Source organism: Acidovorax radicis N35 (assembly GCF_000204195.1).
Taxonomy (GTDB): Bacteria; Pseudomonadota; Gammaproteobacteria; order Burkholderiales; family Burkholderiaceae_C; genus Acidovorax; species Acidovorax radicis.
The window spans coordinates 57672-114600 of the sequence record NZ_AFBG01000003.1 but is presented as its reverse complement, the minus strand read 5'-3'; the positions used below and the strand labels follow the sequence as shown (position 1 = coordinate 114600).

The 56929-nt window shown below is 63.1% G+C and carries 52 protein-coding genes (2 of these 52 only partly in view); 12 read left to right on the top strand and 40 right to left on the bottom strand.

Going from position 1 to position 56929, the window contains the following annotated elements:
- A protein-coding gene (locus tag ARADN35_RS0100530) for an MATE family efflux transporter (protein WP_010457908.1) crosses the window boundary here: on the top strand, window positions 1-332 show its end. 1036 nt of this gene lie to the left of the window's left edge; only the last 332 of its 1368 coding nucleotides appear in the window; its start codon lies off the left edge, out of view; the stop codon is at window positions 330-332.
- Here the strand turns inward: ARADN35_RS0100530 and phoR are convergent.
- The 7 genes from phoR to pstS form a co-directional block, all read right to left on the bottom strand.
- Window positions 286-1632, bottom strand: coding sequence for a phosphate regulon sensor histidine kinase PhoR (gene phoR, locus ARADN35_RS0100525; protein WP_010457906.1), 1347 nt, complete (start codon window positions 1630-1632; stop codon window positions 286-288). The genes ARADN35_RS0100530 and phoR overlap by 47 nt on opposite strands.
- A gap of 116 nt (window positions 1633-1748) precedes the next feature.
- On the bottom strand, window positions 1749-2456 hold the full coding sequence (gene phoB, locus ARADN35_RS0100520; RefSeq protein WP_029412769.1) for a phosphate regulon transcriptional regulator PhoB: 708 nt from the start codon (window positions 2454-2456) through the stop codon (window positions 1749-1751).
- A gap of 21 nt (window positions 2457-2477) precedes the next feature.
- A complete protein-coding gene (phoU, locus tag ARADN35_RS0100515) occupies window positions 2478-3179 on the bottom strand; it encodes a phosphate signaling complex protein PhoU (protein WP_010457902.1) in 702 nt (233 codons plus the stop codon).
- Between the two features lie 11 nt (window positions 3180-3190).
- Window positions 3191-3973: a phosphate ABC transporter ATP-binding protein PstB gene (gene pstB, locus ARADN35_RS0100510; protein ID WP_010457898.1), complete on the bottom strand. Its 783-nt coding sequence runs from the start codon at window positions 3971-3973 to the stop codon at window positions 3191-3193.
- Window positions 3974-4033: 60 nt separating this feature from the next.
- Window positions 4034-4888, bottom strand: a complete 855-nt coding sequence (gene pstA, locus ARADN35_RS25590) for a phosphate ABC transporter permease PstA (protein ID WP_010457896.1) — start codon at window positions 4886-4888, stop codon at window positions 4034-4036.
- A gap of 42 nt (window positions 4889-4930) precedes the next feature.
- Window positions 4931-5920, bottom strand: a complete 990-nt coding sequence (gene pstC / locus ARADN35_RS0100500) for a phosphate ABC transporter permease subunit PstC (RefSeq protein ID WP_244265825.1) — start codon at window positions 5918-5920, stop codon at window positions 4931-4933.
- Between the two features lie 111 nt (window positions 5921-6031).
- Complete coding sequence (gene pstS, locus ARADN35_RS0100495; protein WP_010457892.1) at window positions 6032-7054, bottom strand: phosphate ABC transporter substrate-binding protein PstS; 1023 nt, start codon at window positions 7052-7054, stop codon at window positions 6032-6034.
- Between the two features lie 278 nt (window positions 7055-7332).
- On the opposite strand from pstS, the gene ARADN35_RS0100490 reads away from it, so the two are divergent.
- Together ARADN35_RS0100490 and ARADN35_RS25585 are read left to right on the top strand one after the other, a co-directional pair.
- A complete protein-coding gene (locus tag ARADN35_RS0100490) occupies window positions 7333-8811 on the top strand; it encodes a Ppx/GppA phosphatase family protein (RefSeq protein ID WP_010457891.1) in 1479 nt (492 codons plus the stop codon).
- Window positions 8812-8868: 57 nt separating this feature from the next.
- Window positions 8869-9402 (top strand): hypothetical protein, encoded by a 534-nt coding sequence (locus tag ARADN35_RS25585; protein ID WP_029412760.1) that lies wholly within the window; start codon window positions 8869-8871, stop codon window positions 9400-9402.
- A gap of 44 nt (window positions 9403-9446) precedes the next feature.
- Here the strand turns inward: ARADN35_RS25585 and ARADN35_RS0100480 are convergent, their stop codons facing one another.
- From ARADN35_RS0100480 to ARADN35_RS0100460, 5 genes are read right to left on the bottom strand one after another with little or no spacing between them, the layout of a single operon-like run.
- Window positions 9447-9911 (bottom strand): SixA phosphatase family protein, encoded by a 465-nt coding sequence (locus tag ARADN35_RS0100480; protein WP_029412758.1) that lies wholly within the window; start codon window positions 9909-9911, stop codon window positions 9447-9449.
- Entirely contained in the window at window positions 9908-12076 is a 2169-nt protein-coding gene (ppk1, locus tag ARADN35_RS0100475) for a polyphosphate kinase 1 (protein ID WP_029412756.1), read from the bottom strand. The genes ARADN35_RS0100480 and ppk1 overlap by 4 nt, the downstream gene beginning before the upstream one ends.
- A 39-nt stretch (window positions 12077-12115) precedes the next feature.
- Window positions 12116-13204, bottom strand: coding sequence for a glycosyltransferase family 4 protein (locus tag ARADN35_RS0100470; RefSeq protein ID WP_010457887.1), 1089 nt, complete (start codon window positions 13202-13204; stop codon window positions 12116-12118).
- The gene (locus tag ARADN35_RS0100465; protein WP_029412754.1) at window positions 13201-14070 is read right to left on the bottom strand and encodes a UDP-2,3-diacylglucosamine diphosphatase; all 870 of its coding nucleotides are present in this window, start codon (window positions 14068-14070) and stop codon (window positions 13201-13203) included. Before ARADN35_RS0100465 ends, ARADN35_RS0100470 begins: the two co-directional genes overlap by 4 nt.
- Window positions 14070-14906 carry a GNAT family N-acetyltransferase gene (locus tag ARADN35_RS0100460; RefSeq protein WP_029412751.1) on the bottom strand — a complete coding sequence of 279 codons (837 nt, stop codon included), beginning with the start codon at window positions 14904-14906 and terminating at the stop codon, window positions 14070-14072. The genes ARADN35_RS0100465 and ARADN35_RS0100460 overlap by 1 nt, the downstream gene beginning before the upstream one ends.
- Window positions 14907-15149: 243 nt before the next feature.
- On the opposite strand from ARADN35_RS0100460, the gene ARADN35_RS0100455 reads away from it, so the two are divergent.
- Together ARADN35_RS0100455 and ARADN35_RS0100450 are read left to right on the top strand one after the other, a co-directional pair.
- Window positions 15150-18062, top strand: coding sequence for a bifunctional diguanylate cyclase/phosphodiesterase (locus ARADN35_RS0100455; protein WP_010457883.1), 2913 nt, complete (start codon window positions 15150-15152; stop codon window positions 18060-18062).
- A gap of 145 nt (window positions 18063-18207) precedes the next feature.
- Window positions 18208-20433 (top strand): sensor domain-containing protein, encoded by a 2226-nt coding sequence (locus tag ARADN35_RS0100450; protein WP_010457881.1) that lies wholly within the window; start codon window positions 18208-18210, stop codon window positions 20431-20433.
- 225 nt (window positions 20434-20658) lie between these two features.
- On the opposite strand, the gene ARADN35_RS0100445 is transcribed toward ARADN35_RS0100450, so the two are convergent.
- The 6 genes from ARADN35_RS0100445 to ARADN35_RS0100420 all read right to left on the bottom strand — a co-directional run bounded on the left by ARADN35_RS0100445 (window position 20659) and on the right by ARADN35_RS0100420 (window position 27512).
- Entirely contained in the window at window positions 20659-21699 is a 1041-nt protein-coding gene (locus ARADN35_RS0100445; RefSeq protein ID WP_010457880.1) for an amino acid ABC transporter substrate-binding protein, read from the bottom strand.
- Window positions 21700-21724: 25 nt separating this feature from the next.
- Entirely contained in the window at window positions 21725-22285 is a 561-nt protein-coding gene (locus tag ARADN35_RS0100440; RefSeq protein ID WP_050812408.1) for a GNAT family N-acetyltransferase, read from the bottom strand.
- Between the two features lie 82 nt (window positions 22286-22367).
- Window positions 22368-23702: a phosphoglucosamine mutase gene (gene glmM / locus ARADN35_RS0100435; protein WP_010457877.1), complete on the bottom strand. Its 1335-nt coding sequence runs from the start codon at window positions 23700-23702 to the stop codon at window positions 22368-22370.
- A 105-nt stretch (window positions 23703-23807) separates the two neighbouring features.
- Entirely contained in the window at window positions 23808-24635 is an 828-nt protein-coding gene (gene folP, locus ARADN35_RS0100430; protein ID WP_010457876.1) for a dihydropteroate synthase, read from the bottom strand.
- Between the two features lie 116 nt (window positions 24636-24751).
- Window positions 24752-26674 carry an ATP-dependent zinc metalloprotease FtsH gene (gene ftsH / locus ARADN35_RS0100425; protein WP_010457875.1) on the bottom strand — a complete coding sequence of 641 codons (1923 nt, stop codon included), beginning with the start codon at window positions 26672-26674 and terminating at the stop codon, window positions 24752-24754.
- A gap of 175 nt (window positions 26675-26849) precedes the next feature.
- Window positions 26850-27512, bottom strand: a complete 663-nt coding sequence (locus tag ARADN35_RS0100420) for an RlmE family RNA methyltransferase (protein WP_010457874.1) — start codon at window positions 27510-27512, stop codon at window positions 26850-26852.
- Between the two features lie 47 nt (window positions 27513-27559).
- Between ARADN35_RS0100420 and ARADN35_RS0100415 the strand changes: the two genes are divergently transcribed.
- Both ARADN35_RS0100415 and ARADN35_RS0100410 read left to right on the top strand, forming a co-directional pair.
- Window positions 27560-28033: a YhbY family RNA-binding protein gene (locus tag ARADN35_RS0100415; protein ID WP_010457873.1), complete on the top strand. Its 474-nt coding sequence runs from the start codon at window positions 27560-27562 to the stop codon at window positions 28031-28033.
- The gene (locus ARADN35_RS0100410; protein WP_010457872.1) at window positions 28033-28809 is read left to right on the top strand and encodes a hypothetical protein; all 777 of its coding nucleotides are present in this window, start codon (window positions 28033-28035) and stop codon (window positions 28807-28809) included. The genes ARADN35_RS0100415 and ARADN35_RS0100410 overlap by 1 nt, the downstream gene beginning before the upstream one ends.
- 36 nt (window positions 28810-28845) lie before the next feature.
- Here the strand turns inward: ARADN35_RS0100410 and ARADN35_RS0100405 are convergent, their stop codons facing one another.
- From ARADN35_RS0100405 to carA, 5 genes are all read right to left on the bottom strand, one after another.
- A complete protein-coding gene (locus ARADN35_RS0100405; RefSeq protein ID WP_010457871.1) occupies window positions 28846-29295 on the bottom strand; it encodes a DUF4149 domain-containing protein in 450 nt (149 codons plus the stop codon).
- Window positions 29296-29306: 11 nt separating this feature from the next.
- On the bottom strand, window positions 29307-29783 hold the full coding sequence (gene greA, locus ARADN35_RS0100400) for a transcription elongation factor GreA (protein ID WP_010457870.1): 477 nt from the start codon (window positions 29781-29783) through the stop codon (window positions 29307-29309).
- 181 nt (window positions 29784-29964) lie between these two features.
- Complete coding sequence (carB, locus tag ARADN35_RS0100395; RefSeq protein WP_010457869.1) at window positions 29965-33231, bottom strand: carbamoyl-phosphate synthase large subunit; 3267 nt, start codon at window positions 33229-33231, stop codon at window positions 29965-29967.
- Between the two features lie 10 nt (window positions 33232-33241).
- On the bottom strand, window positions 33242-33664 hold the full coding sequence (locus ARADN35_RS0100390; RefSeq protein ID WP_010457868.1) for a hypothetical protein: 423 nt from the start codon (window positions 33662-33664) through the stop codon (window positions 33242-33244).
- Window positions 33665-33684: 20 nt separating this feature from the next.
- Entirely contained in the window at window positions 33685-34857 is a 1173-nt protein-coding gene (gene carA, locus ARADN35_RS0100385; RefSeq protein WP_029412741.1) for a glutamine-hydrolyzing carbamoyl-phosphate synthase small subunit, read from the bottom strand.
- 291 nt (window positions 34858-35148) lie between these two features.
- Between carA and ARADN35_RS0100380 the strand changes: the two genes are divergently transcribed.
- Window positions 35149-35964 (top strand): hypothetical protein, encoded by an 816-nt coding sequence (locus tag ARADN35_RS0100380; RefSeq protein ID WP_010457865.1) that lies wholly within the window; start codon window positions 35149-35151, stop codon window positions 35962-35964.
- Window positions 35965-36023: 59 nt separating this feature from the next.
- Here the strand turns inward: ARADN35_RS0100380 and ARADN35_RS0100375 are convergent, their stop codons facing one another.
- The 16 genes from ARADN35_RS0100375 to rpsB all read right to left on the bottom strand — a co-directional run bounded on the left by ARADN35_RS0100375 (window position 36024) and on the right by rpsB (window position 51104).
- Window positions 36024-36797 carry a TrmH family RNA methyltransferase gene (locus ARADN35_RS0100375; protein ID WP_029412738.1) on the bottom strand — a complete coding sequence of 258 codons (774 nt, stop codon included), beginning with the start codon at window positions 36795-36797 and terminating at the stop codon, window positions 36024-36026.
- Window positions 36798-36809: 12 nt separating this feature from the next.
- Window positions 36810-37436 (bottom strand): ribonuclease HII, encoded by a 627-nt coding sequence (gene rnhB, locus ARADN35_RS0100370; RefSeq protein ID WP_029412735.1) that lies wholly within the window; start codon window positions 37434-37436, stop codon window positions 36810-36812.
- Window positions 37402-38565, bottom strand: coding sequence for a lipid-A-disaccharide synthase (lpxB, locus tag ARADN35_RS0100365; protein ID WP_029412733.1), 1164 nt, complete (start codon window positions 38563-38565; stop codon window positions 37402-37404). The genes rnhB and lpxB overlap by 35 nt, the downstream gene beginning before the upstream one ends.
- Window positions 38566-38575: 10 nt before the next feature.
- The gene (gene lpxA / locus ARADN35_RS0100360) at window positions 38576-39364 is read right to left on the bottom strand and encodes an acyl-ACP--UDP-N-acetylglucosamine O-acyltransferase (protein WP_010457856.1); all 789 of its coding nucleotides are present in this window, start codon (window positions 39362-39364) and stop codon (window positions 38576-38578) included.
- 21 nt (window positions 39365-39385) lie between these two features.
- Window positions 39386-39826 carry a 3-hydroxyacyl-ACP dehydratase FabZ gene (gene fabZ, locus ARADN35_RS0100355; RefSeq protein ID WP_010457855.1) on the bottom strand — a complete coding sequence of 147 codons (441 nt, stop codon included), beginning with the start codon at window positions 39824-39826 and terminating at the stop codon, window positions 39386-39388.
- A 16-nt stretch (window positions 39827-39842) separates the two neighbouring features.
- Entirely contained in the window at window positions 39843-40826 is a 984-nt protein-coding gene (gene lpxD / locus ARADN35_RS0100350) for a UDP-3-O-(3-hydroxymyristoyl)glucosamine N-acyltransferase (RefSeq protein WP_010457853.1), read from the bottom strand.
- Window positions 40827-40850: 24 nt separating this feature from the next.
- Entirely contained in the window at window positions 40851-41372 is a 522-nt protein-coding gene (locus ARADN35_RS0100345; RefSeq protein ID WP_010457852.1) for an OmpH/Skp family outer membrane protein, read from the bottom strand.
- Window positions 41372-43669 (bottom strand): outer membrane protein assembly factor BamA, encoded by a 2298-nt coding sequence (gene bamA, locus ARADN35_RS0100340; RefSeq protein ID WP_010457849.1) that lies wholly within the window; start codon window positions 43667-43669, stop codon window positions 41372-41374. Before bamA ends, ARADN35_RS0100345 begins: the two co-directional genes overlap by 1 nt.
- 45 nt (window positions 43670-43714) lie before the next feature.
- Entirely contained in the window at window positions 43715-45079 is a 1365-nt protein-coding gene (rseP, locus tag ARADN35_RS0100335) for an RIP metalloprotease RseP (protein WP_010457848.1), read from the bottom strand.
- 26 nt (window positions 45080-45105) lie between these two features.
- Window positions 45106-46284, bottom strand: a complete 1179-nt coding sequence (gene ispC / locus ARADN35_RS0100330) for a 1-deoxy-D-xylulose-5-phosphate reductoisomerase (protein WP_029412730.1) — start codon at window positions 46282-46284, stop codon at window positions 45106-45108.
- The gene (locus ARADN35_RS0100325) at window positions 46284-47138 is read right to left on the bottom strand and encodes a phosphatidate cytidylyltransferase (protein ID WP_010457844.1); all 855 of its coding nucleotides are present in this window, start codon (window positions 47136-47138) and stop codon (window positions 46284-46286) included. Before ARADN35_RS0100325 ends, ispC begins: the two co-directional genes overlap by 1 nt.
- Before the next feature lie 27 nt (window positions 47139-47165).
- Window positions 47166-47897, bottom strand: a complete 732-nt coding sequence (gene uppS, locus ARADN35_RS0100320) for a polyprenyl diphosphate synthase (protein WP_010457843.1) — start codon at window positions 47895-47897, stop codon at window positions 47166-47168.
- 23 nt (window positions 47898-47920) lie between these two features.
- Window positions 47921-48481: a ribosome recycling factor gene (gene frr, locus ARADN35_RS0100315; RefSeq protein WP_010457841.1), complete on the bottom strand. Its 561-nt coding sequence runs from the start codon at window positions 48479-48481 to the stop codon at window positions 47921-47923.
- 51 nt (window positions 48482-48532) lie between these two features.
- Window positions 48533-49255 (bottom strand): UMP kinase, encoded by a 723-nt coding sequence (pyrH, locus tag ARADN35_RS0100310; protein WP_010457839.1) that lies wholly within the window; start codon window positions 49253-49255, stop codon window positions 48533-48535.
- Window positions 49256-49314: 59 nt separating this feature from the next.
- On the bottom strand, window positions 49315-50247 hold the full coding sequence (gene tsf / locus ARADN35_RS0100305) for a translation elongation factor Ts (protein ID WP_010457837.1): 933 nt from the start codon (window positions 50245-50247) through the stop codon (window positions 49315-49317).
- Window positions 50248-50351: 104 nt separating this feature from the next.
- Window positions 50352-51104 carry a 30S ribosomal protein S2 gene (gene rpsB / locus ARADN35_RS0100300; protein ID WP_010457835.1) on the bottom strand — a complete coding sequence of 251 codons (753 nt, stop codon included), beginning with the start codon at window positions 51102-51104 and terminating at the stop codon, window positions 50352-50354.
- Between the two features lie 194 nt (window positions 51105-51298).
- Between rpsB and ARADN35_RS0100295 the strand changes: the two genes are divergently transcribed.
- The 3 genes from ARADN35_RS0100295 to ARADN35_RS0100285 all read left to right on the top strand — a co-directional run bounded on the left by ARADN35_RS0100295 (window position 51299) and on the right by ARADN35_RS0100285 (window position 55541).
- A complete protein-coding gene (locus ARADN35_RS0100295; RefSeq protein ID WP_010457833.1) occupies window positions 51299-52657 on the top strand; it encodes an amidase in 1359 nt (452 codons plus the stop codon).
- A gap of 49 nt (window positions 52658-52706) precedes the next feature.
- Complete coding sequence (locus ARADN35_RS0100290) at window positions 52707-53939, top strand: FAD-dependent oxidoreductase (protein WP_010457831.1); 1233 nt, start codon at window positions 52707-52709, stop codon at window positions 53937-53939.
- A 75-nt stretch (window positions 53940-54014) separates the two neighbouring features.
- Window positions 54015-55541 carry a bifunctional ADP-dependent NAD(P)H-hydrate dehydratase/NAD(P)H-hydrate epimerase gene (locus ARADN35_RS0100285; RefSeq protein WP_029412725.1) on the top strand — a complete coding sequence of 509 codons (1527 nt, stop codon included), beginning with the start codon at window positions 54015-54017 and terminating at the stop codon, window positions 55539-55541.
- An 81-nt stretch (window positions 55542-55622) separates the two neighbouring features.
- On the opposite strand, the gene ARADN35_RS0100280 is transcribed toward ARADN35_RS0100285, so the two are convergent.
- Window positions 55623-56363: a helix-turn-helix domain-containing protein gene (locus ARADN35_RS0100280; protein ID WP_010457827.1), complete on the bottom strand. Its 741-nt coding sequence runs from the start codon at window positions 56361-56363 to the stop codon at window positions 55623-55625.
- A 98-nt stretch (window positions 56364-56461) separates the two neighbouring features.
- Here ARADN35_RS0100280 and ARADN35_RS0100275 point away from each other — a divergent pair, with 98 nt between their 5' ends.
- Window positions 56462-56929, top strand: partial view of an alpha/beta fold hydrolase gene (locus ARADN35_RS0100275; RefSeq protein ID WP_010457825.1) — the beginning only. It continues 540 nt past the right edge of the window; 468 of the gene's 1008 nt are visible here — the first part of the coding sequence; it begins with the start codon at window positions 56462-56464; its stop codon lies off the right edge, out of view.

The following is a 56929-nucleotide window of genomic DNA, read 5'->3' as shown; positions in this document are numbered from 1 at the left end:
TGGCCCTGACGGGCGGGGTCATGGTGTGGGTCGCGGCGTACCACGCAGCCGATGCACTGCAGACACTGTGCGTGTTCGTGTTGCGCTGCTACCGCATCACCGTGGCGCCGCTGGTGGTGTATTGCGTGCTGCTGTGGGGGGCAGGCTTGGGGGGTGGCTACCTGCTGGCCTACCAGGGCCAGGGGCCCTGGGCAACGGAACCATCGCCCACCCCCTTCTGGGCCGCGAGTGCCGTGGCCTTGTGGGTGACCGCGGCGCTTTTCATGGCCATGCTCTGGACAGCCATCAGTCCGGCAGCAAGAACCCGCGCAGCCGGTTCGCCGGAAAGGTGACCGTGAACACCGAGCCCTTGCCCAGGGTGCTGGCAATGTCCAGCGTGGCACCATGCCGCTGCAGGACATGCTTGACGATGGCCAGCCCCAGGCCTGTGCCGCCGGTCTCGCGGGAGCGGCTGCGGTCCACGCGATAAAAGCGCTCTGTCAGGCGCGGCAGGTGCTCGGGGGCGATACCCGGCCCCGTGTCTTGCACCGAGAAAACTGCGCGGCCATCTTCCATGCGGTGCCACGCCACCGTGATCACCCCGCCCGCAGGCGTGTAGCGCACTGCATTGCTGATGAGATTCGACAACGCGCTTTGCAGCTCGGTGGGCACACCCGCAATGTCGCCTTCGGCCTGCAAGGCGTTCATCGGCGGAAAAACCATGACATGCTGGCGCGGCTGGTTCTGCGTGAGCAGGGACGACAACGCACGCCCCTCCTCTTCGCAGCGCTGCATCAGTGCCTGCACAGGTGTCCACTCTGCCATGCCGGGTGGCGGGCTGCCCTCCAGGCGCGACAGCGTCAAGAGGTCTTGCACCACGCTTTGCATGCGCAGCGCCTGTTGGGCCATCATGCCCAGGTAGCGAGACCGCTCTTCTGCGCTCAAGGGCAGCGTCTGCAGGGTTTCGACAAAACCGGTCAACACGGTCAGGGGCGTGCGGATCTCATGGGACACATTGGCCACGAAGTCACGCCGCATGGCCTCGGCCTGCTCCAGCGCCGTGACATCGCGCGACAGCAGCAGGGTGCGCCCATCGCCATAGGGGTGCAGATGCACCGAGATGCGCACCGGCCGCGAAGGCGTGCTGAAACGCCCCTCCAGCACCACATCGTGGGTGAAGTCCTGGGCGGCAAAGTAGGCGGTGAACTCGGGGTCACGCACCAGGTTGCCGATCGACTGCATCACATCGCGCTGCGCATCAAAGCCGAACTGGCTGGCCGCCATCTGGTTGCACCACTCGATGCGGCCTTGCGCATCCAGCAAGACCACCCCATTGGGCGTGGCCTGCAGCGCGGCCAGGATCTCCTGCAGCCGGTCCTGGCTGTCGCGGATCTGGGCCTCCTGCCTGCGCAAGAGGCGCCGCGCACGGTCTGCCGCCTCGCCCCAGATACCGCGCATGGCCGGGACTTCGGACAGATCCCCCGTGCGCAGCCAGCGCAGCACGCGCGCACCGCGCAGCAGGTCCCAGACAAACCAGGCCCACGCCGCCAGGGCTGCACCCAGGGCAGCGCCCCAGGGGCCGCCACCGTGCCACCATCCCAGCCCACCACCCGCTATCTGCCAGAGCAGGAAATACGAAATACGCCACAGCATGCGGTCAGCAAAGCCTTCTCAGAAAAGCAGGGGCGCATCCTGTGCGCCCCATCGACAACATCAGGCTTGCGCCCTCAGCACCTCTTCTCCCTATTGCAGGGGAAGTGAACAGGCGCTCACGCCTGCAACTGCACCTGGGGCTGGGCCGTGAGCCGGTAGCCCGCGCCACGCACGGTTTCCACCATCACGGAGGCGGCGCCCAGCGCTTCGCGCAGGCGCTTCACATGCACGTCCACCGTGCGCTCCTCGATGAAGACATGGTCGCCCCACACCTTGTCGAGCAGCTGCGAGCGGCTGTGCACACGCTCGGCATGCTTCATCAGGAAGTGCAGCAGCTTGAACTCCGTAGGACCCACCTTGAGCGGCTGGCCCTGGAAGGTCACGCGGTACGTTCCGGCATCGAGCACCAGCTCGCCAATGGTCACGCTGTCGCTGACCTGCTCGGGCGCACGACGGCGCAGCACCGCGCGGATGCGGGCCAGCAGTTCCTGCGTGGAGAACGGCTTGGTGATGTAGTCGTCCGCGCCAGCATCGAGCCCAGCAATCTTGTCGGGCTCATCGCCGCGGGCCGTGAGCATCAGGATCGGGATCGGTTTGGTGCGGCTGTCGGCCCGCCATTTGCGGGCCAGCGACAGGCCGCTTTGCCCGGGCAGCATCCAGTCGAGCAGGATGACGTCGGGCAGCACAGCGTCCAGCTCGCGCTGGGCCGAGTCGCCGTCTTCCGCCCAGAAAGGCTGGAATCCGTTGTGGCGCAGATTGACAGCAATCAGCTCGGCAATCGCGGGTTCGTCCTCCACGATGAGGACGCGTGGGAGCTTTCTCATAAATGTGCCAAAGCCCTTTCGCTACAAGACAGCCGACTCGATCTCGTCGAGGGCAGTGTGGCGCACATCCTTGCCCTTGACCAGATAGATGATGAGCTCGGCCACATTCTTGGAATGGTCACCGATGCGCTCGATCGCCTTGGCCAGGAACAACAGGTCCAGGCTGGGCGAGATGGTGCGGGGGTCTTCCATCATGTACGTGATGAGTTTGCGCACGAAGCCATCGAACTCCTTGTCGATCAGGTCATCCTCCTTGAGGATGGCCACAGCCGCCTTGACGTCCAGCCGCGCAAACGCATCCAGCGTCTTGCGCAACTGGCCGGAGGCCAACTCGGCGGCCACGCGCAAATCGCTGGAGGGAAGTGAACGCGGCGCACCGCCCTCAATGATGGAACGCACCATGCGGGCCATCTTGTTGGCCTCGTCGCCCATGCGCTCGAGGTTGGCCGTAGCCTTGGAGAAAGCCAGCAACAGGCGCAGGTCGCGCGCGGTGGGCTGGCGGCGGGCGATGATGGACGACAGCTCCTGGTCGATTTCGACCTCCATCGCGTTGATGCGGGTTTCCATAGAAGCCACAGTCTCCACGGCCTCCAGGCTGAACTGGGACAGGGCGTACACAGCCTGCCGAATCTGCGATTCCACCAGGCCGCCCATCTCCATGACACGGGCGGACACGCTGTTGAGTTCGCTATCGAACTGGGACGAAAGATGTTTATCGGGCATCTGCTGTCTCCTTAGCCGAAACGGCCGGTAATGTAGTCTTCGGTTTCCTTGCGCTCGGGCTTGAAGAAGATCTGTTCGGTGGCGCCGAACTCGATCATCTCGCCCAGGTACATGTAGGCCGTGTAGTCGCTGCAACGGGCTGCCTGCTGCATGTTGTGCGTCACGATGGCAATCGTGTAGTCGTGTTTGAGCTCGTCGATCAGCTCTTCAATCTTGGCGGTGGACAGCGGGTCCAGCGCCGAGGTAGGTTCGTCGAGCAGCAGCACCGAAGGCTTCACGGCCACACTGCGTGCAATGCACAGGCGCTGCTGCTGGCCGCCGGACAGCGACAGACCGCTCTGGTGGAGCTTGTCCTTGACTTCGGTCCACAGGGCGGCCTTGGACAGCGCCCATTCCACGCGGTCATCCATCTCGCTTTTGCTCAGCGTTTCATAGAGCTTCACGCCGAAGGCAATGTTGTCGTAGATGGACATGGGAAACGGCGTGGGCTTCTGGAACACCATGCCGATGCGCGCACGCAGCAGGTTGATGTCTTGCTTGGCGTCCAGGATGTCCTGGCCGTAGAAGTTGATCGTGCCCTCGGCACGCTGACCCGGGTACAGGCTGTACATGCGGTTGAGGGTGCGCAGCAGGGTGGACTTGCCACAGCCCGAGGGGCCGATGAAAGCGGTCACCTTGTGCTCGGCAATGTTGAGGCTGACGTTGCGCAGTCCCTGGAACTTGCCGTAGAAGAAGCTCAGGTTGCGCAGTTCCAGCGCATTTTTGCTGGGGGTGACGGTAGCAGTGGCGTTCATTGTCAAATCCTGAAAATGGAGGCGGTCTTGTCTGTGTGTGCGATGCGAGGGCGGGCAGGATCAGACGCGGTTTTTCTCGCGCAGGAACACCCGTGCCACGACGTTGAGAATGAGCACCGACAGCGTGATGAGCAGGGCACCGCCCCAGGCCAGGCGCACCCAGTTTTCATAGGGGCTCAAGGCAAACTGGAAGATCACCACCGGCAGGTTGGCCATGGGCGCATTCATGTTGGTACTGAAGAACTGGTTGTTGAGCGCGGTGAACAACAAAGGCGCCGTCTCGCCGCTGATGCGGGCGACGGCCAGCAGCAGCCCCGTCATCACACCGCTGCGCGCAGCGCGCAGGGTGACCATGGTGGACACCTTCCAACGCGGCGCCCCCAAAGCGAAGGCCGCTTCACGCAGGCTGCCGGGCACCAGGCGCAGCATGTTCTCCGTGGTGCGAACCACCACTGGCACGGCAATGAGCGACAGCGCCAGGCTACCGGCCCAACCCGAGAAGTTACCGACCGTCGCCACGGCAATGGCATAGACGAACAGGCCCAGCACGATGGAGGGCGCAGACAACATGATGTCGGTCACAAAGCGGGTGAGCTCGGCCGTTTTGCTCTGGTCGCCATATTCCGCCAGGTACACGCCGGCCAGAACACCAATCGGTGTGGATACCAGGACGGTAAAACCCACCATCATGAGACTGCCGACGATGGCGTTGGCCAGACCCCCGCCTTCCGATCCCGGGGCTGGCGTCGACTGGGTGAACATGTTCCAGTCCAGCGCGGCAAAACCGTTGGAGAGCAGAACGCTCAGGATCCAGAGCAGCACGAACAGGCCCAGCACCATCGCACCCAGGGACAGGGTCAGACCGATGGCGTTGGAGCGCTGGCGCTTTTTGTAGAGTTGTTGGTTGAATTCCATGGAGCTTGTCTCAAAAGAGGTTCATGGTCAGGACGGGCGGAGTCAAAGGCCCTTGGCCTTTTCGGCGCGCAGCATCATGATCTTGGCCGCCGAAAGCACAACGAAGGTAATCACGAACAGCAGGAAACCCAGCGCGAACAACGTGGAAAGGTGAAAGTCGGCAGCTTCGCCGAACTCATTGGCGAGCGTGGAGGCAATCGAGGTCCCCGGGGAGAACAGCGACGTGGGCATGCGGTTGGCATTGCCGATCACAAAGGTCACCGCCATGGTCTCGCCCAGGGCACGGCCCAGGCCCAGCATCACCCCGCCGATCACCCCCTTTTGCGTGTAGGGCAACACGACGCGGCGCACCACCTCCCAGGTCGTGCAGCCCAGGCCGTAGGCGGACTCGCGCAGGATGGGCGGAACAATCTCGAACACGTCGCGCATCACGGCAGCCACAAAAGGCAGCACCATGAACGCCAGCACAATGCCAGCAGCCAGGATGCCGAACCCGTTTGTGCTGCCCCCAAACAGAAACCCGACCAGTGGCATGGAGCCCAACAGCTTTTGCACCGGCATCTGGAAGTAGTCCGCGAACAGCGGGGCAAACACAAAGAGGCCAAACATGCCGTAGATGATCGAAGGCACCGCCGCCAGCAGCTCCACTGCCGTGCCCAGCGGGCGCCGCAGCCACACGGGGCAGGTTTCCGTGAGGAAAAGGGCGATGCCGAAAGCGAGTGGCACTGCGATCAGCAGCGCAATGCCTGCACTGGCCAAGGTGCCGACGATGGCAATCGCGGCGCCGAACTCTTCGTTGATGATGTCCCATTCCACGCGCCAGATGAACTGGGCACCGAATTTGTGAAACGTCGGCCACGCGTAGACAAACAGCGAGACGATGATGCCCAGAAGCGCTACCAGCACCAGCAGCGAAAGACTTTGGGTGAGACGATGGAAAAAGATGTCCTGAAGATGCTGCCGCTTGGCAATCGATACCATCGACTCTGTGGGGGCGTCTGTCTTCTTGACGGACCCGGATTGCGAACTCATGGTGGTTCCCACGCTCATATTGACTCCCATCTGGCTTCTGGAGATCCCCACAAACCAGCACCCATCGGCCAGACCAGCCGGCCAATGGGGGGTATTCTGGGGCAGACTGGCTTATTTCTTGATCTGCGACCAGACTTTGGAGCGGATCTCGGCGGTCAGGCTGTCAGGCAGCGGGACATAGTCCAGATCTGCAGCCATACCCTTGCCGTTCTTGAACGCCCAGTCAAAGAACTTCAGCACTTCAGCCGATTGGGCTTTGTCCGCAGGGTCCTTGTACATCAGGATGAAAGAGGCCGTGCTGACGGGCCAGCTTTCGGCACCCTTGGCATTGACCATCGAGATGCCCATGCCCGGCACGCTGAACCAGTCTGCGCTGGCTGCTGCGGCGGCGAAGGTCTTGTCGTCAGGGCTCACATACTTGCCGTCCGCATTCTGCAGCTGCAGGAAGTTCATGTTGTTCTTCTTGACGTAGGCGTATTCCACGTAGCCCACTGCGCCCTTCACCCGGGTCACATTGGCGGCCACGCCTTCATTGCCCTTGCCACCCACGGACGAAGCGGCTGGCCATTTCACGGCAGCGCCCTTGCCCACGGAATCTGCCCATTCCTTGCTGACGGCAGACAGGTAGTCGGTCCAGTTGAACGTGGTGCCCGAACCATCTGCGCGGTGGACCACGGTGATGTTCTGGTCTGGCAAGGTCTTGCCAGGGTTCAGTGCAGCAAGCTTGGCATCATTCCACTTGGCGATCTTGCCCAGAAAGATTTCTGCCAGCACCGGGCCTGTGACGCGCAGTTCGCCGGGCTTGAAGCCTTCCAGGTTGACCACGGGCACCGTGCCCCCAATGATGGCGGGGAACTGCACCATGCCGTCCTTCTCCAGATCGGCACCAGAAACCGGTGCATCAGAGGCACCAAAGGCCACGGTCTTGGCGCGAATCTGGCGGATACCGCCGGACGAACCGATGGACTGGTAGTTCAGCCCTGTGCCGGTTTCCTTCTTGTAGGCTTCGGCCCATTTGGCGTACATGGGAAACGGAAAGGTTGCGCCCGCGCCGGTGATGTCCGCAGCAAAGGCACTGCCTACCGCCATGGTGGCGAGTGCTACAGCAACGGTTTTGAGAAATGTGCGTTTCATTATTCAGTACCTTTTGGCTAGGGTTATCAGGAACAGGATGAACTCTAGGGCCCCAAGATGACAATTCAGTGACACACAAATCCTCGTCGTAGCCAACTGCCACACGACCACCCGCCTTTACCCGATGCGGCTTGCATCGTCATGAATGTGTCATGCAAGCGGCACACACTGGCAAAGATCACAGCCCGCCCTCCCACCGCCCTTGTGGCAACGTGCGTCGCGGGGGGCACACCAGATGGTCGCGGTACCATGCCGAACGAAGCTCCAACCAGAAAAACATGCAGAACGGCACACGCCTCGCCGCAGTCGACCTCGGCTCCAACAGTTTTCGCCTCGAAATCGGGCGCTATGAGTTCGGTCATATCCAGCGGGTGGAATACCTCAAGGAGACCGTGCGCCAGGGCAATGGCCTTGACGAAGATCGCAATTTGACACGCGACGCCATGGAGCGTGGCTGGGCCTGCCTGGCGCGGTTTGGCGAGCGGCTGGCCGGGTTTCCACGCGCCCAGGTTCGCGCCGTGGCCACACAGACGCTGCGCGAAGCACGCAACCGGGAAGAGTTTCTGTTGCGCGGCAGCGAAGTGCTGGGCTATCCCATCGACGTCGTCTCTGGCCCCGAGGAAGCACGGCTGATTTACCAGGGCGTAGCCCGCCTGCTTCCGCAATCCGACGAGCGCCGCTTGGTGGTGGACATCGGTGGGCGTTCCACCGAATTGATTTTGGGCCAGCAGTTCACACCCCATGCCGTGGCTTCGTACCGGGTGGGCAGTGTTGCCTGGTCGCAGCGCTACTTTGCCAACGGCGAGTTCACCGCGCAGGCCTTCCTGGCAGCCGAGATCGCAGCCAAGGCCGTGTTGGACGAAGCGCTGGAGACCTTCCAGCCCGACGCCTGGGAGATAGCCTATGGATCCTCCGGCACCGCCGGAGCCGTTGGCGACGTGCTGACGGCTGCGGGTGGGCCACAAGGCCTCATCACCCGCGAAGGCCTCCATTGGCTGCACGAGCGACTGCTGCGCGCCCAGTCAGCGGACCGCATACGCCTGGAAGGCCTCAAGGAAGAACGGCGCGCCGTCATCGGCGGAGGCATCAGTGTGTTGCGCGCCGTGTTTGACCTGCTGGACATCGAGCAGATGCATGTCGCCCAGGGTGCCTTGCGCCAAGGTGCACTCTACGATCTGCTCGACCGCGAACAACCTGGCACCGACCTGCGGACCACCACCGTAAATGGCCTGATGCAGCGGTTTGGTGTGGATATAGAGCACGCGGAGCGTGTCGCACGCACTGCGTGTGCTCTGTTTGATCAGGCCATGCCTTTCGGGAGCGAGCGCGCATCGCGAAAACTCGATTGGGCCGCCCGGCTGCACGAGATTGGCTGCCTGATCTCCCACAGCGACTACCACCGCCACGGCGCTTACATCCTCGACAACACCGACGCCGCTGGATTTGCCGTCCCCGAACTTCACCGTCTCGGGATACTGGTTCAAGGGCAACGCGGCAAGGTGCGCAAACTGGAAGCGGACTTGCAAGACTCCGTCTTCGCGCTTCAGCTGCTCAGCATGCGCCTGGCCGTGGCACTGTGCCACGCCCGCCGCGACCCGGACACGGCCGGTCTTTCGTTGCAGACAGAAGGCCAGCGTTTCATTCTGAGAGCCCGCGCCGGCTGGGCGGCGATCTTTCCACAGTCGGCACACCTGCTGCGCGAGGAAATTCAGGCATGGCTAAAGACACCTTGGGAACTGGTGGTTGACCTACCGTGAGCATCAGGAATAAACTATATAAACTGTTTATACCGTTTATCGAAAAATTTCTTTGTCATGACCACATCCAGCACCACCACTACGCCAGCAGCCCTCGCACCGAACCCCGCACCAGCAACTCCGGCAAAGTCGGTCAAGACCACTGCTGCGGCTACCAAGACCCCGGCCAAAACAGCGGCTGCCGTCAAGCCACCGAAAAAATTGGCGGCAAAACCCGCCGCGGTTCCCAAGAAAAAGGCACCCAGCGCCAAACAGGTGACGCTCAAACAGCCCAAGGCCCCCACACCGGCAGCCACCCGGGACGTCAAGGCCAAGAAGCCCAAGCTGGTGCGCGACAGCTTCACCATTCCCAAAGACGAATACGCAGTCATAGAAACCCTGAAGCAGCGCTCAGCCGCTCTCGCCCAGCCTGTGAAGAAAAGCGAGCTGCTGCGTGCGGGTCTCAAGGTCTTGGCAGCGATGTCCGACGCGGCCCTGCGCAGCGCGGTGCAGGCCGTGCCATCCATCAAGACGGGACGCCCGAAGGCAGACGCAGCACCGGCAACACCCGCGCCAGCCACAAAGACGACCGCCAAAGCCACGCGCAAGTAATCCCGCTGTTCTGCGCCGGGTGAGGCCCCTCGGCGCAACCGGCATCAAAGAAACTCGGGAGATTGGACCGTGATCAGCAACGTCTGGCTCTGGTCCAGCCGTTGCCGCTGCCTCAACCACCAGACAGCCCCCTTGCGCACGGCGCACTCCGAAGCCTGGAGCCCCATCAACTGCGCAATGGTCTGGCCCAGCACGGGTTGATGGCCCACCACCAGCACCGTGCCCTTGGCGCGTGGCCATTGCACAAGATCCAGCAGATCCTGCGGAATCGCACCAGGTAACAGCTCGGCGCGCATCTTGAATTTTCGCCCCAGAGCGCTTGCGGTCTGCTCCGTGCGCCGCGACGGACTGGCGAGCACACGCAAACCCTCGGGCAATTGCCGGTCCAGCCAGGCGGCCATGCGTGCAGCCTGCTTCTCCCCACGCGACGTCAAAGCTCTCGCCAGATCGTCACCCCCCTCTGCAGGCTCTTCCGCCTCCGCATGGCGCCACAAAATGAGGTCCATCATGCCGTCCCCTGATCCACGTGCGCCACCGATGGGGCCGGACCATACCGGACCATCAGAGCGTTCTGTGCGCCCAAACCATCCTGGGGACGAGGAGCCCTGCCGTAGGAGCCATCTGCGTTCAGGGTCCAGGCATCCCGTTCATCATGCAGATAGGCGACCAGGCATTCATCGACAATCTGCTGGCGCAGGCGAGGGTCGGTCACGGGCCAGGCCAGCTCCACCCGCCGCATCATGTTGCGGTTCATCCAGTCGGCACTGGAGAGATACAGGTCTTCCTCATTCCCGCTGCGGAAATAGAAAACGCGCGTGTGTTCCAGAAACCGGCCAATGACCGAGCGCACACGGATGTTGTCGGTCACCCCAGGGACTTGGGCAGCCAACATGCAGGCTCCGCGCACGATGAGGTCAATGCGTGCCCCGCGCTGGCCGGCCGCAATCAGGGCACGCATCAGGGCCTCGTCCGTCAGGGCATTCATCTTGGCGACGATGCGCGCATCCTCTCCCCGACTGGCCGCCAGCCCCACTTGTTCGATTTTTTCCAGCATGCGCCGGTGCAGATGGAACGGCGCCAGCATCAGCTTGCGCAGCTTGGGCGGACGGTTCTGGCTCGCCAGATGGTTGAACACCCCATCCATGTCAGCAGTGGTTTCCTCATCGGCCGTGAGGTAGCTCAGATCGGTATAGAGCCGCGCAGTACGCACGTTGTAATTGCCGGTGGAAAGGTGCCCATAGCGCCGCAGTTTTCGCCCTTCCCTGCGCGTGACGAGCAGCATTTTGGCGTGTGTCTTGAGCCCCACCACACCGTAGACCACCTGTGCACCAATGGACTCCAGGGCCTCGGCCCAGTTGATATTGGCCTCTTCATCAAACCGGGCCTTGAGTTCCACCACGGCCATGACCTCCTTGCCGCGACGCACCGCCTCGGTGAGCAGGTCCATGAGTTCGGAGTCCGCCCCGGTTCGGTAGATCGTCTGCTTGATGACGAGCACGTCCGGGTCATTGACGGCTTCGCGCAGAAAGGCGAGTAACCCATCAAAACTTTCGAACGGCTGATGGATCAGCACATCGTGCTTGCGCAGTTGCTCCAGAATGGACACGCCGGACTGCAATTGCCGAGGCCAGGCAGAGTTCCAGGGCGCAAACAGGAGGTCCGGGGCATCCACCAGATCCACGAGTTGTGTCAGTCGCACCAGATTCACGGGACCCTGCACCCGGAACAGGGCAGCTGCCGGCAAGGCAAATTGCGCCAACAGAAAATCCGACAGAAACTGCGAACATCCAGAAGACACCTCCAGCCGCACCGCTTGCCCGTAGTGCCGGTGCTGCAAGCCCTGGCGAAGTGCGGTCCGCAGATTGCGCACGTCCTCCTCGTCCAGTGCCAGGTCTGAATGGCGCGTGACGCGGAACTGCGAGAACTCCGTGACCTCGCGCCCCGGGAACAAATCCTCCAGATGCGCCCGGACAATGCTGGAAAGGCTCACGAAAAGCGCTTCCCCGGGAGCAACGCGGTCAGGCATGCGAATGAGTCTTGGCAGGGCCCGGGGCACCTTGACGATGGCGATCTCGTTCTCGCGGCCAAAGGCGTCGTGACCTTTCAACCGGACAATGAAATTCAGCGATTTATTGGCTACCTGTGGAAACGGATGTGCCGGATCCAAGCCCACCGGAATCAGCAAAGGCCGAACTTCGTCCAAAAAATAATCGTGGACCCACCGCTTTTGCGCGGGAGAACGCTCGCTGTAGCCCACGATGCGAATCCCGTGTGCGGCAAACGCCGGCACCAAGGAATCGTTGTACAGCGTGTACTGCCGCTCCACAAGGCTGTGCACCTTGGCGGCCATGGCTTCGAAGGACGCCGTTGAATAAAGCCCCTTGGTCTCGCCCTTCTGCGCAGCGGTGATGTGTGGCGCAGCGCGCACCTCAAAAAACTCATCGAGATTGGAAGACACGATGCACAGATAGCGCAGCCGCTCCAGCAAGGGGACATCCGTCCGCACGGCCCAGTCAAACACCCGCTCATTGAAAGCCAGGATGCTGTGATCTCTGTCCAGAAACATCTGAGGAGGGTGGCTGGTGGATTGCACTAACGTACAACTCGTGCCACTGTCATGCAACAGGGAGGTGGTGGCATGTGTGCCAGCATGATCGAAAGGCAAAGGCAACATGGGTACGCAAACGCGGCAAGTGCAGGATGCCTGCAGTATTTAACGCCCAGATGACAACGATGTGACAGGTTTTGTGACAGTCACACAAGATGCATCCTGCACACGGGCGGGGACCAGGTACTGTTCAAACAGCCGGGCGGCATGAGCCCAGGTGAAATCGAGTGCCCGCGCGCGTGCTTCGGACCGAGGAATCCCCAAGGCCTGCTGGCTTGCCAGGAGCAGATCATTCTGTAGCACACCCCCTCTAGGGGCCTGGCCAGAATGCGCTCCCAGCACTTCCATGGGGCCATCCTCGGGATACGCTGCCACAGGCGTCCCGCAGGCCATGGCCTCCAGCATGACCAAACCGAACGTTTCTGACCGGCTTGGAAATACAAACACATCAGCGGCCGCATAGACCTCTGCCAAAGCTGCGCGGTCCAGGATGCCCAGCCAACGAACCTGCGGGTACTTCGCCTTGAGACGCGCCTCCAGCGGCCCGACACCACAAACCACCTTGGAGCCCGGCATGTCGAGCCGGAGGAAAGCTTCGATGTTCTTTTCGTACGAAATCCGCCCCACATACAGCGACACCGGGTGCGCCAGAGTGCCCATGAGCGGGCTCTGGGTGGTTGCGCCATGGAACGGAAAAACCCGCGTGTCGACTCCATGGGTCCACGGGCGCAAATTGCGGAAACCCCGACGCTCCAGCATCTGCAGAACGCCTTGCGTGGGCACCATCACTCCCGAGGATGGACGGTGGAAATGCCGGAACAGCGCGTACCCCCAACCAAGCGGCACACGCAGCGCCGCATGCAGTATTTCCGGAAAACGTGTGTGGAAAGCCGACGTGAACGCCAGGCCCTTGCGCAGGCAGTAGCGGCGCCCCGCCCAGCCCAGCGGCCCTTCTGTGGCAAGGTGGATGGCATCGGGCTGCATGGCGTCCAGTACCTCTGCCACGCGCTTTGTCGGCCGCACGGCCAGGTCGATGCCGGGATAGCCAGGGCAGGGACGGGTTGCAAATTGACCGGGGTGCAGCACTTGCACCTCGTGCCCGGCAGTTTCAAGCGCCTGCACCAGTTCCAGCAGGGTGGTAACCACCCCATTCACCTGGGGAAGCCAGGCATCGGTCAACAAGGCAATTTTCATAACACAACAGCGGCCTCGGCCTGGGGGATATTTGCGAGCGGAGAAGCCGGCCACTGCAGCAGTTCCAGTCGGCCGTCCATGTGCTCGACCAGGGCGGTGTGGCTTTCCACCCAGTCGCCGTCATTGCAATACAGGGTCCCGCCGATCTCCCGCATCTCAGCACGGTGGATATGGCCACACACCACGCCATCATGTCCCCTGCGGCGCGCTTCGGCTGCCACGGCCACTTCAAAATCAGTGACGTAGTTCAGTGCTTTCTTGACCTTGCCCTTCAGGTACGCCGACAGGGACCAGTAGGGCAACCCCACGCGGGCACGCAGGGTGTTGAGGTGCCGGTTGAGTTTGAGGGTGAACTCATACAGGTTGTCGCCCAGATACGCCAGCCACTTGGCACACTGAATGACCCCATCAAAATGATCTCCGTGCGTGACCCAGAGGCTGCGACCATCGGCCGTCGTGTGAACCGCATCGGCCCGCACCTCGATGCCACCAAAAGAGTGGCCTACGAACGCACGGGCGAATTCGTCATGGTTGCCGGGTACAAACACCACCCGACACCCTTTGCGCGCGCGGCGCAGGAGCTTTTGCACCACATCGTTGTGGGCTTGTGGCCAGAACCACTTGCGGCGCAGTTGCCAACCATCCACGATGTCGCCGACCAAGTAAAGGTGATCGCTGGGATGGTGCTTGAGAAAGTCCAGCAATGCGACCGCCTGGCAACCTGGAGTACCCAGATGCAGATCAGAAATAAAGACCGCGCGGTACCGGCGATGACCAGCGGCGGATGCCTGCGCGTCGTCGGCTGTGTCCTCGGGGCCCAAGGACGGTTCCATCCAGGGACCCAAGGCATCGAACGCGGTGCGCATCAGGCCCCCAGAAAATGCTTGCGATAGCGGGGATGAAGATCTGCCAGACGCATCAGCATCGGCAGGTCTGCGGTGTTGAAATCCGGGTCCCAGGCCGGAGCGCCCAACACGCGTGCCCCAAGCCGCAGGTAGCCTTTGATGAGCGCCGGGGGCTCTACCGTGATCGAGCCATTAAGCTGCTCCACGGGCAAGGGCAACCGGGGGAGCACGTGGTATTCGATGGGGGCCAGGTGCGTCTGGCGCACCTGCTGCCAGATGCTGGCGGCAGCATCGCCGCTCACAACGCCGTTGTAGAGCATGGGAATGCTCGCGCAGCCGATCATGGTGTCCAACTGGTTGCGCACCATGAAATCCGCCAACGCGCTCCACAAGGCCATGATCACGCCACCGTGGCGATGATCGGGGTGCACGCAACTGCGCCCCAGTTCCACCATGCGGGGACGCAGCGAACGCAGCCGCGTGAGGTCGAACTCGGTATCGCTGTAGGTACCACCAACGCGTCGGGCTTGTGCCGGAGTGAGCACCCTGTAAGTCCCAATGACTTGCTGGCTCTGGGCATCGCGCACCAACAGGTGTTCGCAGTAGTCGTCGAAGAGGTCCACATCATGGCCCGGGATGGGGGTCGTCAATCGAGCGCCCATTTCCGCTGCAAACACGTCGAACCGCAGCCGCTGCGCCTGGCGCACTTCGTCTTCATGGCGCGCCCAGGCCACCTGAATGGCGCCACGTTCCGGCACCAGACGCGCTGCGCCAGACAGAGTACCCGCACCACGAAGTCCCCTCGGAGAAGCAACTTCGGCTGGCAGGGGCGGTGTCAAGGTGGGCAATTCATTCATGGTGCAACATCTCCTTGCGTCAGGACGGTTTCGGCTGGAGGCCCCAACCAAGGGCTGGGAACCGTTTTCCCCTGGGAGCGAGTGTGAAATTGGCACATGACGCAGCCATGTCGATGGCATGTCAATGTCATGACATGCGGACCCTGGGAAGGCACCTACGCAGGCAATCGTTGGGCCTGCATAATTGGTCCAGGAACTCGTACCGTGCACGCCTCCTTCCCCGCCCGCCCCCGAAGCCCTGCCATGGGCGCGCTGGTCGTGTTTGTTCTGGCGGCACTGTGTGCAGGCGCTTTGGTGTGGGCGTTGGAGCGCCAGGAACAGGCACAGCAGCGCACGCAGGTGACAGACATGGCGGGCGACCATGTGCAGGCCTTGCAGCGCGCCATCGAACTGGCCCTGTCCGCCAACAACACCCTGGTCGCCTTGGTGCGCCAGGGCAAAGGGCAGGTGACGCAGTTTGAAGAGATCGGCACCCAGATGCTGCCGTTCTACCCTGGCATTGCGGCCATGGGCCTGTCCCCCAACGGCGTGGTAAGGCACGTGGTGCCGCGCCAGGGCAACGAAAACTCCATCGGTTTCGATCAACTCAATGACCCGCGTCAAGGTCGCGAATCCGCCAGGGCACGGGAGTCAGGCCTGCTGACCCTGGCTGGCCCCATGGAGCTGGTGCAAGGCGGTCTGGGGGTGGTGGGGCGCCAGCCGGTCTATCTGGAGGATGCCCAGGGTCACCGCACCTTCTGGGGCTTTACCTACGTCACCATCCGCCTGCCCGAGGTGCTCGCCGCTGCGCGCCTGCCGCAACTGACCCAGCGGGGATACCACTACCGGCTGTGGCGCATCCGGCCCGATACGGAAGAAGAGCAGACGATTGCAGCGTCTGCACCGCCCCCGGGCCCCGATGCCGTGGGCAGGTCGCTGACCTTGCCCAATGGACAGTGGACGCTGAGCCTGACCCCCATCAAGGGTTGGGGAGACCCGGGCGTGCTGGCCATGCGATGCGCGATCGCCTTGCTGTTTGCCTTGATGATGGCCTACGTGGCCCGGCTGCTGTTCGAGCTGAAAGAGCATGAGCGCGGCCTGGCCTACCAGGTGGCGCAGCGCACCTCGGAAATCCAGGCAACCCAGCAGCAATTGCACGCCACCATCGACGCCATACCGGATCCGCTTTTCGAGCTCGACCAGGATGGTTTTTACTGCAGCGTGCACAGCCCGCGCGCGGAGCTGCTCATGGCCCCCGCCGAAACGCTGGTGGGACGCAACGTGGCCGATGTGATGCCTGCGCTGGCGGCCTTGTCAGTGATGGACGTGCTGAATGAAGCCCAGGCGCAGGGCTGGTCCACCGGACGGCAGATCATGCTCGACCTGCCTCGCCTGGGCGCCACCTGGTTTGAGTTGTCTGCGGCGCGCAAGGCGACTTCCCCCAACGCAAAACCCCGGTTCATTGTGCTGTCGCGCGACATCACCGAGCGCAAGCGGTCCCAGGAGCAGTTGCAACTCACCGCGCAGGTGTTTGACCAGAGCAGTGAAGCCATCGTGATCGCCGATGCTGCCCATACCATCGTGCGCATCAACAGGGCGTTCACGCGGATCACGGGGTATGCAGAAGCCGAAGCGGTAGGGCAGTCAGTGCGTCTACTCACCGTCGCGGGGCCCGGCCACGACTTCGATGCGGATACCGTCTATGCACAGCTGCCGCAGGGCGGAAGCTGGGAAGGCGAAGCCCTGGGACACCGCAAAGACGCTTCCACTTACCCCCAGTGGCTGTCGGTCAGCAGTGTGCGAGACGGCAATGGTGTGGTCACCCATTCCATCACGCTGTTCCGTGACATCACCCAGCAGCGCGAGGCCCAGGACCGCATTCAACGCTTGGCGCACTTCGACCCGCTCACGAACTTGCCCAACCGCGCGCTGCTGGCAGAACGCGCCCATCGCCACATTGCCGATGAGCAGGCACGGGGTGGCACACTGGCGATGCTGTTTCTAGACCTGGACCACTTCAAGAATGTCAATGACTCACTGGGCCACAGAATTGGCGACATCCTGCTTGTGGCGGTGGCACAAAGGCTTCAGTCCCTCTTGAGACCCCAGGACACGGTCTCGCGCCTGGGCGGTGACGAGTTTCTTCTGTTGCTCCCATCCACCACTGCAAGCGCTGCCGCCGAAATGGCCATGCAGTTGCTCGCGGCCGTGGCCCAGCCGTTTCAGATCGATCCTTACGAGCTCACCACCACCTTGTCGGTCGGCATTGCGATGTATCCGGCCGATGGCGAATCGTTCGACACGCTGTACCAACGGGCGGATGCCGCCATGTACCGCGCCAAACAAAACGGGCGCAACCGGTACGGATTTTTTACCGCCGATATTGAAGCGCGCACGGCCCGCGCCTTGCTGATAGAAAACGCACTGCGCCGTGCACTGGAGCGCAATCAGTTTGAGCTGCACTACCAGCCACAGGTCTCGCTCTCCACGCGCCAGGTGGTAGGCGCGGAGGCCCTGCTGCGCTGGCGCCACCCCGAGCTGGGCCTGGTGTCACCGGCAGAGTTCATCCCCGTCGCCGAAAGCAGCGGCATGATCGTGGCGATTGGCGAATGGGTCATCCACACGGCGGTGACCGACATCAAGCGCTGGCTGGATCTGCACCTGCCCCTGCGGGCCGTCTCCGTGAACGTTTCTGCCGTGCAATTCAGGCACCCTCAACTGCCCGAGATGGTGACCCGCTGCCTGGAACAGGCCGGCCTGCCTGCCCGCAGGCTGGAGCTGGAGCTGACCGAAGGTGCCGCCGTGGACGACCCTGCCGCTGCACTGGCGATGATGGACCAGTTGCACGACCGGGGCGTGCGCCTGTCGATGGATGACTTTGGCACCGGGTACTCGTCGCTGAGCTATCTCAAGCGCTTTCAGATCTACAAGCTCAAGATCGATCAATCGTTCGTACGCGATCTTGAAGAGGATGCCAACGACCGCGCCATCGTCAGCGCCATCATCCGCATGGCGCAGGCTCTGGGCATGCAGACCACGGCCGAAGGGGTGGAAACCGACGGACAGCTCGAGTTTCTGCACGCACAGGGCTGTGATGAAGCCCAGGGCTTTTACTTTAGCCGCCCACTGCCGGCCGACGCCTTCGAGGCCTACCTGCGCGGACAGCAGGCACGCTAAGGCTGGCTAAGATCGTGAACACGTTCTTACTTGGTGCTGCGACGGTGCGGAAGGTGCGGGAGGGGCGCCGGCGGCTGTAAGGGAGCACTGCTACACTTTGGTACAAATTACCAAGGCCGCCAGGCCCTACGCCCGTACCGGTCTCATGTTTGCGCCGTTCAGCACTCCAGAATTGCAGCGTCCTGGAGTTGCCACCGACACTCCCCTGCAACGCGCGCTGCGCGAACAACAAACCCTGCTCGACAGCGCAGGCGTGGGCATTGTGTTCCTGCGCCAGCGCAGTGTGGTGCGCTGCAACCAGCGGTACGCCGAGATTTTTGGCTATGCCAGCCCCGAGCGGTTGGTGGGACTCAACACCGAGGCGTTCTACCCCTCGCGCGAGGCGTTTCGCGATCTGGGCCGCACCGCCTATCCCGTGCTGGCCCAGGGCCAGGCATTCCGCGTCGAGCGCCAACTGCGCCGATGCGATGGCAGCTTGTTCTGGGGCAGCCTGACGGGGCGGCTCATCAACCCACAGGACACGACAGAAGGCTCCATCTGGATCCTGGACGACATCGATGAGCAAAAGCGCGCCCAGGCGGCGCTGGGTGCGGCAGTGCGTGAAAAGCAGTTGCTCTTCGACAGCGCGATGGTGGGGATCGCGTTCCTGCGTGACAGGCATCTGACCCGCTGCAACCACCACTTTGAACAGATGCTGGGCTACCAGCCGGGAGAACTGGCAGGCAGCCCCTCGCGCCAGTGGTACGCCAGCGATGCCGCCTGGGAAGAAGTCGGCCGCCGGTGCTATCCGCAGCTGGCCGCAGGCCACTCCTACGAAGGCGAGCTGGAGCTGTGCCGCAAGGACGGGACCCCCGTGATCTGCGAGGTGCGCAGCAAGTCCATCGACCCTGCCGATCCGTCCCAGGGCTCCATCTGGATCACCATGGACATCACGGAGCGCAAGCAGGCGCAGGCCCTGCTTGCCAGCACCCACGAAGACCTGGAAAGGCAAGTGCAGGACCGCACCCGCGAACTGCGCGAAACCGTGGACAACCTGCACCGTGAGATCAACGACCGCAAGGCCGATCAGGAGCGCATCTACTGGCTGGCCCACTACGACGCCCTGACAGGCCTGCCCAACCGCACGCTGCTGGCCGAACGGGCACAGCAGGCCATCCGCGTCGCCCAGGAAGGCAACACGCCGCTGGCCCTGATCTTCCTGGACCTGGACCATTTCAAGCATGTGAACGACTCCCTGGGCCACCGCGTGGGCGATGCGCTGCTGGTGGAGATCGCCAAGAGGCTTCGTGCAGTGGTGCGCGACAAGGACACGGTGTCGCGCCTGGGCGGTGACGAGTTCATTTTGCTGCTGCCCGGTGCCAACGCGCACGGCGCCGCCCGCGTGGCCGGCAAGCTGCAGGAGGCATCGCGCCAGCACTACCAGATCGACCACCACGAGCTGACCATGGCGCCATCCATGGGCATCGCGCTGTTCCCGCAAGATGGCGCGGACTTCGACACGCTGACCCAATCGGCCGATGTGGCCATGTACCGCGCCAAGCTGGATGGCCGCAACACTTTCAAGTTCTTCACCCCCGAAATGCAGGCGCAGTCGGTGCGCGCGCTGCAGCTCGAAAACGCCCTGCGCCGTGCGCTGGAGCGCAACCAGTTCCACCTGCACTACCAGCCGCAGATGAGCCTGACCAACGGCTCCGTACGCAGCGTGGAAGCGCTGCTGCGCTGGCAGCACCCGCAGCTCGGTGGGGTGTCGCCGGCAGAGTTCATTCCCATTGCCGAAGACAGCGGGCAAATCCTGCAGATTGGGGAATGGGTGCTGCGCACCGCGCTGGCTCAGCTCAAAACCTGGCGCACCAGCGGTTTTCCCAAACTGACAATGGCCGTGAACCTGTCTGCCATCCAGTTTCGCCAGCCCCAGCTGCCGGAGCTGGTGAGCCGCATGCTGGCCGAATTCGATCTGCCGCCCGACTCCCTGGAACTCGAACTGACCGAAGGCGTGGCCGTGGACGACCCGCATGCCGCGGTGGCCACCATGGACCAATTGCACGCGCGCGGCGTGCGCATGTCGATGGACGACTTTGGGACCGGCTACTCATCGCTGAGCCAGCTCAAGCGCTTTCAGATTTTCAAGCTCAAGATCGACCAGTCGTTCGTGCGCGACCTGGGCGATGACGGCAACGACCGCGCCATCGTGAGCGCCATCATCCGCATGGCCCAGGCGCTGGGCATGCGCACCACGGCCGAAGGCGTGGAGACCGAAGGCCAATTGGCCTACCTGCGCGAGCAAGGCTGCGACGAGGCGCAGGGTTACCACTTCAGCATGCCGCTGTCTGCGCCAGAACTGGAAGTTTTCATGCGGCGGCAACTGCATTGAACAACGTTTGCCGACAGGACCGGACCGTGCCGAGACCAATGGCTTCTGCAAGAGCCACGGGAGCCACAGGCAACTGCATCGGGTGGAACAATTAGATAAAAATGGCCTCTGGCGCTTGATACACAAGCGTTAAAAGCTATTTATTTAATAGCAAACAAAATTCAAGCCGCCGGAAGACCGAACATCCAGCGCCTCACCGCCCAAGTTGACCCCAACCCACCGAGATCAGCGGATCGGGAAGGCGTACATCAGGCCCTGCTTGTTCCACAGATTGTTGAGACCACGTGGCAGCGCCAGAGGCGACTTCTGACCGACATTGCGCTCAAAGATCTCGCCATAGTTGCCCGTGGTCTTGACAGCGCGCAGCAGCCAATCACGGTCCAGCCCGAGCAGCTTTCCGGTGTCTTCCGAGGAGGTCCCCACGATGCGCTGCACCACCGGCTGGGTACTGCTGGCCTTCAGCTGGTCCGCATTGGCCTGCGTCACGCCGTGCTCTTCGGCTTCGATGAGGCCGTAGATCACCCACTTGACCACGGCAAACCACTCGTCGTCACCCCGCCGCACCAAGGGCCCCAGGGGCTCCTTGGAGATCAGTTCCGGCAAGATGGTGTGTGTTGCCGCACCTTGCGGAACACCACTGCGCAGGGATGCCAGACCCGATGCATCGGTGGTGAACGCGGTGCAGCGGCCTGCCAGATAGGCGGACGTTGCAGCATCCACCTTCTCGAACATCACGGGCTTGATGTCGAGGTCGTTGGCACGGGAATAGTCAGCCAGGTTCTTTTCGGTCGTGGTCCCCGACTGCACACACACGGTCTGCCCCTTGAGCTGGCGGATGTTCTTGATCTTGCTCTTGGCAGGCACGATGAAGCCCTGGCCGTCGTAGTAGGTCACGGCCGTCTGGTGCAGGCCCAGCGATGCGTCACGTGCCAGCGAGAACGTGGTGTTGCGCGACAGCACATCCACCTCACCGGATTGCAAGGCGGTGAAGCGTTGTGGCACGTCCAGCGGCACATACTTGACCTTCTGGCCATCGCCCAGCACTGCGGCGGCAAGCGCCCTGCAGACATCGACATCGAGGCCTGACCACTTGCCGCTGGAGTCCGCCATCGCAAACCCGGCCAGCCCGGTGTTGACGCCACACACCACCTGCCCGCGCGCCTTGATGCCATCGAGTGTCTTGCCCGCATGGGCGGCGGGCGCCGCGAGCAACCCCGCCAATGCAGTGGCGCCCACCGCGGCGATCTGGCTCAGAAATGTCTTCATACGGTCTTGTCTCCCGGAAAATGATTCAGAGTGCCGCAGGTGGCGCAGCCTCTGCCCCATCCAGCATCTTCTGCATGAACTGGGCTTGCCCCATGCTGGGGTCGAGCGTGTAGGCGGCAAAGCCTTCCCGTTCATATGCGCGCAGGGCACTGTGGTTGCCTGAAAGCACTTCCAGCGTGAGCTTGCAGGCACCACGCTCGCGCGCCAGTGCCTCCACCGACTGCAGCATGCGCTGGGCAATGCGGTGACCCCGCCAGCCGGGCGCCACCACCACGTCATGCACGTTGACCAGGGGCCGGCACGCAAAGGTCGAAAAACCCTCCAGGCAATTGATCAGGCCCACGGGCACCTCGCCATTCAGCGCCGAGGCGTCAGCCGCCCATGCGATCACGCTGAAAGCCTGCGGCCGCTGGCGCAGCGCCTCGGGCAAGCCGCGCTGGGCCTCGGCACTGAGCGGAGCGCCGCCACCGGCCACGTCCCTTGCATAGCCGTCGAGCAACTCAACCAACGCCTGGGCTTCCCGGGCGTCGCCATAGTCCACGGGGCGGACGGTGATGGCGGAGGGTGTGTCAGTGTTTGAAGGCATCAATGGTTCGGGGCTGGCGGTAAAGACAGCAGCGTAGCGGATCGCACGGCGTGCCCACCGGTTGAGAGGGCCTGCGGAGCCATCAGCCGGCACGGGCCGCGTCGGCCAGCTTCTGCGCACAGGTGCTGGCCTGCTGCGCGTCGCGCGCTTCCACCATCACCCGCAGCAGCGGTTCGGTGCCGCTCGCGCGGATCAACACACGGCCCGATGCGCCCAGCTCCTGCTCAACCGCCTGGGTGGTGTCTGCCAGCAAGCGGTTGGCTTTCCAGTCCTGGCCAGGGGCCAGGCGCACATTCAGCAGCACCTGCGGATAAAGCGTGATGTCGGCCAGCAACTGCGCCAATGTGCGGCCGCTGCGCACACAGGCCTGCAGCACCTGCAGTGCGCTCACCAAGCCGTCGCCGGTGGTGTGGCGGTCCAGCGCCAGCAGGTGGCCCGAACCCTCGCCGCCCAGCACCCATTTGTGCCGTGCCAGTTCTTCGAGCACATAGCGGTCGCCCACCTTCGCACGCACAAACTTCACACCCCGGGCCTGAAGCGCCACCTCCACGGCCATGTTGGTCATCAGGGTGCCCACGACGCCCGGCACATGTTCATCGCGGCCCATGCGGTCCGAAGCCATGAGGTACAGAAGCTCGTCGCCGTTGTACAGGCGCCCCGTGGCATCGACGATCTGAAGGCGGTCCGCATCGCCATCGAGCGCAATGCCATAGTCGGCGCGGTTGGCGCGCACGGCCCGCACCAGTGCATCAGGGTGTGTGGCCCCTACCTCGTGGTTGATGTTGAGGCCATCGGGCGAGCAGCCTATCGACAACACCTCGGCACCCAGTTCGTGGAAGACCTTGGGCGCCACCTGATAGGCCGCACCGTGTGCCGCATCGACAACGATCTTGAGGCCCTTGAGGGTCAGGTCCTGCGGGAAGGTGCTCTTGCAGAACTCGATGTAGCGGCCAGCGGCATCATCGAGCCGCCGCGCCTTGCCCAGGCTGGCCGAATCGGCCCACACGGGGGGCTCGCCCACAGCGGCCTCTACGGCCTGCTCCCAGGTGTCAGGCAGCTTGGTGCCCTGTGCGCTGAAAAACTTGATGCCATTGTCGGGATAGGCGTTGTGGCTGGCGCTGATGACCACCCCCAGGCTCGCCCGTTGCGCACGGGTCAGGTAGGCCACGCCTGGGGTGGGCAAGGGGCCCAGCAGTACCACGTCCACACCGGCGGAGTTGAAGCCTGACTCCAGCGCACTTTCCAGCATGTAGCCCGAAATGCGGGTGTCCTTGCCGATCAGCACGGTGGGTCGGTCCTCGGTCCTGCGCAGCACACGCCCGACGGCATGGGCAAGGCGCAGAACAAAATCCGGGGTGATCGGTGGCTGCCCGACGGTGCCACGAATCCCATCGGTTCCAAAGTATTGGCGCGTCATGTTCTAGCGTCTCCTCGTATGAATCTCATTGTTTGTTATCCACGGCCAGAGGGCCTGGCATGCGCTCATTCATACAACGCCCCAGACCACCCAAGACCGAATCCATCAGGCCGCTTGCATCGCGCGCCACACAGCGAGCGCCGCCACCGTTTCGCGGACATCGTGCACGCGCACCACCGAAGCTCCCCGCTCCACGGCCAGCACGGCGGCCGCCACACTGGGCACCATGCGTTGCTCTACCGCCAAGCCCGTCACCGCCCCAAGCGATGACTTGCGGGACCAGCCTGCCAAAAGAGGATAGCCCGCAGCCCGCAACGCCGACTGGTGCGCCAGCAGCGCAAAATTCTGCTCCACCGTCTTGCCAAAACCAATGCCCGGGTCCAGCACAATTCGAGGCTTTTTGACCCCTCGCGCTTGTATATCAAGCGCAGAGCGCTCCAAAAAGTATAGCACCTGCAACACCACATCGCCCTCCATCGGGGCCGCCTGCATGGTCTGGGGATCGCGGTGCATGTGCATGAGACAGACCCCGCATTGCGGGTGCGATGCCACCACCTCCGCTGCCCCCGGCTGGCGCAGCGCCCAGATGTCATTGACGATGTCGGCGCCCAGGTCCAGCACCGCGCGCATGACCTCGGGCTTGTAGGTGTCGATGGAAATGGGCACGCCCAGGGACACCGCGCCCTGCACCAGCGGCACCACACGCGCCAGCTCTTCGTCCAGAGGCACCGCCGGGCTGCCCGGGCGCGTGGATTCCCCGCCAATGTCCAGAATGTGCGCGCCGTCGCGCAACAACTGCTCGCAATGCTGCAGGGCCGCTGCAGTAGAGCCATGGCGCCCGCCGTCGGAGAACGAGTCCGGTGTGACATTGACGATGCCCATCACACGGGGCTCTGTCAGGTCAATGGAGAAACGGGAGGTCTGCCAGATCATGGGAGCATCGAGAAAAGGTCACGGGCACCTTCCTTTTGAAGATCAGGAAGCAGCACGACATCGGCCATGAAAAACGGGGCACGAGGCCCCGTTTCAACGAATGGACCGACCAGCACTCAGGCGGCCGATGGCGCGGCGTCCGTCGTCACCGCGGGCGTGCCACCGCTGGAATTGTCACCGCCCGATGAGGGAGGCGTACGTGGGGTCCAATCCTTCGGAGGACGGGGCTCCTTGCCAGCCATGATGTCGTCCAGCTGCTCGGTATCGATGGTTTCCCATTCGAGCAAGGCCTTGGCCATGGCGTGCATCTTGTCGCTGTTCTCCTCGATCAGGCGGCGAGCCAGGTTGTACTGCTCGTCGATGATGCGACGCACTTCCATGTCCACCTTTTCCATGGTCTGCTCGCTCATGGTGGTGGTCTTGGTCACCGAACGGCCCAGGAACACTTCGCCTTCGTTTTCTGCATAGACCATGGGACCCAGCGCATCCGTCATGCCGTAACGGGTGACCATGTCACGCGCAATGTGCGTGGCACGCTCGAAGTCGTTGCTGGCGCCGGTGGTCATCTGGTTCATGAACACTTCTTCGGCAATACGGCCACCGAACAGCATGCTGATCTGGTTGAGCATGTACTCGCGGTCGTAGCTGTAGCGGTCTTGTGCAGGCAGGCTCATCGTCACGCCCAGGGCACGGCCGCGGGGAATGATGGTGACCTTGTGCACCGGGTCGCACTTGGGCAACAGCTTGCCGATCAGGGCGTGGCCAGACTCGTGGTAGGCCGTATTGCGGCGCTCCTCCTCGGGCATGACCATGCTCTTGCGCTCGGGGCCCATCAGGATCTTGTCCTTGGCCTTCTCGAAGTCCTGCATCTCCACGGTGCGGGCGTTGCGGCGCGCAGCCATCAGGGCCGCTTCGTTGCACAGGTTGGCCAAGTCGGCACCGCTCATGCCGGGCGTACCGCGGGCGATGATGCTCGGGGCCACGTCCTGCCCGATCGGGATCTTGCGCATGTGCACGTTCAGGATCTGCTCGCGGCCACGGATATCAGGCAGCGTCACATACACCTGGCGGTCGAAGCGGCCGGGTCGCAGCAGCGCAGCGTCCAGGATGTCGGGGCGGTTGGTCGCAGCCACCACGATCACGCCCAGGTTGGTTTCGAAGCCGTCCATCTCGACCAGCATCTGGTTCAGGGTTTGCTCGCGCTCGTCGTTGCCACCGCCCAGGCCCGCGCCACGCTGGCGGCCCACGGCATCGATTTCATCGATGAAGATGATGCAAGGGGCGTTCTTCTTGGCGTTGTCGAACATGTCGCGCACACGGGCCGCGCCCACGCCGACGAACATTTCCACGAAGTCCGAGCCCGAGATGCTGAAGAACGGCACCTTGGCTTCGCCCGCGATGGACTTGGCCAGCAGGGTCTTGCCGGTGCCGGGAGGGCCGACCAGCAGCAGGCCGCGGGGAATGCGGCCACCCAGCTTCTGGAACTTCTGTGGGTCCTTCAGGAAGTCCACAACTTCCTTGACTTCTTCCTTGGCCTCGTCGCAACCCGCAACGTCCGCGAACGTGACCTGGTTGTTGTTCTCGTCGAGCATGCGTGCCTTGCTCTTGCCGAAGCTGAAGGCACCGCCCTTGCCGCCGCCCTGCATCTGGCGCATGAAGTACACCCACACGCCGATCAGCAGCAGCATGGGGCCCCAGCTGACCAGCAGGGTCATGAGCAGGGAGCCTTCTTCGCGGGGCTTCACATCGAACTTGACGTTGTTGTTGATGAGGTCGCCCACGAGGCCACGGTCGAGGTAGGTGGCCGTCGTGCGGATCTTGCGGTCGTCATTGGTGACGGCCACGATCTCGGTGCCGCCCTGGCCTTCCTGGATGGTCGCGCTCTTGATGCGGTTGCTGCGGACTTCCTCCAGGAATTCCGAGTAGCCGACGTGGCCTGCGCTGGCGCCAGAACGGGTGTCAAACTGTTTGAACACCGTGAACAGCACCATGGCAATAACGAGCCACACGGCAATTTTTGAAAACCACTGATTGTTCAAGCGGGGCTCCAGTTGCGGAAAACAGAAAACGGACACACTGCCGTCATGGCACGCATGTGCGGCCCATTTTAGGTGTTTCAAGCCATCCGGCCATCCCTATTCCCCCTAGCGGCCATGGAAACAGCACGGGCTTTGGGGTCGGATTTCACAGATTCTTGACTTGAGGCAAGCCCCTTCAGGGGGCCTTCTTGAGGCCCATGCCCACCAAAAAGGTCTCGGACGATTTATCGCGCGAGGCCTTGGGCTTCAACGGTTTGACCACTTTGAAGGTCTGCTTGAACAGCGTGACGAGATCACTGTAACCACTGCCGTGAAAAAGCTTGACGACGAGGGCCCCATCCGGTTTCAAATGGTTGCAAGCAAACTCCACGGCCAGCTCGACCAGGTGGGCAATGCGCGCCGCATCGGCCGATTCGATACCGGACAGATTGGGGGCCATGTCCGAAACCACCACATCCACCACCTTGCCGTCGAGCGCTGCCTCCAGCCGCCCCAGCACGTCGGCCTCTCGAAAATCTCCGTTGATATAGGTGACGCCCTCGATGGGTTCCATGGGCAGGAGGTCCAGCGCAATGATGGTGCCATTGAGCTGGCCCGCTGCAGCCCCAGCCGGCGACATGCGCCTGCGCAGGTACTGGCTCCAGGCGCCAGGCGTGGAGCCCAGGTCCACCACGGTATACCCAGGCTTGATGAGACCCAGTTGTTCGTCGATTTCCTTGAGCTTGTAGGCTGCGCGGGCCCGAAAACCCTCTTTGTGGGCCAACTTGACATAGGTGTCGTTGACATGGTCATTCAACCACGCCTTGTTGACCTTCTTGCTTTGGGTTTTGACTTTCATACAGCTCCATTGTCTCTCGACAATCCGCACCGCCGATAATACGGCCCATGCCCCAAATTCAACTGACTCCCGCCGAGCGCCGGGAACAACGCGCCAACGCCCACCACCTGGACCCCGTCGTCCTGATCGGCGGCGATGGCCTGACGCCTGCCGTCCAGAAGGAAATCGACGCTGCCCTGAATGCCCACGGGCTGATCAAGGTGCGTGTTTTCAACGACGACCGCGTGGCCCGGGAACTGATGTACCAGCAGCTCACCGCAGAACTCAACGCTGCACCGATTCAGCACATCGGCAAGCTGCTGGTGCTCTGGCGCCCTCAGCCGGTCAAGGAGCGCACGGTCGATGAAGACCGCATGCCCGGCCCGCGCGACGTCAAGGTCCTGAAATACAGCAAGCGCGGCGGCCAGCGCCCCGAGATCAAGCAACTGCGCGTGCTGGGCAACCAGCGCCTCACTTCGGGTGGGCAGATCAAGCGCGCCAAGCCCAAACAAAAATCCATCAAGAAGCGCCAGGCGGACTGATGAGCCCTGAAGCAGTCCCTGCAACCTTTGCAGCACCTGCCGGCACGGCGCCCGCCCGCCACATCCTCTGCATGAAATGGGGCACGAAATACGGCCCCGAATACGTCAACCGGCTTTACGCCATGGTGCGCCGGCACCTGAGCGGGGACTTTCACTTTGTCTGCCTGACCGATGACAGCGCCGGTATCCGCAGCGAGGTGCAATGCCTGCCCATCCCGGCGCTCGATCTGCCGCCGGGCATTCCCGAACGGGGCTGGACCAAGCTGGTCACTTTCAGCAAGGACCTGCACGGACTCCGGGGCACGGCCTTGTTCCTGGATGTAGACGTGGTCATCACCGGCCGCCTGGACGATTTCTTTACCAGGCCGGGCGAGTTTCTGATCATCCACGACTACAAGCGCCCCTGGCGCGTCACGGGCAATTCATCGGTCTACCGGTTTGAACTCGGGGCGCACCCAGACGTGCTGGAGCACTTTCGCGCGCATTTCGCAGAAATCCGCGAACAGTTCCGCAACGAACAGGCTTATCTCTCGGATTTTCTGCATCGGCAAGGCAAGTTGCAGTACTGGCCCGAAGCGTGGTGCCCGAGTTTTAAATACCACGGCATACCGACTTGGCCGACCAACTACTGGCGCGCCCCGTTCGTGCCAGCCGGTGCGCGCATCGTGATTTTTCATGGGGAGTGCAATCCGCCCGATGCACTGGCCGGGCGGCGCAACCGGCGGTTTCGCTACATCCGACCCGCGACCTGGGTAGCAGAGCATTGGCGCGAATAGTCGGCCCTACCTCGGACTGAGAGCCCAGGCCACGACTCAAGCGCTGTCTGGCCCATCGGCGGCAGATGAAGGCTTCAGATCGTGGCGCAGCGTGTGCCACAGCACGGCCAATGCGCAGCACCACTGAAGCACATACATCACCGTCCCCACGCTGTGCCACAGGCGCAGATCCTGCCGCGCCACAATGCGCGGTGCAACGCCAAACTGCGTGAGCAGCGCCAGCAGCAGACCGCCAAGTATGAAAACCATAGCAGCTTGCGCCCATGGATACTGCGCTACGGCCTGTTTTGGCCTTGAAACCAGCAGCAAAACCAGGCAACAAGCCACCGCCACCCAGGTCTGCGCCGCGAACAGCTTGGCCGCCATGTTGCCCGCCACCATGGGCGACGGAAGGTGGGCAAACAGCATCGGAACCACCAGAAACCCAATGGTGGTCAGGCTGCCCCACCAGAGGGCAGCCACCAAAGCGGGGAGGCGATGGAGCATGCCGCGCCTGTTCACTGGTAGCTGACCGCCACCACTTCGTAGCGACGAACGCCGCCGGGCGCCTGCACTTCGGCAGTGTCGCCCTCCTCTTTGCCGATCAGTGCCCGGGCAATGGGGCTGGAGATATTGATCAGGCCGAGCTTCAAATCTGCCTCGTCTTCGCCCACGATCTGGTACTTCACCATATCGCCAGACTCTTCGTCCTCCAGTTCGACCGTGGCGCCGAAAACGACCTTGCCACCGCCGTCCACGCCGCTCGGATCAATCACCTGGGCCACCGAGAGTTTGCCCTCGATCTCCTGAATACGGCCCTCGATAAAGCCCTGGCGGTCCTTGGCAGCGTCGTAGTCGGCGTTTTCGCTGAGGTCGCCTTGAGCGCGCGCTTCGGCAATAGCCGTGATCACGCCCGGGCGCTCGACGGTCTTGAGGCGGTGCAGCTCTTCCTTGAGCTTTTCAGCACCGCGCTTGGTAATCGGAATGGTGGCCATCGTGTTGCGTCTCCAAAAGTCAAAACGGTGAAAGCGCCAAGAGCACTTCCACCGGTCAGTCACCACATCACGCCCGGGCTGCGCAGGGCGATACAAATGGCAAGTCTACAAAAGGAAACCGCCGCACGTTGCCGCGCGGCGGTGTCTGTTCAGGCGAAGATTATGCCGCTTTTGCCGGGGCTCAGGCGGCCAGTTGGGCGTGCAGCTCCTGCACCGAATAGACGTCGAGCTTGTCCAGGTACTTCATACCTTCCACCGCCGCCTCGGCGCCAAAGATGGTCGTGAACGTGGTCACCCGGGCCAGCAGCGACGAGGTACGGATGGCACGCGAATCGGCAATCGCATTGCGGCGCTCTTCCACGGTGTTGATGACCATGACAATTTCGTTGTTCTTGATCATGTCCACGATGTGCGGGCGGCCTTCGGTGACCTTGTTGACCACCTTGACCGGCACGCCGGCCGCTTCAATCGCAGCGGCCGTGCCCTTGGTGGCCACGAGCTCGAAGCCCAGGGCAACGAGCTGGCGTGCGATGTCGACAGCGCGCGGCTTGTCGGCGTTCTTCACGGTGAGGAACACCTTGCCCGAAGTGGGCAGCTTGGTGCCCGCACCGAGCTGGCTCTTCACGAAGGCTTCGCCGAAGGTCTTGCCCACGCCCATGACTTCGCCGGTGGACTTCATCTCGGGGCCGAGGATGGTGTCCACGCCGGGGAACTTCACGAAGGGGAACACGGCCTCCTTCACGCTGAAGTAAGGCGGCGTCACTTCCTTGGTGATGCCTTGCGAGGCCAGCGTCTGGCCGGCCATGCAGCGAGCGGCCACCTTGGCCAGCTGGATGCCGGTGGCCTTGCTCACGAAGGGCACCGTGCGCGAGGCGCGCGGGTTCACTTCGAGCACGTAGATCACGTCCTTGCCGTCGACTTCCTGGATGGCGAACTGCACGTTCATCAGGCCCACCACGCTCAGGCCTTCGGCCATGGCCGCGGTCTGGCGCTTGATCTCGTCGATGGTCGGTTGCGACAGGTAGTACGGGGGCAGCGAGCAGGCGGAGTCGCCGCTGTGCACGCCGGCCTGCTCGATGTGCTCCATCACGCCGCCGATGAAGGTGACGCCCGCGGAGTCGCGCACGCAGTCCACGTCGCACTCGATGGCGTTGCTCAGGAAGCGGTCCAGCAGCACCGGCGAGTCGTTGCTCACCTTGACGGCTTCGCGCATGTAGCGCTCCAGGTCGCGCTGCTCGTGCACGATCTCCATCGCGCGGCCGCCCAGCACGTAGCTGGGGCGCACCACCAGGGGGTAGCCCAGGGCGGCGGCCTTTTCCAAGGCCTCGGGTTCGGTGCGCGCAGTCGCGTTGGGCGGCTGGCGCAGGCCGAGCTCGCCCAGCAGCTTCTGAAAGCGCTCGCGGTCTTCGGCCGCATCGATCATGTCGGGGCTGGTGCCGATGATGGGCACGCCAGCGGCTTCCAGGCCCAGGGCCAGCTTCAGAGGCGTCTGGCCGCCGTACTGCACGATCACGCCGACCGGCTTTTCCTTGTCCACGATCTCCAGCACGTCCTCGAGCGTCACAGGCTCGAAGTACAGGCGGTCGGAGGTGTCGTAGTCGGTGGAGACGGTCTCGGGGTTGCAGTTGACCATGATGGTCTCGTAGCCGTCCTCGCGCATCGCCAGCGCCGCATGCACGCAGCAGTAGTCGAACTCGATGCCCTGACCGATGCGGTTCGGGCCACCGCCCAGCACCATGATCTTCTTGTTGCTGGTGGGCTCCGACTCGCATTCCGCGACGCCGCCGTGCGTGGCGGCTTCGTAGGTGGAGTACAGGTACGCCGTGTTGGTGGCGAACTCGGCCGCGCAGGTGTCGACGCGCTTGTACACCGGGCGCACGTTCAGCGCGTGGCGTGCTTCGCGCACGGCCTTTTCGGTGGTCTTGAGCAGCTTGGCCAGGCGGCGGTCGGAGAAGCCCTTTTGCTTGAGCGTGAACAGCGTGCCCGCGTCGAGCGCCGCCAGGGCGCCCTCGCCTTTGTCGGCCACCAGCTTGTCGATGTCGAGCTCGATCTTCACGATCTGCTCGATCTGCACCAGGAACCACTTGTCGATCTTGGTGAGGTCGAACACTTCGTCCACCGACAAACCCATGGCGAAGGCATCGCCCACGTACCAGATGCGCTCGGGGCCGGGCTCGCCCAGTTCCTTTTCGAGCACTTCGCGGTCCTGGGTCTTCTCGTTCATGCCGTCCACGCCCACTTCCAGGCCGCGCAGGGCCTTCTGGAAGGATTCCTGGAAGGTGCGGCCCATGGCCATGACCTCGCCCACGGACTTCATCTGCGTGGTCAGGCGGCTGTCGGCGGTCGGGAATTTCTCGAACGCGAAACGCGGGATCTTGGTGACCACGTAGTCGATGGAAGGCTCGAACGATGCGGGCGTGATGCCGCCCGTGATCTCGTTGCGCAGCTCATCGAGCGTGTAGCCCACGGCCAGCTTGGCCGCGACCTTGGCGATCGGGAAACCCGTGGCCTTGGAGGCCAGCGCCGAGGAGCGCGAGACGCGCGGGTTCATCTCGATCACGACCATGCGGCCGTCCTTGGGATTGATCGAGAACTGCACGTTGGAGCCGCCCGTGTCCACGCCGATCTCGCGCAGCACCGCCAGCGAGGCGTTGCGCATGATCTGGTATTCCTTGTCGGTCAGCGTCTGCGCGGGGGCCACGGTGATCGAGTCGCCGGTGTGCACGCCCATCGGGTCCAGGTTCTCGATGGAGCAGATGATGATGCAGTTGTCCGCCTTGTCGCGGACCACTTCCATCTCGTACTCCTTCCAGCCGAGCAGCGATTCTTCGATCAGCAGCTCGTTGGTGGGCGAGGCTTCCAGGCCGCGCTTGCAGATGGTCTCGAACTCTTCGGGGTTGTAGGCGATGCCGCCACCCGTGCCGCCGAGCGTGAAGCTGGGGCGGATCACGGTGGGGAAGCCCACCTGCTTTTGCACGCCCCAGGCCTCTTCCATGCTGTGGGCGATGCCCGAGCGCGCCGAGCCCAGGCCGATCTTGGTCATCGCGTCCTTGAACTTCAGGCGGTCTTCGGCCTTGTCGATGGCCTCGGGCGTGGCGCCGATGAGCTCGACCTTGTACTTGTCGAGCACGCCGTTATGCCACAGGTCCAGTGCGCAGTTGAGCGCGGTCTGGCCACCCATGGTGGGCAGGATGGCATCGGGGCGTTCCTTGGCGATGATCTTCTCGACCGTCTGCCAGGTGATGGGCTCGATGTAGGTCACGTCGGCCGTGGCCGGGTCGGTCATGATCGTCGCGGGGTTGCTGTTGATCAGGATGACCTTGTAGCCCTCTTCGCGCAGCGCCTTGCAGGCCTGTACGCCGGAGTAGTCGAATTCGCAGGCCTGGCCGATGATGATCGGGCCAGCGCCGATGATGAGAATGCTTTGGATGTCTGTGCGTTTTGGCATGGTGCGTCGATCAGTCGATCGTGGGTTCGGCTGCCTGGGGGCTGGAGGTAGGGGCAGAGGCTGCGGCGTCTGCGGGCAAACGCCGCTGGGTCAACTTGGCAAGCAGCGCCTGTACCCGTTCGGGAGGAAGGTTCTTCTGCATCAGTTGCAGCAGGCCGTCGCCCTGAATCAGCGGGCGCAAGACCTCTTCTTCCGCGTCATAAAACGTCACTTCCCACTCCTGCAGCAGTTCTGCAAAGGCGGCATCGTCCTGGGTCTTGCCCTTGGCCACGAGCGTGACGAGAGGCATCGCCTTGTTCTCGATAAACGCTTTTTTGTAGGGCTTTTGCGCCCAGCGCTCGGTGAACCACTCACGGTGGGGCGATGGCAGGGTCAGGACACGCTTGTGGATCGCCTTTTCCAGCGATGCGAGAGGGAAACTGAAGAGTTTCATGGCGCTGTTTCCTCACGTGCTCAACCGGCTTTCGCCGCGCGCATGGCGTCGGTGAAGCGGTCGAAGAGATAAGCAATGTCGTGCGGCCCGGGGGAAGCTTCAGGATGCCCCTGGAAGCAAAATGCCGGCTTGTCCTTGTGGACCAGCCCTTGCAACGTGCCGTCAAACAGGCTGACGTGCGTGGCGCGCAGATTGGCAGGAAGCGATTCCATTTCCACCGCAAAACCGTGGTTCTGGCTCGTGATGCTCACGCGGCCGGTGTCCAGGTCCTTCACCGGGTGGTTGGCACCATGGTGGCTGTGCGTCATCTTGAAGGTCTTGGCGCCTGCGGCCAGGGCCATGATCTGGTGACCCAGGCAGATGCCGAACGTGGGCATGCCACTGTCCACGATGGTGCGGGTCGCTGCGATCGCGTAGTCGCAAGGCTCCGGATCGCCAGGGCCATTGGACAGGAAAACGCCATCGGGCTTGAGTGCCAGCACGTCGGCGGCAGGCGTCTTCGCGGGTACCACGGTGACCTTGCAGCCGCGCTCTGCCAACATGCGCAGAATGTTTTTCTTCACACCAAAGTCATAAGCCACCACGTGGAACTGCGGCGCTGCCAGCTCGCCGTAGCCAGAGCCCAGCTTCCATTCGGTCTGCGTCCACTCATAACGCGATGCCGTGGTCACCACCTGGGCCAGGTCCAGCCCGGCCATGTTGGGGGCCGCCTTGGCCATGGCAATGGCTTCGTCGATGAGCGCCTGCGTGACGGCCTGGCCAGCGGCAAGGCCGATGATGGCGCCGTTTTGAGCACCCTTGCTGCGCAGCAGGCGCGTCAGCTTGCGGGTATCGATGTTGGCGATGGCAACGGTCTTCTCGCGCACCAGGTACTGCGAGAGCGTTTCTGTGGAGCGGAAGTTGCTGGCCAGCAGGGGCAGGTCTTTGATGATCAGGCCTGCAGCATGGACCTTGTCGGCTTCGATATCCTCCACATTGACGCCATAGTTGCCGATGTGCGGATACGTGAGGGTCACGATCTGCTGGCAGTAGCTCGGGTCGGTGAGGATTTCCTGGTAGCCGGTGATGGCGGTGTTGAACACCACTTCGCCGACGGTGGTGCTGGTGGCACCAATCGAATTGCCGATAAAGACCGTGCCGTCTGCGAGCGCCAGGATGGCGGGCGGGAAATTTCCCTGTAGAGACAAAAGCACTGGGTTCTCCGGATGGTTACGGTCGCCCGGCGCCTGCAGGCCGCTTGCAAAGGATATTTGCAATCGAGTGCCAGCGGCTGCTCTCAGATGGGTTGTTGCTTTGGGTGCGGTCGGGCGACGCTGTTGCGAGAAAAGCTCCCGATTATACCCTTCAGGGGGCAATCAACGGCAAATGCATGTCTTGCATAACCTTGTTACGTAAGCAAGTGTTCCAGGCATTTCAGGGAACAACAGCCGCCCTAGACTTCGGCCGGTTTCCATCCCTCACACCCACACCAAAGGCTGCCTCCGATGCGCGTTTTTCTCCGCCCCCTCGCCCTGTCCCTGGCCAGCCTCTGTGCCGCCATGGCAGCCCATGCCCAGGAATTGGCCAAATACCCCCAGGTCTTCGTGGCCCCCCAGGGGGTTGAAGTCGTGCTGGCACCCACCGCAGACGGGAAACAGGCCCTGGTGCGCGTGAGCGGCATCAACGACCCCATCGACCAGGTTGTGTTTCTGAGCCAGCTGGAGCAGCAGGGCTCGGCGCGCGAGGTGTACGCCACCACGCTCGACGGCCGCAGCTACGGCCTGCTGCAAAAGCAGAGCCAAGCCTATCGCAATGGTGAACACTATGTGGTGTACCTGCCCGGCAAACGCGATGGCGTGCCACTGGCCTTCAGCGAAGAAAAGAGCAAGGCCTTCAAGCTGGCCGACCTGCAGGCCAGCTACAAGAGCCAGCAAAAACAGGGACTGCAGGAAAAGCTGGCCCGCTTTGACCGCAACAAGCGCCTGGCGGGCGTGCAGGCCGAACTGGCCAAGGCCGACCAGGATGCCACGGCAGCATGCGGTACCTCAGTGAAAACCAACGTTGACTGGGCCACGATTGATGACGAGAAACTCCAGACACTGAGCATCGGCAGCTTCTGCGGCGTGGTGGCATCAGAGCTGGAATCCATGTGCCGCAACACCCCCGCCTTCAAAAGCACGGCGTCCGGCGTGGGCTTGGTGCAATGCAAATTCGCACCGCAACTGAAGATCCGCGTGGAGAACCAGCAAGTGCTGTTCAGCACCGAGAAAGATGCCGCCAACCAGGGTGAATTCGTGCGCCAGTTCCTGCGCAATCTCTAAAAAGGCAAAGGACAGCAGGCAAATCCAGCCTGCTGGAGGCAGCCCCAAAAGACGGGGTTTCAGCGCCCGGCGCCGCTCGCATGCAGGCAAATCGCTGCAGCGGCCGCCACATTCAGCGACTCCTCGCCGCCAGGCTGCGCGATGCGGATGTGCATCGCGGCCCGCGCCTCCAGGGCTGGGGAAACGCCCTGCCCTTCGTGGCCCAAAACCCAAGCGCAAGGCCAGGGCAAGGCGGCACGGTGCAGCCAGTCTCCGGCGTGCGAACTGGTCACCAGCATAGGTACCTCCAGCGATTGGAGTTCGCCGTGCTCCACGCCTTCGATCAGGTCCAATGCGAAATGCGAGCCCATGCCTGCGCGCAACACCTTGGCGGACCACAACGCGGCGCTGCCCTTGATGGCGACCACTTGGCGGAATCCAAATGCCGATGCACTGCGCAGGATGGAGCCCACATTGCCAGCGTCCTGCACGCGGTCCAGCACGACGGTCGCCGCACCCGGGCGCAAGGCGGCAGGCGACGGCAGGTCAATGATGAAACCCATGCGCGCCGGTGATTCCAGGCCACTGATGTCGGCAAACAGTGCGTCGGAAATTACTATAATTTTCATAGCTTCTTGCGCCCATTCCACTTGCGCAAGAGGCCAAAAAGACTCAGAAAACACCGCAATCGATGCACGCTGTCCCCGTTCCACGGCCGCGCGACAGAGGTGATCCCCCTCCAGCCAGACCCGGCCCTGCTTGCGGTAGGCCGTGGTGTCCTGCGCAAGACGGCGCAGGTCTTTCACGAACGTGTTATCCCGTGAATGGATGGTAGTGATGGAGGAAGATGTCATGGGTGGGCGGATTCAGCCGCGCAGGTTCTGCGCCACGGGTGCAAAGGAACGCCGGTGGTGAACGCAGGCCCCATGCTCTCGCAGGGCCGCCATGTGCACGGCCGTGCCATAGCCTTTGTGGCCGGCAAATCCGTATTGGGGAAATTCTTCATGCACTTGCACGCACCAGCGGTCGCGGTGCACCTTGGCCAGGATGGATGCGGCCGAGATGGCTGGCACCAGCGCATCGCCCTTGACGATGGCCTCGGCCTGGATGCCCAGCGTAGGCAGCCGATTGCCATCGACAAGCACCATGACGGGCTTCAGGCGCAGCCCCATCACGGCCCTCCGCATGGCCAGCATGGTGGCCTGCAGGATGTTGAGCTGGTCGATCTCCTCCACGCTGGCCTCGGCAATGCTGCAGCACAGCGCCTTGGCGCGGATTTCGTCATAGAGCCTCTCGCGCCGGGCCGGCGTGAGTTTCTTGGAGTCTGCAAGACCGGCGATCGGGTTCAGGTCATCCAGGATGACAGCGGCAGCCACCACGGGCCCCGCCAGCGGGCCACGGCCCGCTTCATCCACGCCGGCCACAAGACCTTCCGGGTGCCATGGCAGGCAGGCCTGTTCAGGCAGCGGGATGGAGGATTTTCTGGATCGCATCGGCTGCCAGTTGGGGAGTGTTGCGTAACAGGCTTTCATGCAGCACGGTAAACCGCTGCTCCAGGGCCGTGATTTTCTCGGGATGGTGCTGGCGCGCATCCAGCCATTGCAGCGTTGCCGCACAAAGCGCCTGGGGTGTCGCGGCATCCTGAATCAGCTCGGGCACCACGAATTCACCACACAGGATGTTGGGCAACCCCACCCAGGGCTGCAACTGTTTGCGCCGCATGAGCCACCAGCTCAGCGGGTGCATGTGGTATCCGATGACCATGGGACGCTTGAACAGGGCAGCCTCCAGCGTGGCGGTACCGCTGGCGATCAGCGTGGTGTCGCAAGCTGCGAGCACGGCGTGGGACTGCCCGGATACGACTTGCACCGCACCACCCAATCCAGCGGCCTGCGCTGCCTGCACGATGCGGTCGCGCAGCGCTGGAACGGCTGGCACTATCAATTTAATAGCTGGGCGCGCTTGAAGAATAAGCGCTGCAGCCTCAAAAAATGGCCGAGTGATGTAGGCGATCTCCGAGGAGCGGCTGCCCGGCAAAATGGCCAGCACTTCATCTGAATCCTGCAGTCCGAGCTGAGCACGGGCGGCAGCGCGGTCCGGCACCATGGGAATCACACCGGCAAGAGGATGCCCTACATAGGTCGCAGCAATGCCATGGCGCGCCAGCAGTTCAGGCTCGAACGGAAAGATGCACAGCACATGGTCGGCGCTGCGGCGTATCTTCTCGACACGGTCCGCGCGCCAGGCCCAGATCGACGGGCACACGAAATGCACGGTCTTGATGCCCGCCGCGCGCAAGTCGGCCTCCAGTGCCAGGTTGAAATCAGGGGCATCCACGCCGATGAACACATCCGGACGATCCTTGAGGAGCCGCTGGCGCAACTGCTTGCGAATGCCAAGAAGCTCGCGCAACCGGCGCAACACTTCCATGCTGTAGCCATGCACAGCCAGCTTCTCGCTGGGCCACCAGGCAGCGAATCCGCGGCGCTGCATCTGGGGGCCACCAATGCCGCAGGACTGCAGGCCCGGCCAATGGGCCTGCATGCCGTCGATCAGCAGGCCTGCGAGCAGGTCACCCGATGTTTCGCCCGCCACCATGGCGATGCGGGGAGGCGTCTTCACGGTGATCGCCTCAACGCACGATGCCGCGCGTAGCGTCGGCCAGGAACCGCTCCATCATCGCCACATCGCCCCCGGCATCGGGGGCGGTTTGATCCAGCTCGCCAATGGCGGCACGTGCGGCCTCCAGTGTGAGGCCCTGGCGATAGATCAGCTTGTGCATCTGCTTGACAGCACCAATGCGCTCGGGCGAGAAGCCACGGCGGCGCAGCCCCACCACGTTGTAGCCCCGCACGGCCAGCGGGTTGCCATCCACCAGCATGAAAGGGGGCACGTCCTGTGTCACTGCGCTGGCAAAGCCCACCATGGCATGGGCTCCGACCTTGACGAACTGGTGGATGCCGGTGAGCCCTCCCACCGTCACCCAATCGCCCAGGTGCACATGGCCCGCCAGCGTGGTGTTGTTGGCCAGCGTGGTGTTGTTGCCCACATGGCAATCGTGGGCGATGTGGGTGTAAGCCATGATCCAGTTGTCGTCTCCCACCCTGGTGACGCCGCCAGCCTGGGGCACACCCAAATTCAGGGTGCAGAACTCGCGGATGGTGTTGCGGTTGCCGATGACCAGTTTGGTGGGTTCACCTGCGTATTTCTTGTCCTGCGGGATGGCACCGATCGAGTTGAACTGAAAGATGCGGTTGTCGGCACCAATCGTGGTGCGCCCTTCGATCACACAATGTGCGCCGACCGTCGTGCCCGCACCGATGGACACATGCGCGCCAATGACCGCATACGGCCCGACCGTGACCGTGGGGTCCAGGTTGGCGCCGTCCGCAACGATGGCTGTGGGATGGATATTGCTCACGATCCAACGGGTCTGGGCCGATCAACCCACGCTGCGCATGGTGCACATGAGTTCGGCCTCGCAAGCCACTTCCTCGCCCACGCTGGCCACGCCTTTGAATTTCCAGATGCCACCACGGACACGGTCAATCGTGATGGACAGGATCAGTTGATCCCCCGGCTCCACAGGGCGCTTGAAGCGTGCGCCATCAATGCCCACGAAGTAGTAGATATTGTTCTCATCGGGCACTTTGCCCATCGCATCAAACGCCAGCAAGCCTGCTGCCTGGGCCAGCGCTTCCAGGATCAACACGCCAGGCATCACAGGGCGGCCAGGGAAATGGCCCATGAAATAGGGCTCATTGAACGTCACGTTCTTGATGGCCTTGATGCGGGTGTTGCTCTCAAGCTCGATCACTTTGTCCACCAGCAGGAACGGGTAGCGGTGGGGCAGTTGCTTGAGAATTGCGTGAATATCCATCATCGAGTTGTTCTTCCGTTCATGCTGCTTTGAGGGCCTGCTCCAGCGCCTTGATGCGCTCTCGCAAGCTGTGCAGTTGTTTGAGTGTTGCAGCGTTTTTTTCCCAGCGCGCATTGTCGTCGATGGGAAACATGCCCGTGTATTGCCCAGGCCGGGTCAGCGAGCGTGTGACCACCGTGGCTGCCGAGATATGCACGTTGTCTGCCAGCTCCAGGTGGCCCAGCACAATGGCCCCGCCACCCACCGTGCAGTGCGCGCCAATGGTCGCACTGCCAGCCACACCCACACATCCAGCCATGGCCGAGTGTTTTCCGACGCGTACGTTGTGGCCGATCTGGATCAGGTTGTCGAGCTTGACGCCATCTTCGATGACGGTGTCCTGCAGTGCGCCCCGGTCGATGCAGGTGTTGGCACCGATCTCGACATGGTCACCAATGCGGACGGCTCCGAGCTGTTCGATCTTGACCCATTGCCCATGATCGGGCGCAAAGCCAAAGCCATCCGCCCCGATCACGACACCGGCATGCACGATGCAGTGCGCGCCGATATGGCAATCCTCGCCCAAGGTCACACGCGATTTGAGCACTGTCCCTGCGCCCACGTGCGCGCCACGTTCCACCACACACAGCGGTCCAATGGTCGCAGTGGGATGCACCTGTGCCGTGGGATCGACCACCGCGCTGGCGTGCACACCGGCTTGGCGCGCGGGCGCATTGCGCTGCCGCCACAATTGGGTAGCTCGCGCAAAGTACACGTAGGGGTTGTCCACGACGATGCTGGCACCACGCGCCACCGCCACATCACGCATGGCAGGCGCCACAATGACACAGGCCGCCCGGGAGGCGGCCAGTTGCTGTTGGTAGCGGGGGTTGCTCAGGAAACTGAGATCTCCCGGCCCGGCAACCTCCAGGGGCGCAATGCGGGAGATGACGACATCCTTTGCCGCACCTCCTTCCAGCGAGCCACCGAGCGCATCAACTATGTGCCCAAGAAGCAAGCTCACGCGCCACCTGTCCAGCGCTGTGGCTTACTTGCCTGCAGCGGCATTCAGCGCCTTGATCACCTTGTCGGTGATGTCATGCTTGGGGTTGATGTAGACCGCCTCTTGCAGGATCACGTCGTACTTCTCGGCTTCAGCCACTTGTTTGACCACCTTGTTCGCACGTTCGAGGACCTGGGACAGTTCCTCGTTCTTGCGGGCGCTCAGGTCTTCCTGGAACTCGCGGCGCTTGCGCTGGAATTCGCGGTCCTGATCCACCAGCTGGCGCTGGCGGGTGGTGCGCTGGCTTTCAGCCATCGTCGGCGCTTCACGCTCGAACTTCTCAGTAGCGGTCTTCAGGGTATTGCCCATGTCCACCAGTTCTTTCTCGCGGCGGGAGAACTCCTGCTCCAGCTTGGCCTGTGCAGCCTTGGCCGTGCTGGCCTCACGGAAGATGCGGTCTGTATTGACAAAACCGGCTCTGAACGACTCTTGCGCTTGCGCAGGGGCTGCCACGGCCAGGGAGCCAAGCAGCAGGGCCAAAGAGATATGGCGAGAAATGGATTTCATTAGAAAGACGTTCCAATCTGGAATTGCAGTTTCTGGATTCTATCGCCAGCGAACTTGCGCACCGGTTGCGCAAAGGCGAGACGCAAAGGACCGAGCGGAGAAATCCAGCTCAAGCCCAGCCCCACGGAGGAACGCATGTCACTGAAGGTAACCTTTTCGTTTTCTCCGTACACATTACCCACGTCAAAGAATGTGAATACGCGCAGTGTCCGATCGTTCCCTGCGCCTGGGAACGGAGCGATCAGCTCCGCGTTCAGTGTCACTTTCTTCGGCCCCCCCAAGGAGGCACCCGTTACGTCGCGCGGGCCCAAGGTCCCTTGATCGAAGCCACGCACCGAACCCAACCCCCCCGAATAGAAGTTCTTGAACACCGGGAATGGCCTGCCATTCATGCCTTTGCCGATCCCCACCTCGCCATTGAAGGCGACGGTAAAGCGCTTGTTCAGAGGTACGTACTGCTGGTATTGGTAGTTGGCCCGCACATAACGCGCGTCTCCGGCCACCGACCATTCGGAGTTGAGGCGCTGATAGCGGCCGGAATTGGGTGCCAGGGCACTGTCGCGATCATCCCGCGACCAGCCGATCGTCAAGGGAATGGATGTGCTGCTGTAGCCAAACTGATCCGCGTAGGCCAGGTAGGTCGCGGGAATGTTCGTGCCGGCCTTGATCTTGGTCTGCTCCAGGCCTCCACCAAAAAACACGGTATCGGTCTCACTGAACGGCACCCCGAATCGCACCGATGTCCCGGTGGTCACCAGCTCATAGTTGCCACCCTGGTCTTCATAGGGCTTGTCCGTGCGGTAGTACACATCCAGCGTCCGCGAAATGCCGTCCGGCGTGAAATACGGATTGGTGGTGCTGAACACCAGCGTACGGCGGTATTTGCTGGTATTGACATCAATGCCCAGGTAATTGCCGGAACCAAAAATATTCTCTTGCTTGATACCGAATGACAGCGAGACCTTGTCTGCACTGGAAAAACCCACGCCCATCTGCAACGAGCCCGTGGGTTTTTCGGCCACATTGATCACCAGGTCCACCTGATCGGGAGAGCCCGGAACCTCCTGGGTCTCCACATTGACCTCGGTGAAGTAGCCCAGGCGGTCCACGCGGTCGCGCGACAGGCGGATCTTCTCTCCGTCATACCACGAGGCCTCGTACTGGCGGAACTCCCGGCGGATCACTTCGTCGCGCGTGCGGTTGTTGCCGCTGACGTTGATGCGGCGCACATAGGCGCGGCGCGACGGCTCCACCTGCAGGACAAAGGCAACGCGGTTGTTTTCGCGATCAATCTCAGGCACGGCTTCTACCCGCGCGAATGCAAAACCAAACCGCGAGAAATACTCCGAAAAAGCCTTGGTTGTTTCAGTGACCTGGTCGGCGTTGTAAGGCTCGCCCGCGCGAATCGTGACCAGGGATTTGAACTCGTCTTCCCGGTCCAGGTAGTTGCCTTCCAGCTTCACGCCGGAGACTACATAACGCTCGCCTTCCGTGACATTGACGGTGATGGAAATGTCCTGCTTGTCCGGCGAGATGGCGACCTGGGTGGAATCGACACGAAACTCCAGATAACCGCGCTGCAGGTAGTAGGAGCGCAGGGTCTCCAGGTCAGCGTTGAGTTTTGCGCGTGAATAGCGATCGGACTTCGTGTACCAGCTGAGCCAGCCGCCAGTGTCCTGATCGAACAAGCCTTTGAGGGTGGACTCACTGAAGGCCTTGTTGCCAACAATGCGCACATCCTTGATGCGGGCGGGATCACCCTCGACCACGGTGAAAGTCAGATTGACACGATTGCGTTCAATCGGGGTCACCGTCGTGACGACCTCGGCACCATACAGGCTCTTGTTGATGTATTGGCGCTTGAGCTCTTGTTCGGCCCGGTCGGTCAGCGCCTTGTCGTAAGGACGGCCTTCGGTCAATCCGACATCGCGCATGGCCTTCTTGAGCGCATCCTTGTCAAACTCACGGGTCCCGGCGAAGTCCACATCAGCCACCGTGGGTCGCTCTTCCACCACGACCACCAGCACATTTCCAGCCGCCTCCAGGCGCACGTCCTTGAACAGCCCCAGACCGAAAAGTGAGCGGATGGCCGCAGCGCCTTTTTCGTCGTTGTAGTCGTCACCCACCCGCAGTGGCATCGAGGCAAACACGGTGCCGGGCTCCACACGCTGCAGGCCCTCGACGCGAATATCTTGCACCTTGAAAGGCTCCAGAGCCCATGCCGCGTTGGCGACAAAAATCATGGCTGCAACGGCCGATGCGGTACGCACGCCCAGGCGATTGATGTGTTTTTTCATGAATGAAGCTGGCGCCGCAGTTGCATGGCAAGCGCGGCAAAAGTGTTAGCCAAAGAGCCGGGTGATATCGTTGAACAGGGCAATGGACATCATGAGAAGCAAGACTGCAACACCTCCGCGCTGCAGGCGCTCCATCCATGCGTCTGACACCCCCCTGCCCGTGACACCCTCCCAAAGATAATACATCAGGTGCCCTCCGTCCAAGACGGGGAGCGGCAGCAGGTTGAGCACGCCCAGGCTCACGCTGATCAGGGCGAGGAATACGAGGTACTGCGTCAGCCCCAGGCTGGCCGAACGTCCGGCATAGTCTGCGATGGTCAAGGGGCCACTGAGGTTCTTGAGGGATGCCTCGCCGATCAGCATGCGCCCCATCATCCGAAGCGTGAGGATGGACACGTCCCAGGTCTTGACCACGCCAGCCCAAGCCCCCTCGAACAGACCGTATTCGACCATCACGAATTCGGGGGGTGCTCCAACATAGGCGCCGATGCGCCCGACTGTCGCACCCAGCTCCGCTTTGGCGTCAGGCAAGACCTCCATGGTCAGCACCTGTCCCGATCGATCAACGCGCCAGGACTGGACCAGCGGCTCATTGCCCCGCACGGAATGGCGGATCAACTCGCGCAACTGCTGCCCATCCACCACATCGCTGGCACCGATCTTGAGGACCACATCCCCCTGGCGCAATCCGGCTCGGGCAGCAGCGCCATCAGGCATGACCTCCCCGAGCACGGGGCGCGTCCACGGACCCAGGATTCCTATTTTTCGAAAAAGCTGGGCATCCGCCTCGCGGCTGTCGATCTTCGACATGTCCAGCAGGATTTCCCGGTGCACGGCACCCGACTGCGGCTGCACGTCCAAGCGAACGGCCAGACCCTCGAGGGCCCCGCGCGTGAGCAACCAGCGCAGGTCTTCGAAAGACCGCACGGGTTCCATGTCGTCCGAACCCAGCGCGGCCTGCGCCACCAATTCACCGCCGCGCAAGCCCGCACTCTGCGCGACGGAGCCAGCGACCGGACTGGCGAGAACCGCCTTCGGCTCCTCAACGCCATTCCAGTTGACGATCGAATACAGCAGTACAGCCAGCAGCAGGTTCGCCACAGGACCTGCTGCAACAATGGCCGCGCGGGACCGCAGAGGCTGTGTGTTGAAGGCCAGATGCCGCTCTTCGGGCGCCACAGGCGCCTCCCGCTCGTCCAGCATGCGCACATAACCACCCAGCGGAAACGCGCCCAGCACGAACTCCGTGGGCGAGCCTTTGGGCTGCCAGTGCAGCAGCGGTTTGCCAAAGCCCACCGAAAAACGCAGCACCTTCACTCCGCATGCCACTGCCACCCGGTAGTGGCCGTATTCGTGCACGGCAATCAGAAGGCCCAGGGCCACGATGAAGGCAACGATGGTAAGGAGCATGTACGGGTCCGTGGTGCTGTGAGAACTCAGGCAGCCAGGCGGCCTGCGGCGTGCTCGGCAGCATTGCGGGCCTGGGCATCCAGGTCCAGCAGGGCTTCGAGCGAATCGGGCTTGGAGGGCAAAACCGCATCCAAAGTTGCAAGATTCACGGCATGAATATGGTCAAAACGCAGACGACCGGACAAAAATGCCCCGACGGCCACCTCGTTCGCGGCATTCAATACGGCGGTTGTCCCTTCGGCCGCCCTCAGCGCCTGCCAGGACAGGTGCAAACCCGGAAATCGATGGGCATCGGCGTCTTCGAACGCCAGCGCAGTCATGGCCGAAAAATCCAGCTTGCTCGCGCCGCTCGCGATGCGCTCTGGCCAGGCCAGGCCGCAAGCAATTGGAACCCGCATGTCGGGCGTTCCCAGCTGCGCCAGGATGGACGCATCCTTGAACTGCACCATGGAATGGATGATCTGCTGCGGGTGGATCACCACCTTGATCTGGTCTGGAAGCAGATCGAACAGCCAGCGCGCCTCGATCACTTCGAGCGCCTTGTTCATCATCGTGGCCGAATCCACCGAGATCTTGCGGCCCATCGAAAAATTGGGATGCGCACAGGCCTGGGCCGGCGTGATCTGTGACAGCGTCGCCGGATCACGCTGGCGAAAGGGCCCCCCCGAAGCGGTCAAAAGGATGCAGTCGATCCGGTCGGCCCAGGTCGCTGGATCTTCTGGCAGGCATTGGAAAATTGCGGAGTGCTCGCTGTCGATGGGCAGCAGCGTCGCCCCACCGTCACGCACCGTCTGCATGAACAGCCCACCACCGACGACCAGGGCTTCCTTGTTTGCCAGCAGCAGCCGCTTGCCCGCGCGCGCCGCAGCCAGACAGGGCGCCAGGCCGGCCGCACCCACGATGGCCGCCATCACGGCATCCACATCAGCGTGCGACGCTATCATTTCAAGAGCATCTTGCGCTTGAAGGACTTGCGTTGGAAGGCTATTTGCCGCTAACTTTTCAGAAAGAAGCGCCGCATGGGGAGCACTCGCCATCACTGCATAACGGGGGTGGAATTGCGCGCACTGCGCAAGCATCAGATCCACCTGCGTTGCAGCACTGAGCGCAAACACCTCAAAGCGCTCAGGATGGCGGGCCACCACGTCCAGCGTGCTGGTACCAATGGAACCGGTGGAACCCAGGACAGTCAGTCGTTGTTTCATCATTGTGTGGTCAGACTCGTGAGCATCATCGCCAGGGGCAGCGTCGGCAACAAGGCATCCACCCGATCCAGCACCCCGCCGTGCCCGGGCAGCAGGCCGCTGCTGTCCTTGACACCGGCGCTGCGCTTGATGAGCGACTCGACCAGGTCACCCGACACACTCATGGCCACCATGAACAGCGCCGCGATCACCAGCAGCCACCAGCCCTGTTGTGCCATGCGGCTGTAGAAGCTGGGCACGGTCGCCTGCCAGTGGGCATCGGCCGCCACCCAGAGGAAGGCCATGACCATCACGCCCGCCAAACCGCCCCACACGCCCTCCCAGCTCTTGCCAGGGCTGATGGAGGGGGCCAGTTTGCCTTTGGTGAAGCGCAGGCCAAAAGCCCGGCCTGCAAAGTAGGCAAAGATGTCGGCGACCCACACCAGGAGCAGCACCGACAGCAAGAAGTTGATGCCAACATTGCGCGCTTGCACGACTGCCAGCCACGCAAGCCACAGGGCCAGGACCCCAGCCACCAACCGCACCGCCGCAGGAATCCGGGGCCAACCGGGCACGCCAGCCTTGAGCAACCAGGAAGTCGCCAGCACCCAGAGCCCCCCACCGACGACCCAGAGAGCGGTCAACGGACGGTTCACCCAGCCCAGGGCCCACGATCCAGCGCACAAAGCGACACAGGCGCCCCCCACAGCCAGGGAGCCTGCCTGTCCAAACCCGCTCAAGCGGCCCCATTCCCATGCACCGGCCGCCATGAGTACCAGCACAACCACGGTGAAGGGCACGGTGGATGGGTAGAAAAGCGCCGGCAACAAAATGGCCAGCAGGACAAGGGCTGTAATGACGCGCTGCTTGAGCATGGGGCCTTTCAGAACCTGTGCAGGTTCTCAGCCCGGCATCGGATGGGGATGCGCGGACAGGATTTGTTCGGAGGTTTTGCCAAAACGGCGCTCGCGACCTCTGAAGGCTGCAATCGCCTCGTCCAGTGCCGACTCGTCGAAATCCGGCCACAACCGGTCGCTGAAGAAAAACTCGGAGTATGCGGCCTGCCACAGCAAAAAGTTGCTGATCCGCATTTCCCCGCCGGTACGAATCACCAGATCCGGGTCGGGCACGTGGGCCATGCCCATCGCACCATGCAGGCTGGCCTCGGTGATGGCTTCACCACGCGCTGCCAGAGATGCCGCGGCCTGGGCAATGTCCCAGCGGCCGCCATAGTTGAAACACACGTTGAGCACGAGGCGGGTGTTTTCGGAAGTGGCCGCTTCTGCCTGCGCCAAGCCATCACGCACCTTCTGCGAAAGACCGGCACGCTCACCCACGAAGTACAGGCGCACCCCATCCTTCTTGAGCTGCGGCACTTCGCGCGCCAGCGCCATCGCCAGCAGCTCCATGAGGCCGGAGACCTCATCGGCCGGCCGGTTCCAGTTCTCGGAAGAAAAGGCAAAGACGGTCAGCACACCCACGCCGCGCTCCACACAAGCGCGTGCACAGCGTCGCAGTGAATCAACCCCTTGCTTGTGGCCTGCCAGGCGCGGCAGGAAGCGGCGCGTGGCCCAGCGGCCGTTGCCATCCATGACGATGGCAATGTGGTGTGGCACCACCGGAGATACAGACATGTGAACGTTCAAGCCCTTCGGGCTTAAACCGCCATGATTTCCTGCTCTTTGGCAGCCACCAGCGCATCGATCTCGGCGATGTGCTTGTCGGTGACCTTCTGCACGTCGGTTTCGGCGCGCTTCTGGTCGTCTTCGGACGCCAGCTTGTCCTTGACCAGCTTCTTGAGGGATTCGTTCGCGTCACGGCGCAGGTTGCGCACGGCAATCTTGGCACTCTCGCCTTCGTTGCGGGCCAGCTTGGTCATTTCCTTGCGGCGCTCTTCGCTCATCGCGGGCATCGGAACGCGGATCAGATCACCCATCGATGCGGGGTTCAAACCCAGGTCGCTTTCGCGGATCGCCTTTTCAATCTTGGCACCCATGCCCTTTTCCCAGGGCTGCACACTGATGGTGCGCGAATCGATCAAGGCCACGTTGGCAACCTGGCTCAATGGAACCAGAGAGCCGTAATACTCGACCTGCACCGTATCGAGCAGCGCGGGGTTGGCGCGGCCGGTGCGGATCTTTTGCAGATTGTTCTTGAAGGCCGAGATGGACTGGTCCATCTTGGTTTCAGCATTCTTCTTGATGTCGGCAATCGTCATGTTTTCTCCTCAGGGCCGACCTGCATCCAATGCAGGCCGCAGCCATCGTCGTCAAGCGTAAACCAGCGTACCTTCGTCTTCACCCATCACCACGCGCTTCAGGGCGCCGTGCTTGATGATGGAGAACACCCGCACAGGCAACTTCTGGTCGCGACACAGGGCAAACGCGGTCGCATCCATGATGCCCAGATTGCGGGACATGGCCTCGTCAAAGCTCAGCTTTGTGTAGCGCGTGGCGGTGGGGTCCTTCTGGGGGTCGGCAGTATAAACGCCATCCACCTTGGTTGCCTTGAGCACCAGTTCGGCGCCAATTTCGGCACCACGCAGCGCAGCTGCAGTGTCGGTGGTGAAGAACGGATTGCCCGTGCCAGCAGCAAACACGACGACCTTGCCCTCTTCGAGATACTGCAGCGCCTTGGGGCGTACGTAGGGCTCGACCACCTGCTCGATGGCAATGGCAGACATCACGCGGGCCACCAAGCCCTGCTTGTCCATCGCATCGGCCAGGGCCAGTGCGTTCATCACGGTAGCCAGCATGCCCATGTAGTCAGCGGTGGCACGGTCCATACCGACCGAGCCACCCGCGACACCACGGAAAATATTGCCCCCACCAATCACCACGGCCACCTGGACACCCAGGCGGGTCACTTCGGCGATCTCCTCCACCATGCGCACGATGGTGGCGCGGTTGATACCGAAGGCGTCGTCCCCCATCAGCGCCTCACCAGACAGCTTGAGCAGGATGCGCTTGTGGGCTGGTGCAGCGTTGGACATGGGAAATTTCTCCGGTAGGTGGTGCTGGGCTTTGGTGGTTTTTTTGCCGGAAACGGCGATCAGGCAGCGGCCTTGGCGGCTGCAACCTGGGCGGCCACTTCGGCAGCGAAGTCGTCCACCTTCTTCTCGATGCCTTCGCCCACGACGTAGAGCGTGAAGCCCTTCACCGTGGTGTTGGCGGCCTTCAGCATTTGCTCGACGGTCTGCTTGCCGTCCGCAGCCTTCACGAAGACCTGGTTGAACAGCGAGACTTCCTTGAGGAACTTCTGCACACCACCTTCGATGCGCTTGGCAACGATTTCGTCGGATTGCACAGGCTTGCCTGCGGCCACGGCCACAGCGGCATCTTCGGCAGCCTTGGCGGCTGCCACCGAACGCTCTTTGGCGATCAGGTCGGCAGGCACATCAGCACTGGTCAGTGCCACGGGCTTCATGGCTGCGATGTGCATGGCCACGTCCTTGGCAGCGACTTCGTCGCCTTCAAATTCCACGACTACACCAATGCGCGAGCCGTGCAGGTAGGAAGCCAGCTTGCTGCCGCTGCCACCGAAGTGCTGGAAGCGGCGGAACGACATGTTTTCGCCGATCTTGCCGATCAGGCCCTTGCGCACGTCTTCCAGCGTGGGACCAAAGCTGTCTTGCTCGTAGGGCAGTGCACCCAGCGCAACCACGTCGGCGGGGTTGTGCTTGGCCACGAGTTCGGCAGCAGCCTTGGCCAGGGCCATGAAGCTGTCGTTCTTGCTCACGAAGTCGGTTTCGCTGTTCACTTCGATCAGGCCACCGGTGGTGCCGTCGATGTAGCTGGCCACCACGCCTTCGGCGGTGATGCGCGAGGCGGCCTTGCCAGCCTTGGTGCCGAGCTTGACGCGCAGCAGTTCTTCAGCCTTGGCCATGTCGCCGTCAGCTTCCGTCAGCGCCTTCTTGCATTCCATCATCGGTGCATCGGTCTTGCCACGCAGTTCGGCAACCATGCTTGCGGTAATTGCAGCCATCTTTATTCCTTCAGTATTCAGTTCAATCGATTCAGATTCCGCCTAAAAAAAAGGGGGCTCACCAGGGCCCCGCTTTTTTTCGCGACGGATCGCGCAGCCGGGTATCAGGCGGCAGCTTCTTGCACTTCCACGAATTCGTCGGTGCTCTCGGCGGTAGCAGCCTTCACAACTTCGTTCACGGCGTTGGCGCGGCCTTCGATGATCGCGTCAGCGATGCCACGGGCATACAGCGTCACGGCCTTGGCCGAGTCGTCGTTACCAGGGATCACGTAGTCGATGCCTTCAGGCGAGTGGTTGGTGTCAACCACACCGATCAGCGGAATACCGAGCTTCTTGGCTTCGGCCACGGCAATCTTGTGGAAGCCCACGTCGATGACGAAGATGGCGTCGGGCAGTGCAGTCATGTCCTGGATGCCGCCGATGTCCTTTTCGAGCTTTTCGATTTCGCGGGAGAACGTCAGTTGCTCCTTCTTGCTCAGGCTGTCCAGACCAGCTTCTTGCTGGGCCTTCATGTCCTTGAGGCGCTTGATCGAGGTCTTGACCGTCTTGAAGTTGGTCAGCATGCCGCCCAACCAGCGTTGGTCCACGAAAGGCACGCCAGCGCGCAGGGCTTCGGTGGACAGGATTTCACGGGCTTGGCGCTTCGTGCCGACCATCAGGATCGTGCCGCGGTTGGCAGCCAGTTGCTTGGCGAACTTTTGGGCTTCCTGGAACAGTGGCAGCGACTTTTCCAGGTTGATGATGTGAATCTTGTTGCGATGGCCGAAGATGTAAGGGGCCATCTTGGGGTTCCAGAAGCGGGTTTGGTGACCGAAGTGGACACCGGCTTCCAGCATTTCGCGCATGGTAACGGACATAAAAATACTCCAAAGGTTAGGTCTAAAATCAGCCCCAATATTTGCAGCGCCGTGATCTTCACGAACGCCACAACACCTTGACAGGGCTGGTTTGCGATTGGTCTTGCCGCAGCTGCCACACTCACGATGCATGCACGGTGCACACACTGCTTGCGCCACAGCACCCAGCAAAACCCAAGGATTCTAGCACACCCATGCACCCTGACCTGACCGCCGTCCGCGACCAACTGCGGGACGGCACCACCACCGCAGTGGCCGAGCTGGAACGCTGCATCGAAGCAGCCCAGGCTCCCGCCAATACCCACAGCTTCGTGCGCACGCTGTTTGACGCGGCGCGCACCACAGCGGTGCAACCCGGTCTGGCCCACCTGCCACTGGCTGGGCTAGCGGTATCGGTCAAAGACCTGTTTGACATTGCCGGACAACCCACCCCAGCGGGCTCCACCGCCCTGTCAGGGGCTCCCGCAGCAGTTGCCGACTGCCCCGCTGTGGCCCGGCTGCGCGCGGCAGGCGCCAGCCTCATCGGCCGCACGAACATGGTGGAGTTCGCCTTCTCCGGGGTGGGCGTCAACCCTCACTTCGGCACACCTGCCGCCTGGGACGCCCGCTTTGGCGCCCTGCCCGGCGCACCCCGCGTGCCTGGAGGGTCTTCCTCCGGCGCCGGGGTTTCAGTGGCTACCGGGGCCGCTTTCATAGGACTGGGGTCTGACACGGGGGGGTCCATCCGCATCCCAGCGGCGCTCAACGGCATCGTGGGCTTCAAGAACACCGCCCGCCTGGTGCCCACGGCCAGCGCCGTGCCGCTGTCTACCACCCTCGACACCGCTTGTGCCATGACACGCACGGTGCGCGACGCCATCGTGGTGCACGAGGTGCTGGCCGCCCGGCGCGTCACGCGCAGTCCGGCACCGCTGTCGCAGTACCGGTTCGCGGTTCCCTCCACGCTGTTTCTGGAGGCGCTGGACGCCACCGTGGCCCGCGCGTTCGAACGCAGCGTGGATGCCTTGCGCCAGGCCGGCGCCCAGATCGACACCATTGCCCTGCCCGCTGTGCTGGAGCAGCCGGCCTACGGCTTTGCAGCCCCCGAAGCCTACGCCTGGCACCGCGAGCTGCTGCAGCGCGCAAGCGACCGCTACGACCCCCGGGTGCGCATGCGCATTGAAAAAGGCGCCACCCTGATGGCCTGGGAATACATCGATCTGCTCCAGGCGCGCCAGCAATGGATCGCACGCATGCTCGCCAACATGGAGGGCTATGACGCCCTGCTGTCCCCCACCGTGCCCATCGTGGCCCCGCTCATTGCCAACGTGGCACCGGCCGATGGGGTGGACACAGCGCAAGACACCGCACGCGACGCCGAATTCTTCCGCGTCAACAACCTGCTGCTGCGCAACACCAGCGTGGTCAACCTGCTGGACGGCTGCGCGCTGTCCCTGCCCTGCCACGTGCAAGGGGAACTCCCGGTCGGCCTGATGGTCTGGCACGGGGCCCTGCGGGATGACACGGTGCTCAATGCAGGCCTGCAGATCGAGCAATTACTACAAAAACAATAGCTACCAGCGCTTGTTCATCAAGCGCTAGACGCCAAAAACCATCAAATTCATGAAGATTGCCATCGTGGGCGCCGGCATCATCGGCGTCACCACCGCATACGAGCTGGCCAGCGACGGCCACGAAGTCTCCGTTTTTGAACAACGCAGCGCAGCCGCCGAAGAAGCGAGCTTCGCCACCGCAGGCCTCCTGGCCCCCCACCTGCTCAGCCCCTGGTCTGTGCCCGGGTTTGGCCATGCCTTGAGACTGCTAGGCCCCCACGCCACCGTGCGGCTGGCTGGAGGGCTGAACCGCGCCAACTGGACGTGGCTGCGGCGCTGGCGCAATGCCACACGCGCCCACAGCGCCCCGGCGGCCACGCTGGAACGCCTGGCCCAATACAGCCAGGCCCGCCTCCAGGCCATTGCCAGCCAGCACGAACTTGACTTTGAAGCCTGCGCAGGACGGCTCGTGCTGCTGCGCACCGAGCAAGAGCGCACACAGATCCAGCCTGCGCTGCAGGTGCTGCGCGACTGCGGCGTGGCCCTGCGCGAAATCGACGCCCAGGCGGCGCGCCAGATCGAACCCGGCCTTTCGCCCGAGGCACCGCTGGCAGGCGCCATTCACCTGCCCGACGCCAGCGCAGGCAACTGCCGCCTGTTTGCACAATTGCTGCGCCAGGGCACCCAGGGGTCGGGCGTGCACTTTGTGTTCAACACCCGCGTGGATCGCATCAGCAGCAGCCCCACCGGCGTGGCAGTGCAGGGCGAAGCGGACGTACACCGCTTTGATGCCGTGGTGCTGTGCGCCGGCATGGCATCGGCTGCACTGATGCCCCCCCTGGGCCTGCGCTTGCCCATGGCGGCGGTCTATGGCTACTCGGTCAGCGCCCCGCTGCGCGAATCCACGCATGCCCCTCTTGCCAGCGTGGTGGACGCGTCCCAGCAGATCTCCATCACCCGCCTGGGGCAGCGTGTGCGCATTGCCGGGGGCGCCGAACTGGCGGGCGCCGATGCCGAGCACCACACAGCCACCTTGCAGCGCCTGTACCGCACGCTCAACGACTGGTTTCCAGGCGGCGCGCAGCTTTCGTCGGGCGTGCAGATCTGGCGCGGCGCACGCCCCCTGCTGCCCGATGGAGCCCCCGTGGTGGGCGCCAGCGGCGTGCCGGGCCTGTGGCTCAACACCGGCCACGGCGCGGGCGGCTGGGCCCTGGCCTGCGGCAGCGCCCGGGCCGTGGCGGACCTGATCGCCCAGCGCGAGCCCGAGGTATCGCTGGACGGATTGGGCATGCGGCGGTTCTGAGCCAGTCTGCGCTTTCACCGCACCGGGCTGCGGCGCACAATGGCGGGCGCCCTGCCCTATGCAGCGCATCTCCCCATGCACCGCATCACTGCCCACGAGCCCCACGCCCTGTTCAACACCGCCGCCACGCGCCGCATGGAGCGGGCCGCAACGGCCACCCTGCCACCGCACACCCTGATGCAACGCGCGGGCCTGGCCGTGGCGCAGCTGGCCCAGGCGTTGGCGCCCCACGCACGCACGGTGTGGATTGCCTGTGGCCCTGGCAACAACGGCGGTGATGGACTGGAGGCTGCGATGCACCTGCAGCGCAGCGGCCGCCAGGTGGTGGTGACCTGGCTGGGCCAGCCCGACACGGCCCCGGTGGATGCCAAGGCTTCGTGGCAGCGCGCACGGGATGCAGGCGTGTTGTGGGCCCTCACCGCCCCTGCCAACCTGACAGCGTCCGACCTGTGTATCGATGCCTTGCTGGGTATCGGCATTTCTTCTGCACCCAGCACAACCGCCCGGACACCCCATGCACAGCTGCAAGCCTGCCTGCACGCGCTGCAGCACAGCGCAGCCCCCGTGCTCGCCGTGGACCTCCCGAGCGGGCTGGATGCCGACACCGGCCAATTCGCACCGGGCTTTGCCCCCGCCACCGCAGCCCCCCACAACCACCACCCGCGCCCGGCGCACCACACGCTGAGCCTGCTCAGCCTCAAGCCCGGCCTGTTCACCGCCGCCGGGCGCGATGCCGCGGGCCAGGTGTGGCTGGACGACCTGGGCGTGGCGCCAGGGCATGAGCCGCCCAACGCCTGGCTCTCCGGCCCGGCGCTGGCCGCCCCCCGCCCCCACGCCAGCCACAAGGGCAGCTACGGTGACGTGGCCGTGGTGGGCGGTGAGGGGCTGGCCGAGCGCGGCCTGGGCATGGCCGGTGCGGCCCTGCTGGCCGCATCGGCCGCCCTGCACGGCGGCGCGGGACGGGTGCTGGTGGCCTTGCTCGACAACGGGCATCTGCAACTGGACCCGCAGCAGCCCGAGCTGATGCTGCGCCACTTCGACGCCCTGGCGCTGGAGCAACTCACGGTGGTCTGCGGCTGTGGCGGCGGCCAGGCCATCGCACGCGTGCTGCCCGAGGTCATCACCCGCGCGGCCCGCCTGGTGCTGGATGCCGATGCGCTCAACACCATTGCCACCCAGGCCGCGCTGCACGCGCTGGTGGTGGCGCGCGGCCAGCACGGGCAACCCACGGTGCTGACGCCCCACCCGCTGGAGGCCGCCCGCCTGCTGGGCCTGACCACCGCCGAAGTCCAGGCCAACCGGCTGGGCGCTGCACAGCAACTGGCGGACCAGTTCAATTGCGTGGCCGTGCTCAAGGGCTCGGGCACCGTGATTGCCGCGCCCGACCGCGTTCCTGCCATCAACCCCACGGGCAACGCACGGCTGGCCACGGCCGGCACGGGCGATGTGCTGGCAGGCATCGTGGGCGCCCACCTGGCAGCAGGCGCCAGCGCCTTGCGCGCAGCCAGCGAGGCGGTGTACCAACATGGCCAGGCGGCCGATGCATGGCCAACGGGCCAGGCGCTCACCGCCAGTGCGCTGGCGCGGGGCGTGGGCGGATGACCGGCGCAGGCGCAGGTGTCAATGCGCGTCACCGGCTCTGCAGCAGACGGCGCAGCACCGCCCCCAGCACTACGCTGAACCTTACGCCAGCAAAGTCACTTCCTTGAGCGGCTTGAGCACGCTCGATGGCGTCATGCCAAAGGTCTGCCGGAACATGCGGCTGAAATGGGCCGAGTCAGAGAACTCGCCATGCAGCGCCGCATCGGTCAGGCGCGGGCTCACGGCCAGCCCCGCCATGGCCAGCCGCACCTGCGACCACACACGATAACTGCGCAGGCTCACCCCCATCTCCGCGCGAAACAGGTGGTTGAAACGCGAGGCCGACAATTGCACGCCGGCCGCCAGCCCGGCGCGCGCCAGCCGCCCCTCCTGGGGATGGCGCAGGGCGTGCAAGCTGCGCGCCACACGTGCGTCCAGCAAGGGGCCTTCGTCGTCGCATGGGCAGTGCAACAGGGCCGACAGATCAAAGTTGCGCAGATAACCCTCCATGGCGCTGCGCGTCGCGACAGGAATCGCCACATCCAGAACCACCCCACCCCGTTGCCGGAATGGACCAAGCAAGCTGCGCGCCTCGCGCGAATCGGGCTCCAGGTACACCAGGGCCACCGTTTCGCCGCGGGGGTCAAACAGATGCTCCACACCCGCAGCCACCAGCGCGCTGTGGCACGTCTCCATCTGCCCCAGTCCCCAGTGCAGGGCAAACCGGCCTGACAGGCCCATCAGCAACACCGGCGCCGCATGGCAGTGCCAGCCCGTGGCCGGGATCTCCCCCACATAAAGCGCCTTGTCAGTGCCCAGGGTCAGTGTGTTGCGTGCTGGCATAGCCCAAACCTACAAGTTTTGTCATCGCGTTCTCGATAGCCTTGCCCGGCACGTACCGCCGCAGCGGCAATGAACACCCATTTTTTGGAGACTGGCTCTTGAAACGCATCGCTTTTTTTTCTGCCGCAGCCACCTTGGCCTTGGGCGCCATCGCGCTCTACTATGGCGCGCCCTCGCTGTTCAAGGAGCCCTTGCTCAGCCTCAACCGCAGCCTGTCGGGCATGGAAGAAAAAACCATCTCTGCGGCGATGCACACCGTCCACTACCTCGACAGCGGCACAGCCCAACGCCCTACACCGGGCGACAGCAACGGCACGCCCATCGTTTTGCTGCACGGCATTTTTGCGGAGAAGGACCATTGGGTGGATTTTGCGCGCCCCCTCACCAGCCAGTACCGGGTGATTGCCCCAGATATCCCGGGCTTTGGCGAGAGCACGCGGCGCGACGACCAGGCCTACGACTACGCCGCCCACGTCACGCGCCTGGCCGCGTTTCTGGACGCCCTCGGCCTCCCGCACGTGCATCTGGCAGGCAACTCGATGGGCGGCACCATCGCTGCCCTCTTT

Bases quoted from the DNA above. Each gene is read 5' to 3' on its own strand.
- rpsB (WP_010457835.1), bottom strand. From the start codon at position 51,104: ATGTCCGTTACCATGCGCGAAATGCTGGAAGCCGGTGTCCACTTCGGT.
- bamA (WP_010457849.1), bottom strand. From the start codon at position 43,669: ATGAAAAAACACATCAATCGCCTGGGCGTGCGTACCGCATCGGCCGTT.
- ispC (WP_029412730.1), bottom strand. From the start codon at position 46,284: ATGAAACAACGACTGACTGTCCTGGGTTCCACCGGTTCCATTGGTACC.
- ARADN35_RS0100490 (WP_010457891.1), top strand. From the start codon at position 7,333: ATGCAGAACGGCACACGCCTCGCCGCAGTCGACCTCGGCTCCAACAGT.
- greA (WP_010457870.1), bottom strand. From the start codon at position 29,783: ATGGCCACCATTCCGATTACCAAGCGCGGTGCTGAAAAGCTCAAGGAA.
- ARADN35_RS0100295 (WP_010457833.1), top strand. From the start codon at position 51,299: ATGCACCCTGACCTGACCGCCGTCCGCGACCAACTGCGGGACGGCACC.
- fabZ (WP_010457855.1), bottom strand. From the start codon at position 39,826: ATGATGGATATTCACGCAATTCTCAAGCAACTGCCCCACCGCTACCCG.
- ARADN35_RS0100405 (WP_010457871.1), bottom strand. From the start codon at position 29,295: ATGCTCCATCGCCTCCCCGCTTTGGTGGCTGCCCTCTGGTGGGGCAGC.
- ARADN35_RS0100380 (WP_010457865.1), top strand. From the start codon at position 35,149: ATGCGCGTTTTTCTCCGCCCCCTCGCCCTGTCCCTGGCCAGCCTCTGT.
- ARADN35_RS0100280 (WP_010457827.1), bottom strand. From the start codon at position 56,363: ATGCCAGCACGCAACACACTGACCCTGGGCACTGACAAGGCGCTTTAT.
- ARADN35_RS0100460 (WP_029412751.1), bottom strand. From the start codon at position 14,906: ATGAATGAATTGCCCACCTTGACACCGCCCCTGCCAGCCGAAGTTGCT.
- ARADN35_RS0100445 (WP_010457880.1), bottom strand. From the start codon at position 21,699: ATGAAGACATTTCTGAGCCAGATCGCCGCGGTGGGCGCCACTGCATTG.
- ARADN35_RS0100455 (WP_010457883.1), top strand. From the start codon at position 15,150: ATGGGCGCGCTGGTCGTGTTTGTTCTGGCGGCACTGTGTGCAGGCGCT.
- rseP (WP_010457848.1), bottom strand. From the start codon at position 45,079: ATGCTCCTTACCATCGTTGCCTTCATCGTGGCCCTGGGCCTTCTGATT.
- pstB (WP_010457898.1), bottom strand. From the start codon at position 3,973: ATGAACGCCACTGCTACCGTCACCCCCAGCAAAAATGCGCTGGAACTG.
- ARADN35_RS0100415 (WP_010457873.1), top strand. From the start codon at position 27,560: ATGCCCCAAATTCAACTGACTCCCGCCGAGCGCCGGGAACAACGCGCC.
- pyrH (WP_010457839.1), bottom strand. From the start codon at position 49,255: ATGTCCAACGCTGCACCAGCCCACAAGCGCATCCTGCTCAAGCTGTCT.
- ppk1 (WP_029412756.1), bottom strand. From the start codon at position 12,076: ATGTTGCCTTTGCCTTTCGATCATGCTGGCACACATGCCACCACCTCC.
- ARADN35_RS0100290 (WP_010457831.1), top strand. From the start codon at position 52,707: ATGAAGATTGCCATCGTGGGCGCCGGCATCATCGGCGTCACCACCGCA.
- folP (WP_010457876.1), bottom strand. From the start codon at position 24,635: ATGATCTGGCAGACCTCCCGTTTCTCCATTGACCTGACAGAGCCCCGT.
- ARADN35_RS0100390 (WP_010457868.1), bottom strand. From the start codon at position 33,664: ATGAAACTCTTCAGTTTCCCTCTCGCATCGCTGGAAAAGGCGATCCAC.
- rnhB (WP_029412735.1), bottom strand. From the start codon at position 37,436: ATGCGATCCAGAAAATCCTCCATCCCGCTGCCTGAACAGGCCTGCCTG.
- ARADN35_RS0100285 (WP_029412725.1), top strand. From the start codon at position 54,015: ATGCACCGCATCACTGCCCACGAGCCCCACGCCCTGTTCAACACCGCC.
- ARADN35_RS0100345 (WP_010457852.1), bottom strand. From the start codon at position 41,372: ATGAAATCCATTTCTCGCCATATCTCTTTGGCCCTGCTGCTTGGCTCC.
- ARADN35_RS0100440 (WP_050812408.1), bottom strand. From the start codon at position 22,285: ATGCCTTCAAACACTGACACACCCTCCGCCATCACCGTCCGCCCCGTG.
- ARADN35_RS0100325 (WP_010457844.1), bottom strand. From the start codon at position 47,138: ATGCTCAAGCAGCGCGTCATTACAGCCCTTGTCCTGCTGGCCATTTTG.
- pstS (WP_010457892.1), bottom strand. From the start codon at position 7,054: ATGAAACGCACATTTCTCAAAACCGTTGCTGTAGCACTCGCCACCATG.
- pstC (WP_244265825.1), bottom strand. From the start codon at position 5,920: ATGAGTTCGCAATCCGGGTCCGTCAAGAAGACAGACGCCCCCACAGAG.
- ARADN35_RS0100375 (WP_029412738.1), bottom strand. From the start codon at position 36,797: ATGACATCTTCCTCCATCACTACCATCCATTCACGGGATAACACGTTC.
- phoB (WP_029412769.1), bottom strand. From the start codon at position 2,456: ATGAGAAAGCTCCCACGCGTCCTCATCGTGGAGGACGAACCCGCGATT.
- tsf (WP_010457837.1), bottom strand. From the start codon at position 50,247: ATGGCTGCAATTACCGCAAGCATGGTTGCCGAACTGCGTGGCAAGACC.
- ARADN35_RS0100420 (WP_010457874.1), bottom strand. From the start codon at position 27,512: ATGAAAGTCAAAACCCAAAGCAAGAAGGTCAACAAGGCGTGGTTGAAT.
- ARADN35_RS0100465 (WP_029412754.1), bottom strand. From the start codon at position 14,070: ATGCGCACCGCGTTCGATGCCTTGGGTCCCTGGATGGAACCGTCCTTG.
- glmM (WP_010457877.1), bottom strand. From the start codon at position 23,702: ATGACGCGCCAATACTTTGGAACCGATGGGATTCGTGGCACCGTCGGG.
- ARADN35_RS0100410 (WP_010457872.1), top strand. From the start codon at position 28,033: ATGAGCCCTGAAGCAGTCCCTGCAACCTTTGCAGCACCTGCCGGCACG.
- phoR (WP_010457906.1), bottom strand. From the start codon at position 1,632: ATGCTGTGGCGTATTTCGTATTTCCTGCTCTGGCAGATAGCGGGTGGT.
- ARADN35_RS0100480 (WP_029412758.1), bottom strand. From the start codon at position 9,911: ATGATGGACCTCATTTTGTGGCGCCATGCGGAGGCGGAAGAGCCTGCA.
- pstA (WP_010457896.1), bottom strand. From the start codon at position 4,888: ATGGAATTCAACCAACAACTCTACAAAAAGCGCCAGCGCTCCAACGCC.
- uppS (WP_010457843.1), bottom strand. From the start codon at position 47,897: ATGTCTGTATCTCCGGTGGTGCCACACCACATTGCCATCGTCATGGAT.
- ARADN35_RS25585 (WP_029412760.1), top strand. From the start codon at position 8,869: ATGACCACATCCAGCACCACCACTACGCCAGCAGCCCTCGCACCGAAC.
- carB (WP_010457869.1), bottom strand. From the start codon at position 33,231: ATGCCAAAACGCACAGACATCCAAAGCATTCTCATCATCGGCGCTGGC.
- phoU (WP_010457902.1), bottom strand. From the start codon at position 3,179: ATGCCCGATAAACATCTTTCGTCCCAGTTCGATAGCGAACTCAACAGC.
- frr (WP_010457841.1), bottom strand. From the start codon at position 48,481: ATGACGATTGCCGACATCAAGAAGAATGCTGAAACCAAGATGGACCAG.
- ARADN35_RS0100470 (WP_010457887.1), bottom strand. From the start codon at position 13,204: ATGAAAATTGCCTTGTTGACCGATGCCTGGCTTCCCCAGGTGAATGGG.
- ARADN35_RS0100450 (WP_010457881.1), top strand. From the start codon at position 18,208: ATGTTTGCGCCGTTCAGCACTCCAGAATTGCAGCGTCCTGGAGTTGCC.